38 protein-coding genes (1 of these 38 running past the window's edge) are annotated in these 44386 nt (G+C 54.4%); 27 read left to right on the top strand and 11 right to left on the bottom strand.

From position 1 onward, the window contains the following. Nucleotides 1-250: 250 nt before the first annotated feature. The 4 genes from metA (at nt 251) to aceK (ending at nt 6201) form a co-directional block, all read left to right on the top strand. On the top strand, nt 251-1180 hold the full coding sequence (gene metA, locus V6E55_RS14645; RefSeq protein ID WP_028017990.1) for a homoserine O-acetyltransferase MetA: 930 nt from the start codon (nt 251-253) through the stop codon (nt 1178-1180). Between the two features lie 270 nt (nt 1181-1450). Further along, a complete protein-coding gene (aceB, locus tag V6E55_RS14640) occupies nt 1451-3052 on the top strand; it encodes a malate synthase A (RefSeq protein ID WP_114979583.1) in 1602 nt (533 codons plus the stop codon). A gap of 31 nt (nt 3053-3083) precedes the next feature. Then, nucleotides 3084-4388 (top strand): isocitrate lyase, encoded by a 1305-nt coding sequence (gene aceA, locus V6E55_RS14635; RefSeq protein ID WP_028017988.1) that lies wholly within the window; start codon nt 3084-3086, stop codon nt 4386-4388. A 49-nt stretch (nt 4389-4437) separates the two neighbouring features. Beyond that, entirely contained in the window at nt 4438-6201 is a 1764-nt protein-coding gene (aceK, locus tag V6E55_RS14630; RefSeq protein WP_316943187.1) for a bifunctional isocitrate dehydrogenase kinase/phosphatase, read from the top strand. Here aceK and iclR read toward each other — a convergent pair. Then, on the bottom strand, nt 6155-6982 hold the full coding sequence (gene iclR, locus V6E55_RS14625; RefSeq protein WP_075204663.1) for a glyoxylate bypass operon transcriptional repressor IclR: 828 nt from the start codon (nt 6980-6982) through the stop codon (nt 6155-6157). The genes aceK and iclR overlap by 47 nt on opposite strands. Before the next feature lie 193 nt (nt 6983-7175). Here iclR and metH point away from each other — a divergent pair, with 193 nt between their 5' ends. The 5 genes from metH to rluF all read left to right on the top strand — a co-directional run bounded on the left by metH (nt 7176) and on the right by rluF (nt 14240). Beyond that, the gene (gene metH / locus V6E55_RS14620) at nt 7176-10859 is read left to right on the top strand and encodes a methionine synthase (RefSeq protein ID WP_316943186.1); all 3684 of its coding nucleotides are present in this window, start codon (nt 7176-7178) and stop codon (nt 10857-10859) included. A gap of 116 nt (nt 10860-10975) precedes the next feature. Continuing rightward, nucleotides 10976-12607 carry a Na/Pi cotransporter family protein gene (locus V6E55_RS14615; protein WP_316943185.1) on the top strand — a complete coding sequence of 544 codons (1632 nt, stop codon included), beginning with the start codon at nt 10976-10978 and terminating at the stop codon, nt 12605-12607. Nucleotides 12608-12702: 95 nt separating this feature from the next. Then, the gene (locus V6E55_RS14610; protein ID WP_236920999.1) at nt 12703-12996 is read left to right on the top strand and encodes a type II toxin-antitoxin system CcdA family antitoxin; all 294 of its coding nucleotides are present in this window, start codon (nt 12703-12705) and stop codon (nt 12994-12996) included. Then, on the top strand, nt 12996-13313 hold the full coding sequence (locus tag V6E55_RS14605) for a CcdB family protein (protein WP_316943184.1): 318 nt from the start codon (nt 12996-12998) through the stop codon (nt 13311-13313). The genes V6E55_RS14610 and V6E55_RS14605 overlap by 1 nt, the downstream gene beginning before the upstream one ends. 54 nt (nt 13314-13367) lie before the next feature. Then, entirely contained in the window at nt 13368-14240 is an 873-nt protein-coding gene (gene rluF / locus V6E55_RS14600) for a 23S rRNA pseudouridine(2604) synthase RluF (RefSeq protein WP_114979577.1), read from the top strand. On the opposite strand, the gene V6E55_RS14595 is transcribed toward rluF, so the two are convergent. From V6E55_RS14595 to lysC, 3 genes are all read right to left on the bottom strand, one after another. Then, a complete protein-coding gene (locus V6E55_RS14595; RefSeq protein ID WP_028017981.1) occupies nt 14241-14513 on the bottom strand; it encodes a DUF3811 domain-containing protein in 273 nt (90 codons plus the stop codon). Between the two features lie 50 nt (nt 14514-14563). Further along, nucleotides 14564-15508, bottom strand: a complete 945-nt coding sequence (panS, locus tag V6E55_RS14590; RefSeq protein WP_114979576.1) for a ketopantoate/pantoate/pantothenate transporter PanS — start codon at nt 15506-15508, stop codon at nt 14564-14566. 90 nt (nt 15509-15598) lie between these two features. Further along, nucleotides 15599-16948: a lysine-sensitive aspartokinase 3 gene (gene lysC / locus V6E55_RS14585; RefSeq protein WP_028017979.1), complete on the bottom strand. Its 1350-nt coding sequence runs from the start codon at nt 16946-16948 to the stop codon at nt 15599-15601. A gap of 375 nt (nt 16949-17323) precedes the next feature. Here lysC and pgi point away from each other — a divergent pair, with 375 nt between their 5' ends. The 6 genes from pgi to psiE all read left to right on the top strand — a co-directional run bounded on the left by pgi (nt 17324) and on the right by psiE (nt 23645). Further along, on the top strand, nt 17324-18973 hold the full coding sequence (pgi, locus tag V6E55_RS14580; RefSeq protein WP_316943181.1) for a glucose-6-phosphate isomerase: 1650 nt from the start codon (nt 17324-17326) through the stop codon (nt 18971-18973). Between the two features lie 365 nt (nt 18974-19338). After that, nucleotides 19339-19581 (top strand): exopolysaccharide production protein YjbE, encoded by a 243-nt coding sequence (yjbE, locus tag V6E55_RS14575; protein WP_114979575.1) that lies wholly within the window; start codon nt 19339-19341, stop codon nt 19579-19581. Between the two features lie 62 nt (nt 19582-19643). Further along, the gene (locus V6E55_RS14570) at nt 19644-20282 is read left to right on the top strand and encodes a YjbF family lipoprotein (RefSeq protein ID WP_316943178.1); all 639 of its coding nucleotides are present in this window, start codon (nt 19644-19646) and stop codon (nt 20280-20282) included. Further along, nucleotides 20279-21016, top strand: coding sequence for a capsule biosynthesis GfcC family protein (locus V6E55_RS14565; protein ID WP_316943176.1), 738 nt, complete (start codon nt 20279-20281; stop codon nt 21014-21016). The genes V6E55_RS14570 and V6E55_RS14565 overlap by 4 nt, the downstream gene beginning before the upstream one ends. Then, nucleotides 21016-23112, top strand: a complete 2097-nt coding sequence (locus V6E55_RS14560) for a YjbH domain-containing protein (RefSeq protein ID WP_316943175.1) — start codon at nt 21016-21018, stop codon at nt 23110-23112. The genes V6E55_RS14565 and V6E55_RS14560 overlap by 1 nt, the downstream gene beginning before the upstream one ends. A 122-nt stretch (nt 23113-23234) precedes the next feature. Beyond that, nucleotides 23235-23645 (top strand): phosphate-starvation-inducible protein PsiE, encoded by a 411-nt coding sequence (gene psiE / locus V6E55_RS14555; protein ID WP_000202963.1) that lies wholly within the window; start codon nt 23235-23237, stop codon nt 23643-23645. Between the two features lie 97 nt (nt 23646-23742). Here psiE and malG read toward each other — a convergent pair whose 3' ends face one another. From malG to malE, 3 genes are all read right to left on the bottom strand, one after another. Continuing rightward, the gene (malG, locus tag V6E55_RS14550; protein ID WP_014830272.1) at nt 23743-24633 is read right to left on the bottom strand and encodes a maltose ABC transporter permease MalG; all 891 of its coding nucleotides are present in this window, start codon (nt 24631-24633) and stop codon (nt 23743-23745) included. Between the two features lie 14 nt (nt 24634-24647). Further along, complete coding sequence (gene malF, locus V6E55_RS14545) at nt 24648-26192, bottom strand: maltose ABC transporter permease MalF (protein WP_316943174.1); 1545 nt, start codon at nt 26190-26192, stop codon at nt 24648-24650. Between the two features lie 121 nt (nt 26193-26313). After that, entirely contained in the window at nt 26314-27504 is a 1191-nt protein-coding gene (malE, locus tag V6E55_RS14540; RefSeq protein WP_032666867.1) for a maltose/maltodextrin ABC transporter substrate-binding protein MalE, read from the bottom strand. A gap of 372 nt (nt 27505-27876) precedes the next feature. On the opposite strand from malE, the gene malK reads away from it, so the two are divergent. The 5 genes from malK (at nt 27877) to ubiA (ending at nt 32998) form a co-directional block, all read left to right on the top strand. After that, entirely contained in the window at nt 27877-28986 is a 1110-nt protein-coding gene (gene malK, locus V6E55_RS14535; RefSeq protein WP_028017971.1) for a maltose/maltodextrin ABC transporter ATP-binding protein MalK, read from the top strand. A gap of 71 nt (nt 28987-29057) precedes the next feature. Beyond that, nucleotides 29058-30368, top strand: coding sequence for a maltoporin (locus tag V6E55_RS14530; RefSeq protein WP_114979570.1), 1311 nt, complete (start codon nt 29058-29060; stop codon nt 30366-30368). A gap of 113 nt (nt 30369-30481) precedes the next feature. Beyond that, the gene (gene malM, locus V6E55_RS14525; protein ID WP_028017969.1) at nt 30482-31438 is read left to right on the top strand and encodes a maltose operon protein MalM; all 957 of its coding nucleotides are present in this window, start codon (nt 30482-30484) and stop codon (nt 31436-31438) included. A gap of 180 nt (nt 31439-31618) precedes the next feature. Continuing rightward, nucleotides 31619-32116 carry a chorismate lyase gene (gene ubiC / locus V6E55_RS14520; protein WP_028017968.1) on the top strand — a complete coding sequence of 166 codons (498 nt, stop codon included), beginning with the start codon at nt 31619-31621 and terminating at the stop codon, nt 32114-32116. A gap of 12 nt (nt 32117-32128) precedes the next feature. Next, nucleotides 32129-32998, top strand: coding sequence for a 4-hydroxybenzoate octaprenyltransferase (gene ubiA, locus V6E55_RS14515; protein ID WP_114979568.1), 870 nt, complete (start codon nt 32129-32131; stop codon nt 32996-32998). An 87-nt stretch (nt 32999-33085) separates the two neighbouring features. Here the strand turns inward: ubiA and zntA are convergent, their stop codons facing one another. Together zntA and V6E55_RS14505 are read right to left on the bottom strand one after the other, a co-directional pair. Next, entirely contained in the window at nt 33086-35257 is a 2172-nt protein-coding gene (gene zntA / locus V6E55_RS14510) for a Zn(II)/Cd(II)/Pb(II) translocating P-type ATPase ZntA (protein WP_316943171.1), read from the bottom strand. A 76-nt stretch (nt 35258-35333) separates the two neighbouring features. Then, entirely contained in the window at nt 35334-35960 is a 627-nt protein-coding gene (locus V6E55_RS14505) for a lysoplasmalogenase (RefSeq protein ID WP_114979566.1), read from the bottom strand. A 129-nt stretch (nt 35961-36089) separates the two neighbouring features. On the opposite strand from V6E55_RS14505, the gene V6E55_RS14500 reads away from it, so the two are divergent. Continuing rightward, nucleotides 36090-36446, top strand: coding sequence for a DUF2500 domain-containing protein (locus V6E55_RS14500; protein ID WP_149367209.1), 357 nt, complete (start codon nt 36090-36092; stop codon nt 36444-36446). Nucleotides 36447-36503: 57 nt separating this feature from the next. Here V6E55_RS14500 and V6E55_RS14495 read toward each other — a convergent pair whose 3' ends face one another. Together V6E55_RS14495 and rsmD are read right to left on the bottom strand one after the other, a co-directional pair. After that, entirely contained in the window at nt 36504-36785 is a 282-nt protein-coding gene (locus tag V6E55_RS14495; protein WP_114979564.1) for a DUF1145 family protein, read from the bottom strand. Beyond that, entirely contained in the window at nt 36769-37371 is a 603-nt protein-coding gene (rsmD, locus tag V6E55_RS14490) for a 16S rRNA (guanine(966)-N(2))-methyltransferase (RefSeq protein ID WP_316943170.1), read from the bottom strand. The genes V6E55_RS14495 and rsmD overlap by 17 nt, the downstream gene beginning before the upstream one ends. A 127-nt stretch (nt 37372-37498) precedes the next feature. Here rsmD and ftsY point away from each other — a divergent pair, with 127 nt between their 5' ends. The 6 genes from ftsY to livJ all read left to right on the top strand — a co-directional run. Then, complete coding sequence (ftsY, locus tag V6E55_RS14485; protein ID WP_316943169.1) at nt 37499-38959, top strand: signal recognition particle-docking protein FtsY; 1461 nt, start codon at nt 37499-37501, stop codon at nt 38957-38959. Between the two features lie 2 nt (nt 38960-38961). Next, nucleotides 38962-39627: a cell division ATP-binding protein FtsE gene (ftsE, locus tag V6E55_RS14480; protein ID WP_025758973.1), complete on the top strand. Its 666-nt coding sequence runs from the start codon at nt 38962-38964 to the stop codon at nt 39625-39627. After that, entirely contained in the window at nt 39620-40675 is a 1056-nt protein-coding gene (gene ftsX / locus V6E55_RS14475) for a permease-like cell division protein FtsX (RefSeq protein WP_028017960.1), read from the top strand. Before ftsE ends, ftsX begins: the two co-directional genes overlap by 8 nt. A gap of 251 nt (nt 40676-40926) precedes the next feature. Further along, on the top strand, nt 40927-41784 hold the full coding sequence (gene rpoH, locus V6E55_RS14470; protein WP_028017959.1) for an RNA polymerase sigma factor RpoH: 858 nt from the start codon (nt 40927-40929) through the stop codon (nt 41782-41784). A 136-nt stretch (nt 41785-41920) separates the two neighbouring features. Continuing rightward, complete coding sequence (locus tag V6E55_RS14465) at nt 41921-43186, top strand: 4-aminobutyrate--2-oxoglutarate transaminase (protein WP_114979560.1); 1266 nt, start codon at nt 41921-41923, stop codon at nt 43184-43186. 197 nt (nt 43187-43383) lie between these two features. Next, nucleotides 43384-44386 carry the 5' portion of a branched chain amino acid ABC transporter substrate-binding protein LivJ gene (livJ, locus tag V6E55_RS14460; RefSeq protein ID WP_147279804.1) on the top strand. Its footprint extends 98 nt past the window's final position, so 1003 of the gene's 1101 nt are visible here — the first part of the coding sequence; it begins with the start codon at nt 43384-43386; its stop codon lies off the right edge, out of view.

Below are 44386 nucleotides of genomic sequence, written 5' to 3'. Positions count from 1 at the left end.
TCAGAAGTGAAACGCCGTAGCGCCGATGGTAGTGTGGGGTCTCCCCATGTGAGAGTAGGGAACTGCCAGGCATCAATCAAGAAGAACCCCGTACCGAAAGGTGCGGGGTTTTTTGCTTTGGATCTTGCACGTTCTCTCCTTGAAACTTTCTCACCTTTCACTTGCAGACTCGACATTCAGATCATTTCTGGTTATTGTTGGCTGTCTGGATGTCTAAACGTTTATACGTATGCTGTGAGGATATAAGGTTATGCCGATTCGGGTGCAGGACGAGCTACCAGCCGTCAATTTCTTACGTGAAGAAAATGTCTTTGTCATGACGGCTTCACGCGCTACAGGTCAGGAAATTCGCCCGCTGAAGGTGCTTATTCTCAATCTGATGCCAAAAAAGATCGAAACAGAAAACCAGTTTCTTCGTCTGCTTTCGAACTCCCCGCTGCAGGTTGATATCCAGCTGCTACGTATTGATGCCCGTGAGTCGCGGAATACACCTTCTGAGCATCTGAACAATTTCTACTGTAACTTCGATGACATCCGCGATGAAAACTTCGATGGACTGATTGTAACGGGAGCACCGCTGGGCCTGGTTGAATTCAATGATGTTGCCTACTGGCCACAGATAAAACAGGTGCTGGAGTGGGCAAAAGATCACGTCACCTCCACGCTCTTTGTCTGTTGGGCGGTACAGGCGGCACTGAATATCCTTTATGGCATTCCAAAGCAAACCCGCACTGAAAAGCTCTCTGGCGTATATGAACACCATATTTTGCATCCACACGCATTACTGACACGCGGATTTGATGACACTTTCCTTGCCCCTCACTCTCGCTATGCCGATTTCCCGGCACAGCTGATCCGCGATTACACCGATCTGGAGATCCTGGCTGAAACGGAAGACGGAGATGCCTACCTGTTTGCCAGCAAAGATAAGCGTATTGCTTTTGTCACCGGGCATCCCGAGTATGACCCAAACACCCTCGCGGCGGAGTTTTTCCGTGACGTCGAAGCGGGTCTGAATCCGGATGTTCCGTACAACTATTTCCCGAAAAACGATCCGCAAAACAAACCGAGAGCAACCTGGCGCAGCCACGGGAATTTGCTGTTTACGAACTGGCTCAACTATTACGTCTACCAAATTACACCATACGATCTGCGTCACATGAATCCGACGCTGGAGTAATCTTCTGCATTCAACGATCCTAAAGCGTTTCAGCTATTCAGATCAGGCACCTTCGGGTGCCTTTTTTATTTCCGAAATACCACTCACCGTGCAATAAAACTTTAATTTCAATTAAATCAATAAATTGCTATCAATAACAAATTAAAATGGAAATTGTTTTTGATTTTGGAAAAAATATAGATAGTCTTAATTCTGCTGAGCGAAAACTACCCAACGATCTTTCGTTCGCACTGGGGATGTGAATTTGGATCTTTGATGAGGAGCAGAGTGATGACTCAACAGGCAACGACGGTCGATGAACTGGCCTTTACCCAGCCGTATGGCGAGCAAGAACAGCAAGTTTTGACGGCGGAAGCGGTAGAATTTCTGACTGAGCTGGTGACGCGCTTTACACCACAGCGTAATAAGCTGCTGGCAGCGCGCATTCATCAGCAGCAGGAAATTGACGATGGCAAGTTGCCTGGTTTTATTTCGGAAACCGCTTCCATTCGCCGTGGCGAGTGGAAAATCCGTGGCATTCCCGAAGATTTACAGGATCGCCGCGTTGAGATCACAGGGCCGGTAGAGCGCAAAATGGTGATCAACGCCATGAACGCGAACGTTAAAGTCTTTATGGCTGATTTTGAAGATTCTCTGGCACCGGACTGGCGTAAGGTCATTGAGGGGCAGATCAATCTGCGCGACGCTGTTAACGGCACCATCAGCTACACCAACGAAGCCGGTAAAATTTATCAACTCAAACCAAACCCGGCGGTTCTGATCTGTCGTGTACGCGGGCTTCATCTGCCCGAAAAACATGTCACCTGGCGTGGTGAAGCCATTCCGGGCAGCCTGTTTGATTTTGCTCTCTATTTCTTCCACAACCACAAAAAGCTGCTGGCAAAAGGTAGCGGCCCTTACTTCTATTTGCCTAAAACCCAATCCTGGCAGGAAGCGGCTTGGTGGAGCGAGGTATTTAGTTATGCAGAAGATCGTTTCAACCTGCCGCGTGGCACCATCAAAGCCACGCTGCTGATTGAAACGCTGCCCGCCGTGTTCCAGATGAATGAAATTCTGCATGCCCTGCGCGATCACATTGTCGGCCTGAACTGCGGGCGCTGGGACTACATTTTCAGCTACATCAAGACCCTGAAGAATTATCCCGATCGCGTACTGCCGGATCGTCAGGTTGTCACCATGGATAAACCGTTCCTGAGCGCTTACTCGCGTCTGCTGATCAAAACCTGCCATAAGCGTGGTGCCTTTGCGATGGGCGGCATGGCAGCGTTTATTCCAAGCAAAGATGCGGAGCGTAATAGCCAGGTACTCAACAAGGTGAAAGCCGATAAAGAACTTGAAGCACGCAATGGTCATGACGGGACGTGGATCGCGCATCCGGGCCTGGCGGATACGGCAATGGAAGTCTTTAACCGCGTACTCGGGGACAATAAAAACCAGCTGTTTGTCACGCGCGAAGAGGATGCGCCAACAGCCGAAGAACAACTGCTGGCACCGTGTGCGGGTGAACGTACCGAAGAGGGTATGCGTGCCAATATCCGTGTCGCCGTACAGTACATTGAAGCGTGGATCTCCGGTAACGGCTGTGTGCCGATCTACGGCCTGATGGAAGATGCCGCGACGGCAGAGATCTCCCGTACTTCAATCTGGCAGTGGATCCACCATCAAAAAACGCTCAGCAACGGTAAACCGGTAACCAAATCCCTGTTCCGTCAGATGCTGGCTGAAGAGATGCGGGTGATCCAGGACGAGCTGGGTGAGCACCGCTTCAGCAGTGGACGTTTTGACGACGCTGCACGCCTGATGGAGCAAATCACCACATCAGATGACTTAATCGACTTCCTGACCCTGCCGGGCTACCGCTTCCTGGCGTAACTCACCACATAACAATATGGAGCATCTGCACATGAAAACCCGTACCCAACAAATCGAAGAGTTAAAGAAAGAGTGGACACAACCTCGCTGGGAAGGCATCCGCCGTCCGTACAGCGCGGAGGAAGTGGTGAAATTACGCGGCTCGGTCAATCCGGAATGCACGCTGGCGCAAAATGGCGCAGCGAAAATGTGGAAACTGCTGCACGGTGGTTCCAAAAAAGGTTATATCAACAGCCTTGGCGCGCTGACGGGCGGTCAGGCACTCCAGCAGGCTAAGGCGGGGATTGAAGCCATTTACCTGTCCGGCTGGCAGGTCGCGGCGGACGCCAACCTGGCCTCCAGCATGTACCCGGATCAGTCGCTCTATCCGGCGAACTCGGTGCCGTCGGTCGTGGATCGGATCAACAACACCTTCCGCCGAGCGGATCAGATCCAGTGGGCGGCAGGCATTGAGCCCAACGATCCGCGCTTTATTGATTACTTCCTGCCGATCGTTGCGGATGCGGAAGCGGGCTTCGGTGGCGTGCTGAACGCCTTCGAGCTGATGAAATCGATGATTGAGGCCGGTGCAGCGGCCGTTCACTTCGAAGACCAGCTGGCGTCAGTGAAGAAGTGCGGACATATGGGCGGCAAAGTACTGGTCCCGACTCAGGAGGCGATTCAGAAATTGGTTGCGGCGCGTCTGGCTGCGGACGTGCTCGGTGTGCCGACATTGGTCATTGCCCGTACTGATGCGGATGCAGCTGACCTGATCACCTCAGATTGCGACCCGTACGACAGCGAGTTCATTACCGGCGAACGTACCAGCGAAGGCTTCTATCGTACCCATGCGGGTATTGAGCAGGCGATCAGCCGTGGCCTGGCATATGCCCCGTATGCGGACCTGGTCTGGTGCGAAACCTCCACGCCGGATCTGGCTCTGGCAAAACGCTTTGCCGATGCTATTCACGCGAAGTACCCGGGCAAACTGCTGGCCTATAACTGCTCGCCGTCCTTCAACTGGCAGAAAAAGCTGGACGACAAAACGATCGCCAGTTTCCAGCAGCAGCTATCTGACATGGGCTACAAATACCAGTTCATTACCCTGGCGGGTATCCATAGCATGTGGTTCAACATGTTCGACCTGGCGCATGCCTATGCGCAGGGTGAGGGTATGAAGCACTACGTAGAGAAGGTGCAGCAGCCGGAATTTGCCGCGGGTAAAGACGGTTACACCTTCGTGTCTCACCAGCAGGAGGTGGGAACCGGCTATTTTGATAATGTGACCACGATTATTCAGGGCGGCACCTCCTCCGTCACCGCTTTGACGGGATCAACCGAAGAAGCACAGTTCTAAACTTTTCCCCCTCTCCCCCCTCGGGGAGAGGGTTGGGTGAGGGGGATATATGTCGCGTGGTCTGGAATTACTGATTGCCCAAACTATTCTGCAGGGCTTCGATGCCCAGTATGGCCGTTTTCTGGAAGTGACCTCCGGCGCGCAGCAGCGCTTCGAACATGCAGACTGGCATGCGGTTCAGCAGGCCATGAAGCAGCGTATCCATCTCTATGACCACCATGTGGGTCTGGTGGTGGAACAGTTGCGCTGTATCACTGACGGTAAAAGCCCAGACGCGGAATTTTTACTGCGCGTGAAAGAGCACTACACCCGTTTGTTACCCGATTACCCGCGCTTCGAGATTGCGGAGAGCTTCTTTAACTCCGTCTATTGTCGGTTATTTGACCACCGCTCATTATCTCCTGAGCGGTTATTTATTTTCAGCTCCCAGCCCGAGCGGCGTTTTCGTACTATTCCGCGTCCGCTGGCGAAAGATTTCTTTCCCGATCGCGGGTGGGAAAAGCTCCTGCACCGCGTGTTAACGGATTTGCCGCTGCGTTTACCCTGGGAGAATAAAACCCGGGATATCGGTTATATCCACGCGCATCTCACTGAAACCTTCGGCGAGGACGTTCTTGGGCACAGCCATTTGCAGGTCGCCAATGAACTGTTCTATCGCAATAAAGCCGCCTGGTTGGTGGGAAAACTGATTACGCCGACAGCCATCGTGCCGTTCCTGTTACCGATCCACCGTACCGACGACGGCGAACTGTTTGTCGATACCTGCCTGACTACCAGCGCGGAGGCCAGCATCGTGTTTGGCTTCGCCCGTTCCTACTTTATGGTCTATGCCCCGTTACCTGCCGCGCTCGTGGAATGGTTGCGCGAGATCCTGCCGGGTAAAACCACCGCCGAACTGTATATGGCGATTGGCTGTCAGAAGCATGCCAAAACGGAAAGCTATCGGGAGTATTTGCGCTATGTCACCACGGCGGATGAGCAGTTTATTGAAGCACCTGGCATTCGCGGTATGGTGATGCTGGTCTTTACGCTTCCGGGTTTTGACCGTGTCTTTAAGGTGATTAAAGACCGATTCGCACCGCAAAAAGAGATGACGGCTGCACATGTACGCGCCTGCTACCAACTGGTAAAAGAGCACGATCGCGTTGGACGCATGGCCGATACTCAGGAATTCGAAAACTTTGTGCTGGATAAGCAGCAGATCGATCCGGCGCTAATGGCGCTTTTAATGCAAGAAGCATCCGGTAAAGTCACCGATCTTGGTGATAAAATCGTGATTAGCCATCTCTACATTGAACGCCGTATGGTGCCGCTGAACATCTGGCTGGAGCAGTCCGAAGGTCAGGCGCTTCGCGATGCCATTGAGGAGTATGGCAATGCGATTCGCCAGCTCGCCGCTGCTAATATTTTCCCGGGTGATATGCTGTTTAAGAACTTTGGTGTTACCCGTCACGGACGCGTCGTGTTCTACGATTACGATGAAATTTGCTACATGACCGAGGTGAATTTCCGCGACATCCCGCAGCCCCGCTATCCGGAAGATGAACTCTCCGGTGAACCGTGGTACAGCGTCTCGCCGGGCGATGTGTTTCCGGAGGAGTTCCGTCACTGGCTGTGCGCTGACCCGCGAATTGGACCATTATTCGAAGAGATGCACGACGATCTGTTCCACGCCAGCTACTGGCGTGGATTGCAAACGCGAATTAAGAATGGGCATGTGGAAGATGTATACGCCTATCGTCGTAAGCAGCGGTTTTGCGTGCGGTTTAACGAATCCCACCATACGCCAGCGTCACCTCTTTCGCCGCCTTAATCACCAGCGCACCCAGTTCGGTCACGCGATCATCGGTCATGCGTGAAATCGGCCCGGAGATGGAGATGGCGGCAAACGGCTCGCGGTGTTCGTCAAAGATACAGGCTGCAATGCAGCGCAGGCCCAGAGCATGTTCCTCGTCATCAAACGAATAGCCGCGTTTGCGGGTCAGAGCCAGATCCTCTTTAAGATGCACCGGCGAAACCAGCGTCGCGTGGGTGTAGGCGTGCAACCCTTTACGGTGCAATAGCCCCGTCACCTGCTCTTCGCTCAGTTGTGACAGAAACGCTTTCCCCGCCCCGGAGGCGTGCATAGGGAGCTTGCCGCCAATGGGGGCCGACATACGCATCAGCTGCGTACACTGTACCTGGTCGATGATGATCGCCTGATGGTCGCTCTGGTCGAGTACCGCCAGGTTTACCGTCTCGCCGGAATCTTCCATCAGCTTGCGCAGGATCGGGTGCACAATCGCCAGCAGATTACGGCTTTGCAGGAAGCTGCTGCCGACGATAAACGCATGCGCGCCTACAGCCCAGTGTCCCAGCTCACCCACCTGACGGACAAAGCCCAGTTGCTGCATGGTGGTCAGTAGTCGATGTGTTGTGGAGTTCGGCAGGCCAGCCTGCTGGGCCAGCTCCGTCAGGGCCACGCTGTTATGCGACTCGGCTATCCACTCCAGCAGCTTCAAACCGCGCGTGAGCGATTGAACCTGTCCGCCCTGTTGTGCGGCGGTGGTAGCAGCAGGTTTTCTGCCGCGTTTAGCGGGAACGGTCGCGACCATGACGATCTCCTTTTTCTGTATCGTGGAAATCATTTTCGTTTTATTTGGTGAATTTGCAACCGTTATCCTGACTGATCGGAGGAGTGATAGTGAACATGTCTCATGTTACCCCTGTGTGACTTTTCCACCCTGCGAGATTATGCCAGTATGGAATGCAGCCTTTTGGCCTTGTTGAGCGTTGTCGGGAGCAAGTGTGAGCAGCAAAGTAGAGCAACTGCGTGCGCAGTTAAATGAACGAATTCTGGTGCTGGACGGCGGCATGGGCACCATGATCCAGGGCTATCGTCTGAGCGAAGACGATTTCCGCGGCGAGCGCTTTGCCGACTGGCCATGCGATCTGAAGGGTAACAACGACCTGCTGGTGCTGAGCAAGCCGCAAGTCATTACCGATATCCACAACGCGTACTTCGAAGCGGGTGCAGATATCGTTGAAACCAACACCTTCAACTCGACAACCATCGCCATGGCGGATTACCAGATGGAATCCCTGTCGGCGGAGATCAACTTTGAAGCCGCGAAGCTGGCGCGCGCCTGTGCCGACGAGTGGACGGCCCGCACGCCGGACAAGCCGCGCTACGTGGCCGGGGTGCTTGGCCCTACCAACCGCACCGCGTCGATTTCACCGGACGTGAACGACCCGGCGTTTCGTAACATCACCTTTGACCAGCTGGTCGCGGCCTACCGCGAATCGACCAAAGCGCTGGTGGAAGGCGGTTCCGATCTGATCCTGATTGAAACCGTGTTCGATACCCTCAACGCCAAAGCCGCGATTTACGCGGTGAAAGAGGAGTTCGAGGCGCTGGGCGTTGACCTGCCGATCATGATTTCCGGCACCATTACCGACGCCTCCGGCCGTACCTTATCCGGCCAGACAACCGAAGCCTTTTATAACTCACTGCGCCACGCCGAAGCGCTCTCCTTCGGCCTGAACTGCGCACTGGGGCCAGATGAATTGCGTCAGTATGTGCAGGAACTCTCACGTATTGCGGAATGTTACGTCACCGCCCACCCGAACGCCGGTCTGCCGAACGCGTTTGGTGAATACGATCTCGATGCCAACATCATGGCGGCGCAAATCCGCGAGTGGGCCGAGTCTGGTTTCCTGAACATCGTCGGTGGTTGCTGCGGCACGACGCCTGAGCATATCGCGGCCATGAGCAATGCAGTGGCCGGGCTGCCGCCGCGAAAATTACCTGAGCTGCCTGTTGCCTGTCGACTCTCCGGCCTTGAGCCGTTGACCATCGGTGACGACAGCCTGTTTGTGAACGTGGGTGAGCGTACTAACGTCACCGGTTCAGCAAAGTTCAAACGTCTGATTAAAGAAGAGAAGTACAGCGAAGCGCTGGACGTCGCCCGCCAGCAGGTTGAGAGCGGTGCTCAAATTATTGATATCAACATGGATGAGGGGATGCTCGACGCCGAAGCGGCGATGGTGCGTTTCCTCAACCTGATTGCCGGTGAACCGGACATCGCCCGCGTGCCGATCATGATTGACTCCTCTAAGTGGGAAGTCATCGAGAAAGGGCTGAAATGCATTCAGGGTAAAGGCATCGTTAACTCCATCTCGATGAAAGAAGGCGTTGATATCTTTATCCATCACGCGAAGCTGGTACGCCGTTACGGCGCGGCCGTGGTGGTCATGGCCTTTGATGAAGTGGGCCAGGCAGACACCCGCGAGCGCAAGATTGAGATTTGCCGCCGCGCGTACAAAATTTTGACCGAAGAGGTAGGCTTCCCGCCGGAAGACATCATCTTTGACCCGAACATTTTCGCAGTGGCGACCGGGATTGAGGAGCACAACAACTACGCCCAGGACTTTATCGGCGCGTGTGAAGACATCAAACGCGAGCTGCCACATGCGTTGATCTCCGGTGGTGTATCGAACGTATCGTTCTCGTTCCGTGGTAACGACCCGGTGCGTGAAGCTATCCACGCTGTATTCCTCTACTACGCCATCCGTAACGGGATGGATATGGGGATCGTTAACGCCGGACAGCTCGCGATTTACGACGACCTACCGGCAGAACTGCGCGACGCGGTAGAAGATGTGATCCTGAACCGTCGTGACGATGCTACCGAGCGGATGCTGGATCTGGCGGAGAAATATCGTGGCAGTAAATCGGATGAAGCAGCCAACGTTCAGCAGGCCGAGTGGCGTTCCTGGGATGTGAAAAAGCGTCTGGAATATTCGCTGGTGAAAGGTATTACCGAGTTTATCGAACAGGATACCGAAGAAGCGCGTCTTCAGTCCGCACGTCCGATTGAAGTGATCGAAGGGCCACTGATGGACGGCATGAACGTGGTTGGCGATCTGTTCGGTGAGGGCAAAATGTTCCTGCCGCAGGTAGTGAAATCCGCTCGCGTGATGAAGCAGGCGGTGGCCTACCTTGAACCGTTTATCGAAGCCAGCAAAGAGAAAGGCTCCAGCAACGGGAAAATGGTTATCGCCACCGTGAAAGGCGATGTTCACGACATCGGCAAGAATATCGTTGGTGTGGTGCTGCAGTGTAATAACTACGAGATTATCGATCTTGGCGTGATGGTACCTGCGGACAAAATCCTTAAAACCGCACGTGAAGTGAATGCCGACCTGATTGGCCTCTCCGGGCTGATCACCCCGTCGCTTGACGAGATGGTCAACGTGGCGAAAGAGATGGAGCGTCAGGGCTTTACCATTCCGCTGCTGATTGGCGGGGCGACCACCTCAAAAGCGCACACGGCGGTGAAAATCGAGCAGAACTATAGTGGCCCAACGGTCTACGTGCAAAATGCCTCGCGAACGGTAGGCGTGGTGTCCGCGCTGCTCTCTGACACCCAGCGCGACGAGTTTGTTACGCGCACCCGCAAAGAGTACGAAACCGTCCGTATTCAGCATGGTCGCAAGAAACCGCGCACACCGCCTGTCACGTTGCAGGCGGCCCGCGATAACGATCTGGCGTTTGACTGGTCGAGCTATACGCCACCTGTCGCGCATCGTCTGGGCGTGCAGGATGTAACTGCCAGCATCGAGACGCTGCGCAACTACATCGACTGGACGCCGTTCTTTATGACCTGGTCGCTGGCGGGCAAATATCCGCGCATCCTCGAAGACGAAGTAGTCGGTGAAGAAGCACAGCGCCTGTTTAAAGATGCCAACGAAATGCTCGACAAACTGAGTGCGGAGAAAACCCTCAACCCGCGTGGCGTGGTGGGGCTGTTCCCGGCGAACCGCGTGGGCGATGATGTTGAAATTTATCGCGATGAAACCCGCACTCATGTACTGGCAGTGAGCCATCATCTGCGTCAGCAAACCGAGAAAGTGGGTTTCGCGAACTACTGTCTGGCCGATTTCGTTGCACCGAAGCTCTCCGGTAAAGCCGATTACATCGGCGCTTTTGCTGTGACCGGCGGTCTGGAAGAAGATGCCCTTGCGGATGCGTTCGAAGCGCAGCACGATGATTACAACAAAATCATGGTCAAAGCGATTGCCGACCGTCTGGCGGAAGCCTTCGCCGAGTACCTGCACGAGCGCGTACGTAAGGTACTTTGGGGCTACGCGGCCAATGAGAACCTCAGCAACGAGGAACTGATCCGCGAAAACTATCAGGGGATTCGTCCGGCACCTGGCTACCCGGCCTGTCCGGAACACACCGAAAAGGGCACTATCTGGAAGCTGCTGGATGTTGAAGCGCATACAGGGATGAAACTCACCGAGTCGTTCGCCATGTGGCCAGGGGCATCCGTTTCCGGCTGGTATTTCAGCCATCCTGACAGCAAGTACTTCGCTGTGGCGCAGCTGCAACGCGATCAGATCGAAGATTACGCCCTGCGCAAAGGTATGAGTGTCTCTGAAGTGGAACGCTGGCTGGCACCGAATTTAGGCTACGACGCGGACTGACGTCACTTTTCCTTACAACAAACAGGGCGCTCATTGGGCGCCCTGTCTCTTTATGACGTTTAAACCCTTATACTGAACCAAAGGAAAACGAATAACGATAAGGAGGAACATCTTCCGTGCTGACTCTGTTACATCTGCTCTCCGCAGTCGCACTGCTGGTATGGGGCACCCATATTGTCCGTACCGGCGTGATGCGCGTATTTGGTGCCCGTTTACGTACCGTTCTCAGCAGCAGCGTTGAGAAGAAACCGCTCGCCTTCTGTGCGGGTATTGGCGTGACGGCACTGGTTCAGAGCAGCAACGCCACGACTCTGCTTGTCACCTCGTTTGTGGCGCAAGATCTGGTGGCGCTGGCCCCGGCGCTGGTGATTGTACTGGGTGCTGATGTAGGTACCGCGTTGATGGCGCGTATCCTGACCTTTGATCTTTCCTGGCTGTCGCCGTTGCTGCTTTTTATTGGCGTCATCTTCTTCCTCGGCCGCAAACAAACGCGAGCCGGACAGCTCGGACGCGTAGGGATTGGCCTGGGGCTTATCCTGCTGGCGCTGGAACTGATTGTGCAGGCGGTTACTCCCATTACCGAGGCTAATGGTGTTCAGGTCATCTTCGCTTCGCTGACCGGCGACATCATGCTGGACGCGCTTATCGGTGCAGTGTTTGCCATCGTCAGTTACTCGAGTCTGGCTGCGGTACTGCTGACAGCAACACTCACCGCTGCAGGGGTGATCTCCTTCCCGGTCGCGTTATGTCTGGTGATCGGGGCTAACCTCGGTTCTGGCCTGCTGGCGATGCTCAACAACAGTGCCGCTAATGCTGCCGCCCGCCGCGTAGCCCTCGGCAGCTTGCTGTTTAAGTTGGTGGGCAGCCTGATTATCCTGCCCTTTATCCACCCGCTGGCGAACCTGATGGACAACCTTCCTCTGCCGAAGGCGGAGCTGGTGATCTATTTCCACGTGTTCTATAACCTGGTGCGCTGCCTGGCGATGGTGCCTTTTGCTGAGCCGATGGCCCGTTTCTGTGAACGACTTATTCAGGATGAACCGGAGCTGGATGCGCGTCTGAAACCGAAGCATCTGGATACGTCCGCGCTGGATACCCCGGCGCTGGCACTGGCGAATGCCGCTCGTGAGACGCTGCGTATAGGCGATGCGATGGAAACCATGCTCGAAGGGCTACAAAAGGTGATGCACGGTGAGCCACGTGAAGAGAAAGAGCTGCGCAGACTGGCGGACGATATCAACGTGCTTTATACCGCCATCAAGCTCTATCTGGCGCGCATTCCGCAGGATGAACTGGCGGAGGAGGAGTCCCGCCGCTGGGCGGAAATTATCGAGATGTCGCTTAACCTGGAACAGGCCTCAGATATTGTTGAGCGTATGGGGAGTGAAATTGCCGATAAATCGCTGGCTGCGCGTCGGGCGTTCTCTATTGAAGGCTTGAAAGAACTCGAAGCACTGCATGAACAGCTTCTCAGTAACCTGAAGCTGGCGATGCTGGTCTTCTTCTCAAGCGACGTGCCGAGCGCACGCCGTTTGCGCCGTAACAAGCATCGTTTCCGCATCCTCAACCGCCGCTATTCACACGCCCACGTTGAGCGTCTACACCAGCAGAATGTGCAGAGTATCGAAACCAGCTCTCTACACCTGGGACTGCTGGGGGATATGAAACGCCTTAACTCGTTGTTCTGTGCGGTAGCGTACAGCGTGATGGAACAGCCGGATGAAGACGACGAGCGGGACGAGTATTAATCTCTGAAAGCGCCTCGCAAAACTGTTTTGCGAGGCGTGACACCTTATAAAGCGCCATTTACTCTTCAGACCTTACATTTTTAAGGGAATAGAAAATGCTCGTTTATTACGCTACACTTCGCCAATTCATGCGCATTCCGATGGGGGCTCTCATGCGCACTACTCAAGGCATTAAAAAATCAGTTAATGTGTCGTTAGCACCAGAAATTCTTGAAGAGGCGCGACGGCTTAAACTTAATCTATCCGCTGTACTCACGGCTGCACTGCAGGAGCAGTTTCGTGCGCATCAGCGCGCCGAGTGGTTAGCAGAAAACAAAGCTTCTATTGAGGCCATTAACCAGTGGGTTGATGAAAACGGCTCTTTTAGTGACTTTCAGAGGTCGTTCTGATGGAGCAATATTTTGCTTATGAGAATGAAGGTAAGGGGAAAACTACCTATCCCTGGTTAATCAATATGCAGCATCCCGTGGCCAACGTGATGAAGCATGTCCTGGTCGCCCCCGCAGTTGAACTTAGCCACCTGGGAGACATTCAACCGCCTGCGAAAGTATGCCCTGTCGTTGAGATAGCGGGTAAGCCTTGCGTGGTCATGATGCACATGATGGCAGGCATATCGCCAAAAGAGTTAGGCGAACGTGTCGCCGATCTTACGCAAAACCGTACTTCATTACGGGATGCACTCGATTTTTTGATCAACGGTTACTAACACTTTTTTGTCAGCCGCAAGGTAAGGTATATTTCGCCCTTCACAGGAGAAACTATGCTGCCAACTCAATCAACCCGATTAAACAAATACATTAGCGAGAGCGGGATCTGCTCACGTCGCGAGGCTGACCGTTACATTGAACAGGGTAATGTGTTCCTCAACGGCAAACGCGCCACCATTGGCGACCAGGTCGTCCCTGGTGATGTGGTTAAAGTGAATGGTCAGGTCATCGAACCCCGCGATGCCGAAGACCTGGTGTTTATCGCGTTGAATAAACCGGTTGGTATCGTCAGTACCACGGAAGATGGCGAGCGGGACAACATCGTTGATTTCGTGAACCACAGCAGCCGTATCTTCCCGATTGGTCGACTGGATAAAGACTCCCAGGGGCTGATTTTCCTCACCAACCACGGCGACCTGGTGAACAAAATTCTACGCGCCGGAAACGACCATGAGAAAGAGTACATCGTCACGGTGAATAAGCCTGTGACGGATGAGTTTATCCGTGGGATGGGGGCGGGCGTGCCAATTCTGGGCACCGTTACGAAGAAGTGTAAGGTGAAGAAAGAAGCACCGTTCGCGTTTCGCATTACGCTGGTCCAGGGTTTAAACCGCCAGATCCGCCGTATGTGTGAGCATTTCGGTTATGAAGTGACGAAGCTGGAACGCACGCGCATCATGAACGTCAGCTTATCCGGGATCCCGCTGGGTGAATGGCGTGATTTAACGGATGATGAGTTGATCGAGCTGTTCAAACTTATTGAGAATTCTTCATCCGAAGCAAAGCCGAAGGCCAAAGCTAAACCTAAAACCCAGGCGATTAAGCGCCCGGTGGTGAAGGCGCCGCAAGCGGAAGAGAAGGGACGAGGCAAACCGGCCAACGGGAAACGCTTTACCCAGCCTGGCCGTAAAAAGAAAGGGCGCTAATCAGCGCCTTCCACGAGTCGATGTGTTGGCAGACCACGAGAAGGTCGCCTCCGCATCGGGTTTATAAGCCTGCTGCTTTTTCAGTTTGCGGGCTTTTTTCGCCTCAGCCTCACGCTGTGTCATCAATTTATCGATGTACTCTTTTTTAACCTGATTCGTTTCGGCGTTCGTCAGCGTACGGCCATGTGCGATACGGGCGCGGTCAAGAAGCGTTTTCAGTTCGCGCTGCTCGGCTTCCGTCATGTCTTTCTGGGTCAGTCGTGGTGTAGCCATTGCTGAAGCCTCCTGATGGGGAGGCTTCAGTGTAAAGCAAGCAGCGTAAATTAACTCTGCTTCACCGCATCTTTTTTGGGTTGTTCATCAATCGGCTTACCGGACCAGTAACCCGCCAGCAGCGAACCGGACAGGTTATGCCAGACGGAGAACAGTGCGCCAGGTAGGGCCGCCAGTGGTGAAAAGTAAATCTTACCGAGTGCTGCCGCCAGACCGGAGTTCTGCATTCCCACCTCGATTGCCAGCGTGCGACAGGTGGACTCGTCAAAGCCAAACAGCTTCCCGCCCCAGTAACCACCGAGTAATCCAATGGTGTTATGCAGCACCACCGCGATGATCACCACAAAGCCTACAGAAGCAATGTGTGACGCCGAACCGGCCACCACGGCGCTGATGATCGCCAGAATGCAGACCATCGAAAACGCTGGCAGGTACGGCTCAACGGCTTTCACCACGCGCGGGAAAAGATGGTGAATGACCAGTCCCAGCGCAATCGGGATCACCACGATTTGCAGAATGCTAAGCAGCATGCCCATGACGTCCACCTGAATATGTGCGTCCACATACAGGCGCGTTAACAGCGGGGTGGCAATTACGCCAACCAGCGTGGAAACGGAAGAGATAGTGACGGAGAGTGCCACATCGCCTTTCGCAAGATAGATCATTACGTTGGATGCTGTACCGCTGGCCACGCTGCCCACCAGCACCATCCCGGCGGAGAGATCGGGCGGCATCTTAAAGGCCATTGCCAGAAGCCACGCGGCGAGCGGCATCACCAGGTAGTGCAGGAATATGCCTGCAGCGACAGGAGCCGGGCGCGACAGCACACGTTTAAAGTCGTCGATTTTCAGGTGTACACCCATGCCGAGCATGATCAGCATCAGCAGAGTGGTGACCCACGGACCAATGCCGGTGAACGTAGTGGGCGTGTAATACGCGACTATGGAGAGCAGCAGCGCCCATAACGGGAACAGCCGTGTGATGGCGGATAACATAGGTATTTCCTTGCGATTGTGTTGTGTTTAGTTATGAAAAAGCCGGGTCTGTGCCCGGCTTATAGGTATTGTTTATCGTGCTAACGAATTTTATTCAAACAAATTCTGATGAAGTTTCTGCACCACCTGTTCCGCCTGATCGGCAGGGACCAGGAAGCAGAGGTTATAGCTGGATGCACCGTAACAAATCATACGGATGTTGAACGGGTCGAGTACGCCGAAGACCTCTTTCCCTACACCGCAGGCACGCGACAGCTTGTTGCCGATGATGGCAACCAGCGCCAGATTTTCTTCTACTTCCACGCGGCACAGTTCAGAAAGCTCAATCAGCAGTGACTGGGTCAGCAGGGTGTCACCGGTGGAGGTGGAACCGGTAGTATCCAGTGTCAGCGCGATGCTCACTTCGGAGGTGGTGATCAAGTCTACAGAGATGTTATGGCGCGCCAGAATGCCAAACACTTCCGCCAGGAAGCCACGGGAGTGCAGCATATTGTGGCTGTGCAGCGTGACCAGCGTCTGGCGACGGCGCAGAGCCAACGCGCGGAACAGTGGTGGATTTTCTGTTTTCTTGCAGACCAGCGTGCCGCCTGCTTTCGGGTCTTTACTGGAACCGACGAAGACCGGAATATCGCTGCGTACGGCAGGCAGCAACGTTGCCGGGTGCAGCACTTTCGCACCGAAGGTGGCCATTTCTGCCGCTTCTTCAAAAGCGATCACATCAATACGTTTAGCCGCAGAAACAACGCGCGGGTCGGTGGTGTAAATGCCTGGAACGTCAGTCCAGATATCCACGCGCGTTGCATGCAGGGCTTCGCCCAACAGTGCGGCGGTGTAATCGCTGCCGCCACGGCCAAGCGTGGTGGTGCGGCCTTTCGCTTCACTGCCGATAAAGCCCTGGGTGATCACGATACCGTCTGCCAGACGGGGAGCCAGCTGCTGATTGGTCAGCTCCGCCAGCGCTTCAACGTCCGGCTCGGCGCGGCCAAAGCGATCACTGGTACGCATCACTTTACGCACGTCAAACCACTGCGCCTGAATGTTACGCTCGCGCATGATTTCCACAAACAGCAGAGTCGACATCAGTTCGCCATGGCTGACCAGTTCATCGGTCAGGGCGGTGGAGGTGGCCAGAGAAGCCGCTTCAGCCAGCGTGGTAATATTTTCCAGCAGGCGTTCCACTTCTTCGCGGATGACATTCGGGTTCTGCAGACGTTCAAGGATGTCGAACTGAATTTTGCGCAGTGCATCCAGCTTAACGAAACGCTCGGTCGCTTCCAGTCCTTCAGACAGAGAAACCAGCAGGTTCGTCACGCCAGCAGAGGCAGAAAGCACCACCAGGCGGGTATTCGGATCGGCTAGCACCACATCGGCGCTGCGGTTCATGGCATCGTAATCGGCCACACTGGTGCCGCCAAATTTGGCGACCACAAAACTCGTCATAACAACCTCGTGTCAGGGAATGAATAAAGCGACCTTGGCACAAGAATGAAACGAAAACAGGTGCAGGCGCAAAATACGGCCCTATAAATAAAATGCGGGGGAGGTCCTGTCAATGCCGGGATTATGCGGATTTTTCATGGGGGGGTACCCCTGAGAAACAGGACTTATAACAGGGCCATATTTTATGCTTCATTTTACCCGGTTTTGACCGACATTTCGCCCCCTCAGGAGCGCTCGCCAGCAGCTATACTTTTCGGGTCTTTTCACCTGCGTTTGATGCAGGCCAGGGCAATGGCATAAAAACCATCACAATTTTTATTTGCAGGCGCTACAATCGACCGCAGTCACAATTCTCAAATCAGAAGAGTATTGCTAATGAAAAACATCAACCCAACGCAGACCGCTTCCTGGCAGGCACTACAAAAACATTTTGATGAAATGAAAGACGTCACTATCGCGGAGCTGTTCGCGAAAGATGCCGATCGTTTCAACAAATTCTCCGCGACCTTTGATGACCTGATGCTGGTGGATTTCTCCAAAAACCGCATTACCGAAGAGACGCTGGCGAAACTGCAGGATCTGGCAAAAGAGACTCAGCTTGCCGATGCCATCAAATCCATGTTCTCCGGTGAGAAGATCAACCGTACCGAAGACCGTGCTGTGCTGCACGTGGCGCTGCGTAATCGTAGCAATACGCCAATCATCGTTGATGGCAAAGATGTGATGCCGGAAGTGAACGCGGTGCTGGAAAAGATGAAAGCCTTCTCCGAAGCGATCATCTCTGGTAGCTGGAAAGGTTACACCGGCAAAGCCATCACCGACGTGGTTAACATCGGTATCGGTGGTTCTGACCTCGGCCCATTCATGGTGACCGAAGCGCTGCGTCCATATAAAAACCACCTCAACATGCACTTTGTCTCTAACGTCGATGGTACCCACATCGCTGAAGTGCTGAAGAACGTGAACCCGGAAACGACTCTGTTCCTGGTCGCATCTAAAACCTTCACCACTCAGGAAACCATGACCAACGCCCACAGTGCGCGCGACTGGTTCCTGAAGACTGCTGGTGACAACAAGCACGTGGCGAAACACTTCGCGGCGCTGTCCACCAACGGCAAGGCAGTTGGCGAGTTCGGGATTGATACCGCGAACATGTTTGAGTTCTGGGACTGGGTTGGCGGCCGTTACTCTCTGTGGTCTGCAATCGGTCTGTCCATCATCCTGTCTGTCGGCTTCGACAACTTCGTTGAGCTGCTCTCAGGCGCGCATGCGATGGATAAACACTTCTCCAGCACCGCACCAGAGAAAAACCTGCCTGTGCTGCTGGCGCTGATTGGTATCTGGTACAACAATTTCTTCGGCGCTGAAACCGAAGCGATCCTGCCATACGATCAGTACATGCACCGTTTCGCGGCCTACTTCCAGCAGGGCAACATGGAATCCAACGGTAAATACGTTGACCGTAACGGCAACGCCGTGGATTACCAGACCGGCCCAATCATCTGGGGTGAGCCGGGCACGAACGGTCAGCACGCGTTCTACCAGCTGATTCACCAGGGCACCAAAATGGTACCGTGCGATTTCATCGCCCCGGCTATCACCCATAACCCACTGTCCGACCACCATCCGAAGTTGCTGTCTAACTTCTTCGCCCAGACCGAAGCGCTGGCATTTGGTAAATCCCGCGAGGTGGTAGAGCAGGAATACCGTGACCAAGGTAAAGATCCGGCAACCCTGGACCACGTTGTGCCGTTCAAAGTGTTCGAAGGCAACCGCCCAACCAACTCCATCCTGCTGCGCGAAATCACGCCGTTCAGTCTGGGTGCGCTGATTGCCCTGTATGAGCACAAGATCTTCACCCAGGGCGCGATCCTGAACATCTTCACCTTTGACCAGTGGGGCGTTGAGTTGGGTAAACAACTGGCAAACCGTATCCTGCCAGAATTGGGTGACGATAAAGCAATTGCCAGCCATGACAGTTCGACAAATGGTTTGATCAACCGTTATAAAGCATGGCGTGCGTAATTAAAATGTCATGAAAAATGCCGGCGATATGCCGGCATTTTTTTATCGGATAATTCCTGATGTCTATTATCTCGCTCAAATTCTTCTACTGAGTTTTATCTGAAAAAATCCATTAACACGTTAATCGCTGCGGTTTATTTTAGGAGTATACGGATAATTAATTTTAGTGTGTTTATTTTATCTTGTTGATTTTGTTCAATTATATATTAATCTTATTTTTCTTACATTCCGGTTTTATCCATTAGTCTGAAAACCCTCTCCCTATTTACCCTTGCGGCAAACCCTCTGCAGTAGTTGTGTATACTCGAATCCGCCCGAAATTCTTATCGGGCAAATCTCCATTCATTCATTGAAGGGAAATTGTTATGAAGAAAGTACTGTATGGCATTTTTGCCATATCTGCGCTTGCGGCGACATCTGTCTATGCAGCTCCGGTTCAGGTCGGGGAAGCAGCAGGGTCGGCTGCGACGTCTGCGTCTGCGGGGATTTCTACCGCAGCCAGCGCCAGCACCGTAAGTTCAGCCGTGGGTGTCGCGCTGGCGGCAACCGGTGGCGGTGATGGCTCCAATACCGGAACCACGACCACCACAACGACCAGCACCCGGTAATTACGGGTGTTTTAATCATAACCACACTTCGGTGTGGTTATTTCGCCCTTCGGAGAAGAGTCGTGAAGCGACCTGCAATCATCATGATTTGCCTGCTCTTGCAGGCGTGCTCAGCCACCACCAAAGGGCTGGGGAACTCACTGTGGGACAGTATGTTCGGCACACCGGGTGTACATCTGACCGATGATGAACTTCAGAACATGCCGTATGCCAGCCAGTACATGCAGTTAAACGATGGCCCGCAACTGTTTGTGGTGCTCGCTTTCGATGAAAACGGGCAGCAGAAATGGGTGACGCAGGATCAGGCCACCATCGTGACGCAGCATGGACGTCTCGTGAAAACCCTGTTGGGCGGAGACAACCTGCTTGAGGTGAACAATATCGCTGCCGACCCGCTTATCAAACCAAACCAGATCACCGACGGCGCAAGCTGGACGCGCATGATGGGCTGGACCGAGCATAAACAGGTGCGTTACGCCACCGCACGCTCTACCTTCCGCTGGGACGGCCTCGACAGCGTAAAAGTCGGCAGCGACGAAACCCAGGTTCGTGTGCTCGATGAAGAAGTGATCACCGACCAGGCCACGTGGCATAACCGCTTCTGGATCGACGATGACGGACAAATCCGTCAGTCCCTGCAGTATCTCGGTGCCGGATTCTTCCCGGTTAAAACTACGCTTATCAAGGCCGCGAAATCATGAAAACACTTATTCGCGTTGCGCTGATCGCCAGTTTTGCCACGCCGCTTGCCTGGTCTGCCGGAACGGTGAAGGTCTATACCCCGGACAGCACGCAACCCAAAACACTGACCAACGCCGGACATCTGATCGATCTCGTCGGCCAGCCCAGACTGGCGAACAGCTGGTGGCCTGGCGCGGTGATCGCTGAACGCCAGAAGACCGCTGAAGCGGAACAACAGAACAAGGCGCTCCTCGCCAGGCTGACGGGGTTAGCGGAGCAGGAAGAGGGTGACGATGCGGCGGCGATTAACAGCGTTCGCCAGCAGGTTCAGGCACTGAAAATCATCGGTCGGTTACCAGTGAACCTCGATCCAGATGACGTGCGCGTGGCGGAGAACGGTAACCCGGCTCTGGAAGGGGAATACACGCTCTGGCTACCTGCACAACCCTCTACTATCACCGTCTTTGGTCTTATCAGCCACCCCGGTAAAAAACCCTTTACGCCAGGCCGCGATGTGGCGAGCTATCTCGATGAGCAGAGCCTGTTAAGCGGTGCGGATAACAGCTATGCCTGGGTGGTTTACCCTGACGGGCACACACAAAAAGCGCCAGTGGCCTACTGGAACAAACGCCATATCGAACCCGCTCCTGGCAGCATCATTTTTGTCGGTTTTGCCGACCATTTCTGGACGAAAGCGTATGACGGGCTTAACGCCGATATCCTTCGCTCCCTGATCCAGCGGATACCGGAATAATGAAAAGAACCTATCTCTACAGCATGCTGGCACTTTGTGTGAGTGCCGCCTGCCATGCAGAAACGTATCCGGCACCCATTGGTCCGTCTCAGTCAGACTTCGGTGGTGTCGGTTTACTGCAAACACCCACCGCGCGTATGGCGCGTGAGGGTGAGTTGAGCCTTAACTATCGTGATAACGATCAATACCGCTACTACTCCGCGTCGGTGCAACTGTTTCCGTGGCTCGAAACCACGCTGCGCTATACCGATGTGCGTACGAAACAGTACAGCAGCGTCGAGGCGTTCTCCGGTGATCAGACCTACAAAGATAAAGCCTTCGACCTCAAAGTACGTCTGTGGGAAGAGAGTTACTGGATGCCGCAGGTCTCCGTCGGCGCAAAAGATATCGGCGGTACCGGTCTGTTTGATGCGGAATACATCGTTGCCAGTAAAGCCTGGGGACCGTTTGATTTCTCACTCGGTCTGGGCTGGGGTTATCTCGGTACCAGCGGCAACGTCAAAAACCCGTTTTGCTCCTACAGCGATAAATATTGCTACCGCGATAATAGCTACCAGAAAGCGGGTTCGATCAACGGCGACCAGATGTTCCACGGACCGGCGTCGCTGTTTGGTGGTGTTGAATACCAGACACCCTGGCAGCCGTTGCGCCTGAAGCTGGAGTATGAAGGGAATGACTACTCGCAGGATTTTGCTGGCAAGATTGAACAGAAGAGCAAGTTTAACGTCGGCGCCATTTATCGCGTCACCGATTGGGCCGACGTTAACCTCAGCTACGAGCGTGGCAATACCTTCATGTTTGGCTTCACGCTGCGCACTAACTTCAACGACATGCGCCCGCACTACAATGATAACGCACGGCCTGCATACCAGCCGGAGCCGCAGGACGCCATCCTGCAGCACTCGGTGGTGGCAAACCAGCTGACGTTGCTGAAATATAATGCTGGCCTGGCGGATCCGAAAATTCAGGTAAAAGGCGATACGCTGTACGTTACCGGCGAGCAGGTGAAATACCGCGACTTGCGTGAAGGGATCGAACGCGCCAACCGGATCGTCATGAACGATCTCCCGGATGGGATCCGCACGATCCGCGTGACGGAGAACCGTCTCAACCTGCCGCAGGTGACGACAGAAACGGACGTCGCAAGCCTCAAGCGCCATCTGGAAGGTGAACCGCTCGGGCATGAAACCGAGCTGGTGCAAAAACGCGTAGAGCCGATCGTGCCAGAAACCACCGAGCAGGGCTGGTATATCGACAAATCCCGCTTCGATTTCCATATCGATCCGGTGCTGAATCAGTCCGTCGGCGGGCCAGAGAACTTCTACATGTATCAGCTGGGTGTGATGGCGACAGCGGATCTGTGGCTCACCGACCACCTGCTGACCACCGGTAGCCTGTTTGGCAACATTGCTAACAACTACGACAAGTTCAACTACACCAATCCGCCAAATGACTCGACGCTGCCGCGCGTGCGCACCCGTGTGCGTGAGTATGTGCAGAATGATGTCTATGTGAACAACCTGCAGGCCAACTACTTCCAGTACTTCGGCAACGGTTTCTACGGCCAGGTTTACGGTGGGTATCTGGAAACCATGTTCGGCGGGGCGGGGGCGGAAGTGCTGTACCGTCCGGTAGACAGCAACTGGGCATTCGGTATTGATGCTAACTACGTCAAACAACGTGACTGGCGCAGCGCGCAGGACATGATGAAATTCACCGACTATAGCGTCAAAACGGGCCACCTGACGGCCTACTGGACACCGTCGTTTGCCCCTGACGTGTTGGTGAAAGCCAGCGTCGGCCAGTACCTGGCGGGCGATAAGGGCGGCACGCTGGATATCTCTAAACACTTCGACAGTGGCGTAGTGGTGGGCGGTTACGCCACCATCACCAACGTCTCCCCGGACGAGTACGGGGAAGGGGACTTTACCAAAGGCGTATACGTGTCGATTCCGCTGGATCTGTTCTCGTCAGGCCCAACCCGCAGCCGTGCGGCCATTGGCTGGACACCGCTGACGCGCGACGGGGGTCAGCAGTTGGGTCGTAAGTTCCAGCTGTATGATATGACCAGCGATAAGAACATTAACTTCCGTTGATACCTGGCCTACCCGGTGGCACTTCGCCACCGGGCGGATACGCCAAATATAAACAAAAAATATAGATCCCCGTCACATTTTTGCGTTATACAGGAATCTCGCCCTGGAGAATGAGGTGCTGTATGACATCCCTGACTCGCCCGCGCGTTGAGTTTATCTCAACTATCCTCCAGACCGTGCTGAACCTCGGTCTGTTGAGCCTTGGACTGATACTGGTCGTCTTTTTGGGTAAAGAGACGGTGCATCTGGCAGATGTGCTGTTCGCCCCTGAACAAACCAGCAAATATGCGCTGGTGGAAGGACTGGTAGTCTACTTTCTCTACTTTGAATTTATCGCCCTGATTGTGAAGTACTTTCAGTCCGGCTTTCACTTCCCGCTGCGTTATTTCGTCTACATTGGGATCACCGCGATAGTGCGGTTGATCATCGTCGATCATAAATCCCCGCTGGATGTGCTGATCTACTCGGCGGCGATCCTGCTGCTGGTGATCACCCTCTGGCTGTGTAATTCGAAGCGGCTGAAACGCGAATAAAAAAATGGCGGCCCGGAGGCCGCCTAACAACAGTCACAAGTTGGGTCAATACAATACGTCTAAAGTTGAGGGTTGCAGTGGCATAACAAAATGAAACTTAACCTTTCACACCGCCAGCCGTCAGGCCATTCACCAGCCAGCGTTGTGCCAGCAGGAATACCACGGTAATCGGGATGGCGGAGAGCACCGCCGCCGCCGCAAAGTCGCCCCACAGGTAGTTTTGCGGGTTGAGGTATTGCTGCATACCGACGGCCAGGGTGTAGCTATTTACATCGCGCAGTAACAGAGAGGCGACGGGTACTTCGGTGATGGCGGCGATAAACGACAGGATAAACACCACTGCCAGGATAGGTACCGACAGCGGCAGCAGAACCAGCCGGAACGCCTGCCACGGGGTTGCACCATCCAGTGCCGCAGCTTCTTCCAGCGAGCCGTCGATGGTTTCGAAATACCCTTTAATGGTCCACACATGCAGTGCGATACCGCCAAGATAGGCGAAGATTACGCCACCGTGGGTGTTCAGGCCGATGAACGGCACATACTGGCCCAGACGGTCAAACAAGGCATACAACGCGACCAGCGACAGTACCGCCGGGAACATCTGGAAAATCAGCATCCCTTTCAGCAGTGAGGCCTTGCCCGGGAACTTCATACGGGCGAAAGCGTACGCACATGTGGTGGAGAGCGTCACGATACCTATCGCAGTGATCCCGGCGATTTTCACCGAGTTCCACAGCCATAACAGCACCGGGAACGGCGGCGGTGTGACGCGACCATCTGCGTGTTCCACGCTGAAGCCCAGTGCGAGCTTCCAGTGCTCCCAGGAGATTTCGTCCGGGATCAGGCTCCCGGTGGCGAAGTTACCCGAACGCAGGGAGATGGCGATGACCATCAGCAGCGGGAACATGATCGCCGCGATAAAAATCAGCAGGCCTAAATGCGTCGCCAGGAGGCGCAGTTTCTGAGATTTGGGTTGTACCATAGCCATGATCGATGCCCTCCTTAGTCAAATTTCATTCGTGTGGCTTTCAGGTTCACAATCGCCAGTGCGCCAACCAGCAGGAAGATCAGGGTGGCAATCGCCGCCGCCAGACCGAAGTCCTGACCGCCGCCGCCTTCAAAGGCGATACGGTAGGTGTAGCTTACGAGCAGGTCGGTATAGCCTGCTGGCGTGGTGGTGCCAAGACGGTCAGGGCCGCCGTTGGTCAACAGTTGAATCAGCACGAAGTTGTTAAAGTTGAAGGCGAAGCTGGCAATCATCAGCGGCGTAAGCGGCTTAATGAGCAGCGGCAGCGTAATCTTAAAGAAGTTCTGGAACGGACCCGCGCCGTCCATCGCCGAGGCTTCGTACAGATCGTCCGGGATAGCCTTCAGCAGCCCCATGCATAGGATCATCATGTACGGATAACCCAGCCAGGTGTTGACGATGATAATCATCGAACGGGCAGTCGTCGGGTCGCTGAACCAGGCCGGTTTGATACCAAACAGTGCGCTCAACATCATGTTGATTTCACCGAAGCTCTGGTTAAACAGCCCTTTGAAAATCAGAATCGAGATAAACGATGGCACGGCGTACGGCAGAATCAGCAGCACGCGGTAAATCGCTTTGCCTTTCAGGGCTTCCCATTGCACGAGACAGGCCAGAACCATGCCCACTGCCACGGTCAGGATCACGGTCAGAACCGAGAAGACCACCGTCCAGACGAAGATGGCGAAGAACGGTTTCTGAATGCCTTCGTCGGTGAACACGCGAGTAAAGTTGTCCCAGCCGATGGTGACGGTATAGCCAGGGCTGAGCTTATCATCACCCCATTTGCCATCGGCAGTAATGGACTGATAGAAACCAATGTCGTTGTTCGGACGATATTTCACGCCGCTCTGGTTGTTGGTCAGCGTGCCGTCATCCGCCAGCGTGTAGAGAGGCTGCGTGCCGGAGAACTGGCGCAGTGAGCTCATGGTCACTTTGCTTTCGTCTGGCAGTACGGCGGTGAGCTGGGTCAGTGCCTGACGGTTCTGGGTTATAACGCGCAGGTTGGCACGTTCACCTTCCGGCAGCGCTACGGCCTCTTTTAAGGCCAGCTTCTGCTCGCCGCCAAATTTGAACGCGTCGGAGACATAGTATTTGTTGCTTGCTTCGTCAGTAAGCGCTAACTTCCACTCGTTCCCCGCAGGATACAAGCCGAAGTTAAAGGTCTTGCCTGCCTGATACGAGCGATCCAGAAGCACCTGCGTTGCGCGTTCTTGCGCCAGCTGGTTGGTACTGCTGTAGTTGGTAAACGCAATGGCGATAGTACAAATCAGTGGGAAGAGAACAAACAGCCCCATCCCGGCGACGCCAGGGTAGACATAGCGCCATGCATAGGCTTTACGGTTGGCGAAAATATACAGGCCAACAGAACTTAAAATCAGCGTCATGATGGCAAACAGATATTCCCCTTGTACGTACATTAAAACAACAAGGTAACCCACCAGCAGACACAGCAGACCCATCACTGACCATTTCAGCGCGTCGCTTTGCCACCAGTGTTTCTTTTTAATGACATCCATGGGGTTATTCCTCTACAACGGTGGATACTTATCGTCAGGTGGCGCTGCGCTTACCTGACCTACGGATCGTGCCGTAGTCGTAGGGCGGGTAAGCGCATGCGCCACCCGCCATTTTTCAGACTTACTTAGTAATACGACCCTGAGCATCTTTCAGCGCGGCATCAACAGTCTGACGACCGCTTGCCGCATTGATGACCGCAGTACGGGTGGCGTACCAGAACGCTGCCATTTGCGGGATGTTCGGCATGATTTCGCCTTTCTGGGCGTTATCCATGGTGGCCGCAATACGTGGGTCTTTTGCCAGATGATCCTGGAAGGATTTCAGCGCAACGGCACCCAGCGGTTTGTCCTTGTTCACTTCATCCAGACCCTGATCGGTCAGCAGGTAGTTTTCCAGGAACTCTTTCGCCAGCTCTTTGTTCGGGCTTGCTGCGTTGATACCCGCGCTCAGTACACCAACGAACGGTTTAGACGGCTTGCCTTTGAAGGTTGGCAGCAGCGTCACGCCGTAGTTGATTTTGCTCTTGTCGATGTTGGTCCAGGCCCACGGACCGTTGATGGTCATCGCGGTTTCGCCTTTGTTGAACGCAGCTTCTGCGATGGAGTAATCGGTATCCGCGTTCATATGTTTGTTTTTGATGAGGTCAACCAGGAAGGTCAGACCCGCTTTCGCGCCAGCGTTGTCCACGCCCACGTCTTTCACGTCATATTTGCCGTTTTCAAACTTGAACGCATAACCACCATCGGCGGCAATCAGCGGCCAGGTGAAGTACGGTTCCTGCAGGTTGAACATCAGCGCGCTCTTACCTTTCGCTTTCAGCTCTTTATCCAGTTTCGGGATCTCTTCCCAGGTTTTCGGTGGGTTAGGTACCAGGTCTTTGTTGTAAATCAGAGACAGGGCTTCAACCGCGATTGGGTAAGCAATCAGCTTGCCGTTATAGCGAACGGCGTCCCAGGTGAACGGGAACAGTTTGTCCTGGAAGGCTTTGTCCGGCGTGACTTCTGCCAGCAGACCAGACTGCGCGTAACCACCGAAACGGTCATGCGCCCAGAAGATGATGTCCGGGCCGTCACCGGTTGCTGCAACCTGCGGGAATTTCTCTTCCAGCTTATCCGGGTGTTCTACGGTCACTTTGATACCGGTGTCTTTCTCGAATTTTTTACCCACTTCGGCCAGGCCGTTATAGCCCTTATCGCCGTTAATCCAGATTACCAGCTTACCTTCTTCAATTTTGGCGAGAGCCGGTGCGGAAATCATCATTGCTGCAAGGGCGGACAATGCGAAAACACGTGCGCCAGTCTTGATCTTCATATCTGCCATCCTTTTTTGGTGATGTGCTCGTGGATACAATGAGGTGGTTCAACGTGACTCAGTCTCCTTATTTGACATCCTCTTTCCATCCTCCCAACCCCTACGCCCCACCCCCGGTTTGTGTGATCTTCGTTACATAAATTTAAGTTATGAGTGCTGGCGCACATAAAAACACACTGAATTTTGCAGGTGGCTTCACGAATTTCGCCTCAGCCCTCCAGCCGCGGTCGCAGAGCCTGCTCTCTCATCCTCCCGCCTCCTCCCCCATAAAAAAGCTGGGGGGTGGAGGATTCGGGAAAGTAATGGATACCCCATAGTGAACTTATCTTGAATGTTTCTGTCGGTGACAGGTTGTAACGAAGGGAGAAGGGCATGGCGAGCGTACAGCTGCGTAATGTAACGAAAGCCTGGGGTGACGTTGTGGTGTCGAAAGACATCAATCTGGACATCCACGAAGGTGAATTCGTGGTATTTGTCGGCCCATCAGGCTGCGGTAAATCTACTCTGCTGCGTATGATTGCCGGTCTTGAAACTATCACCAGTGGCGATTTGTTTATTGGTGACACCCGTATGAACGACATCCCGCCTGCCGAACGCGGCGTAGGCATGGTGTTCCAGTCTTATGCGCTTTACCCCCATCTGTCTGTTGCCGAAAACATGTCCTTTGGCCTGAAACTGGCGGGTGCGAAGAAAGACGTGATTAACCAGCGCGTCACGCAGGTGGCGGAAGTGTTACAGCTGGCGCACCTGCTTGAGCGTAAACCGAAAGCGCTTTCCGGTGGTCAGCGTCAGCGTGTGGCGATTGGCCGTACGCTGGTGGCGGAACCGCGTGTGTTCCTGCTCGATGAACCCCTTTCTAACCTGGATGCCGCTCTGCGTGTCCAGATGCGTATTGAAATCTCCCGTCTGCACAAACGTCTTGGCCGCACGATGATTTACGTCACCCACGATCAGGTCGAAGCGATGACGCTGGCCGACAAAATTGTGGTGCTGGACGCCGGTCGCGTGGCGCAGGTGGGCAAACCGCTGGAGCTTTATCACTACCCGGCAGACCGCTTTGTTGCGGGCTTCATTGGCTCGCCAAAGATGAACTTCCTGCCCGTCAAAGTGACCGCGACAGCTATTGAACAGGTACAGGTGGAGCTGCCAAACCGCCAGCAAGTCTGGCTGCCTGTTGACAGCGCCAACGTACAGGTAGGGGCAAACATGTCTCTCGGTATTCGTCCTGAGCACCTGCTGCCGAGCCACATCGCTGATGTGACGCTGGAAGGTGAAGTTCAGGTCGTCGAACAGCTTGGTCACGAAACACAGATTCATATCCAGATCCCCGCCATCCGTCAAAACCTGGTCTACCGCCAGAATGACGTGGTGTTGGTAGAAGAGGGTGCCACATTCGCTATCGGCTTGCCGCCAGAGCGTTGCCATCTGTTCCGTGAGGATGGCACTGCATGTCGTCGGTTGCACAAAGAGCCAGGCGTTTAAGCAATCCCAAAAGAAGACACGAAACCGACAGGTGAAGTGTTCAAAGAAAAGCAATGATCTCAGGAGATAGAATGATGATTACTCTGCGCAAACAAGTCCCTCTGGCAATCGCCATTGCGGCAGGCATCCTGTCTGCCCAGGCGGGTGCTGTGGACTTTAAAGGTTATGCTCGTTCCGGCATTGGCTGGACCGGGAGTGGCGGTGAGCAACAGTGTTTCCAGGCAACCGGTGCACAAAGTAAATACCGTCTCGGTAACGAATGTGAAACCTATGCGGAATTGAAACTGGGCCAGGAAGTGTGGAAAGAAGGCGATAAGAGCTTCTATTTCGACACCAACGTTGCGTATTCCGTCTCTCAGCAGAACGACTGGGAATCTACCAGCCCGGCCTTCCGTGAAGCTAACGTGCAGGGTAAAAACCTGATTGAATGGCTGCCAGGCTCCACTATCTGGGCCGGTAAGCGCTTCTATCAGCGTCATGACGTTCACATGATCGACTTCTACTACTGGGATATTTCGGGTCCTGGTGCGGGTATCGAAAACATCGACATGGGCTTCGGTAAACTGTCTCTGGCAGCCACCCGTTCTTCTGAGTCTGGCGGTTCAGCGACCTTCGCCGATCGTGATGCGAACGGTGACCGTATTTATGACAACGTTGTACCAAACGACGTCTTCGACGTTCGTTTAGCGGGCATGGAAATCAACCCAGGCGGTACGCTGGAACTGGGTGTTGATTACGGTCATACCAACATTCCTGACGACTACTACCTGCAGCCAGGCGCCTCTAAAGATGGCTGGATGTTCACTGCTGAACACACCCAGAGCATGATGAAGGGCTTCAACAAGTTCGTTCTGCAGTACGCGACGGACTCTATGACCTCTAACGGTAAAGGCATTCCACAGGGCGGCAGCGTTGATAACGACGGCTCCATGTGGCGTGTGCTGGACCACGGTGCAATTACCCTGGCAGACCGTTGGGACCTGATGTACGTCGGTATGTACCAGAACATCGATCGTGACAACAACAACGGTACCGAGTGGTGGACTGTAGGTGTTCGTCCGATGTTCAAATGGACGCCAATCATGAGCACCCTGCTGGAAGTAGGCTACGACAACGTCAAATCTCAGAAAACTGATGAGAAAAACAGCCAGTACAAAATCACCCTGGCACAGCAATGGCAGGCTGGCGACAGCATCTGGTCTCGTCCGGCTATCCGTGTCTTTGCAACCTATGCGAAGTGGGATGAGAAATGGGGCTACGCGAATAATGGCGATACAGGCTACACCTCTGGCGTAGCGTATAGCGATACTTCTGCGAAAACCTTCAGCCGTGGCGACGACGATGAGTGGACCTTCGGTGCCCAGATGGAAATCTGGTGGTAATTCGTTAGACCTGACGTAATGACCTAAAAGAGGGGCGCAGGCCCCTCTATCCTTAGGGTGCTGCGCGCTATTGCCTGGCCACCGCAGTGCTCACGCTATCAGAGGTAATAACAATGAAAATGAAGAAAAGTCTCGTCGCGCTGTGCCTCTCTGCGGGGCTGATGGCCTGTGTTCCGGCGGTCTCCTTTGCAGACGTGAATTTCGTACCACAAAATACCAGCGCTGCGCCGGCTATCCCGGCGGCGGCGCTCCAGCAACTGACCTGGACGCCAGTTGATCAATCCAAAACGCAGTCGACACAGCTTTCTACGGGCGGTCAGCAACTGAACGTGCCGGGGATCACCGGGCCGGTTGCCGCCTACAGCGTGCCGGCCAACATTGGTGAGCTAACCCTGACGCTGACCAGCGAAGTGAACAAGCAAACCAGCGTCTTCGCGCCTAACGTACTGATTCTGGATCAGAACCTGACGCCATCTGCTTTCTTCCCAAGCGAATATTTTAGTTACCAGGAACCAGGCGTGATGAGCGCCGACCGTCTGGAAGGCAAAATGCGCCTGACGCCTGCCCTGGGTCAGCAGAAGATTTATGTTCTGGTTTTCACGACCGAAAAAGATCTGCAGCAGACCACTAAGCTTATCGATCCGGCAAAAGCCTATGCGAAAGGCACCGGCAACTCGGTTCCGGATATTCCGGATCCATTAGCGCGTCACGTCACCGACGGTTTGCTTAAGCTGAAAGTCTCAACAAACAATGCATCCAGCGTGCTGGTTGGCCCACTGTTTGGCTCTTCCGGTACTGGCCCTGTCACAGTAGGCAATACAGCCGCGCCTGTGTATGCCGCTCCAGCCGCCACAGCCGCTGCCGCACCGGTAGCCGCCGCTGCACCGGCCCCATCGAAGAAAGCTGAACCGGTACTGAACGACACCGAAGAATACTTCAACAACGCCATTAAGCAGGCGGTGAAGCGCGGCGATGTCGATAAAGCGCTGAAACTGCTTGATGAAGCCGAACGTTTAGGTTCAACCACTGCCCGTTCCACCTTTATCAGCAGTGTAAAAGGCAAGGGGTAACCGTTTCCCCACAGTGCTGATTTGTTAGTAGTTTGGTGCGCCTGAGTGGGCGCACTTTTTTTGGTATTCTCCGGGCTGTTGCGCTCTTGTTGCGATAGTGATCGTTAAATAACGTTTGGCCGCCCTCAATCTGCTTTTCTGCGATACAATGCCATCACGTTATGTATCGGAGAGTCTGGCATGTCACACCCTGCGCTAACGCAACTGCGTGCGCTGCGCTATTTCGACCAAATACCTGCGCTTGATCCGCAGCAACTGGACTGGTTGCTGCTGGAAGATTCCATGACGAAACGTTTTGAACAACAGGGTAAAACGGTCACGGTGACCCTGATTCAGGAAGGGTTTGTCTCTGGCGATGAGATTGCTGCCGAGCTGCCGCTATTGCCGCAAGAGCCACGTTACTGGCTGCGTGAAATTTTACTCTGTGCAGACGGTGAGCCATGGCTTGCCGGGCGGACGGTGGTGCCCGAATCCACCCTTTCCGGGCCCGAGCTGGCGCTGCAACGGTTGGGTAAAACGCCTCTGGGGCGTTACCTTTTCACCTCGTCTGAGCTTACCCGGGATTTTATTGAGATTGGTCGTGATGCCGAACTGTGGGGGCGTCGTTCCCGCCTTCGCCTGAGCGGTAAACCGTTAATACTGACGGAGCTTTTTTTACCGGCATCGCCGTTGTACTAAGAGGAAGAAAAAATGGAGTGGAGCCTGACGCAGAATAAGCTGTTGGCCTATCACCGCTTAATGCGTACCGATAAACCGATTGGCGCGTTACTGTTGCTGTGGCCGACCTTATGGGCGCTGTGGGTCGCGACGCCGGGCGTGCCACCGCTGTGGATCCTGGGGGTGTTTGTTGCCGGTGTCTGGCTGATGCGCGCGGCGGGCTGCGTGGTCAATGACTATGCCGATCGTAAATTCGACGGGCATGTAAAACGTACTGCCGGTCGTCCGTTACCCAGCGGGCAAGTCACCGGGAAAGAAGCCCGCGTGTTGTTTATTATTCTGGTGCTGCTCTCTTTTCTGCTGGTGTTAACCCTCAACACCATGACCATTCTGCTTTCCGTTGCGGCGCTGGCCCTGGCCTGGGTGTATCCGTTTATGAAACGCTATACCCATCTGCCTCAGGTGGTGCTGGGGGCGGCATTTGGCTGGTCGATTCCGATGGCGTTTGCGGCAGTTAGTGAGTCCTTACCACTAAGCTGCTGGCTGATGTTCCTGGCGAATATTCTCTGGGCCGTGGCATATGACACCCAATACGCGATGGTAGACCGCGACGATGACCTGAAAATTGGCATTAAATCCACCGCCATCCTCTTTGGTCGTCAGGACAAGCTGATTATCGGTATCCTGCAGGTTGCGGTACTGGCACTGATGGTCGCGATTGGTCGCATGAACGGACTGAACTGGGAGTTTTACTGGTCCGTGCTGGTGGCGGGTTTGCTGTTTGCGTACCAGCAAAAGTTGATTGCGAAGCGCGAGCGTGAAGCCTGCTTCAAGGCGTTTATGAATAATAACTACGTCGGTCTGGTGCTGTTTTTAGGCCTGGCGATGAGCTATTTCTTATAAAAAAGTCGGGTGGCGGCTTCGCCTTACCCGACCTACGAGTTAGCAGGACGTGTAGGCCCGGTAAGCGTTAGCGCCACCGGGCTTTTTTTACCGGCGACGCAGCAGCCGAAGCGCGTTCGCCGTCACCAGCACCGTTGCCCCGGTATCAGCCAGCACCGCCAGCCACAATCCGGTCATGCCGAGCAGGGTCGTCACCAGGAAAATTCCTTTCAGACCCAGCGCGATGCCGATGTTCTGACGGATATTGGCCCGCGTCGCACGTGCCAGCCCGATCATCTGCGCCAGCCCGGTCAGGCGGTTGTGAGTCAGCGCCGCGTCAGCCGTTTCAAGCGCCACGTCGGTACCGCTGCCCATCGCAATACCAATGGTCGAGGCTTTCATCGCCGGGGCATCGTTAATGCCGTCACCGACCATCGCCAGTGGAGCGTGAGCGTTCAGCTCCGTCACCGCGCTGACTTTATCCGCAGGCAACAACCCGGCTTTAAATTCCAGCCCCAGTTCACCGGCAATCGCTGCCGCCGCACGAGGGTTATCGCCTGTAAGAATAACGCCCTGTACCCCCAGTTGATGCAGCGCCGCCACGGCTTCTCTTGCGTCATCACGCAGGGTATCGCGCAATGCCAGCATTCCTTTCGCCACACCGTCCTGCATGACGACAACGACCGTTTGCCCAGCTTGTTCTAACGCCTCAACCTCTGGAGTAGAAGACTTGCCAGCCGCGACAATCAGCACCTTTTTGCCGTCAACGGTGGCCTCAATGCCTGAGCCCATCAGTGCCCGCTGGGCAGTTGCCGCAGGGATGGTGAGTTCACGCGCCTTCGCTTCACGCACAATCGCCTGCGCCAGCGGGTGGGTTGAACCTTGCTCTACGGCAGCGGCCAATGTCAGCAGTTCGTTTTCACTGATTTCCTGCGGATAAACACCTGTCACCTGCGGTTTACCTACGGTCAGCGTACCGGTTTTATCGAAGGCAATATGCTGAACCTGGCTTAGCTGTTCCAGGGCGGCTCCGCCTTTGATCAGCGCTCCGCGACGTGCCGCCGCCGCCAGTCCGGACGTGATGGCCGCCGGGGTGGAAATCACCAGCGCACACGGGCAACCTATCAACAGCAGCGTCAGACCTTTATAAATCCAGCCTTCCCACGGAGCGCCGAAGAACAGCGGTGGAACGACAGTGACCAGCAGGGCAACCAGCATGATGGCGGGGGTGTAAATCCTGCTGAAGCGATCGATAAACCGCTCAACTGGCGCGCGACGCTCTTCGGCTTCCTCAATCAGCTTCAGAATACGGTCGATGGCGCTGTCACCGGGTTCGGAAAGCACTGTCAGTTGTACCAGACGATCAACACTGGTGGCACCCGCAGGCACTTTTTCACCGGTTGTGCGTTCAACCGGAATGGATTCTCCGGTGAGGGCGCTTTCGTCGAAGCTTGCTGTTGCGGTGAGCAACTCACCGTCTGCAGGCAGACGCCCGCCTGCGGCGACTTCAATCACATCGCCCGGGCGCAGTGTGTTGATGGCGACGGTTTCCCGGTTGCCGTTGATCACGCGTGTGGCGGTTTCAGGTTTCAGCGCCATTAGCGCGCTGACTCCTTTACGCGCGCGGCTGGCGGCCCAGCCCTCAAGACGTTCACCGATCAAGAACAGCAGCAGCACCATCGCCGCTTCTGCTGTCGCACCAATAAACAGTGCACCAATAGCGGCCACGCTCATCAGCGTTTCGATGGCAAACCAGCTTCCGCTTTTCATCAGCCGCAATGCCTGGCGGGCAATCGGGTACAGCCCAACCAGCGTGGCGGCGATGAATGCCAGATTGCCAAACGGATGGTTAATCTGTTCCAGTCCCCAGCTCAGGGCCATCATGATGATGAGGGTAATAAGCGGCAGATTTTCTCGCAGGGAAGAGGTTTTTTCTGCAGGCGCATTTTCGCTACGCAGACTGTAACCCGCCTGACTTACGGCAGCTTCAACCTGTTGGCTAACGTCGTTATCCGCGCTGACCAGCAGCTTTTCAGTGGCAAACAGAACCTGGACATGACTCACTCCCGGCACCTGTTTTACCGCGTTTTCAACTTTACGGGCGCAGGCGGCGCAGTCCATACCGTTGACGACCCAACTGTAGCGGTTGCCGTTTTCAGGGAGTATTTCGGTTTGTGTTTCGCACACACCTTCGCAGCAGCAGTCGTCCTTCGGCGGAACCGGACTGAGCTTAAGTGCTGAGAATTGTGGGACTTTTTTTGGTGTTTCTGGAGTCGACATGGCAGTCTCCGGCAATGATAATTTTCTCATTAACCGCAGCATACACTCTGGAGTCGACTCCAGAGTCAAGGCTTATTTAAATATACAGCGAGCGCACAATCAGGAAGTGTCCGGCAAAGTAGCAGGCGGCGGCAATCGCGTTATCCGCCCGGAAACGACGGCGATAGTGGCTACCCAGCCACACGATATTCCCGAGTAACAGCAATGCTGCACCGAAGAACGCCGACATCGCCGGCGCCGTTGGACGGAAGAACCACAGTTCGCCTGCCAGCCATACCATCACCAGTGTCATGGCGATAAAGGTGCAGACCGGCAAACGCATCTCTTCCAGACGCGACCAGATCACCGCGATAAGCAGTGCGCCAATCACCAGCAGCACCAGCGGCAGCGGCCAGAAGAATGACAGCGTCATCTGGCTGGCAAAATAGATGGTATACAGCAGATGCGACAGGAAAAATGCCCCCACGGCATACAGCAGACGCTGACGTGGCAGCAGGGTTAAGGCATCGCCAATCAGGGAAGCACACAGCCCGGCGAGGACCAGATAGCTTATGGCGTTAAACATCGGCGCTTGCCAGGCAAGTAGCAGAAGCAGCAACAGCGTGACCGGTTTAAACAACCAGCGTTGCCAGGTGGGACCGCGGTACGACGCATCGACATAAAGCCATGCGGAAAAACAGACAGCGATAAATGACCAAAGCATATTAACTCCCTGTATCTGTTAAGGCTGAATAATCAGTTTCTGATCCAGTGTAGTGATGCGGGCGGGCGTTTGGCAATGGCGGGGAAGGCAGGGTATCCTGAATTCCGCATAATCTGATGGGATTTTAGAATGAGCAAGATGCCGCTATTTTTCATTATCGTGGTGGCGATTATCGTCATTGCCGCCTCGTTCCGTTTCGTGCAACAGCGCCGCGAGAAGGCGGATAACGATGCTGCACCGCTGATGCAAAAGCGCGTGGTAGTGACGAACAAACGCGAAAAACCGCTTAACGACCGCCGTTCACGCCAGCAGCAGGTGACGCCAGCAGGTACTACAATGCGCTATGAAGCGAGCTTTAAGCCGGAAACCGGCGGGCTGGAGATGACCTTCCGCCTGGAGGCGCAGCAGTACCATCAATTGACGGTGGGGGAGAAAGGGACGCTGAGTTATAAAGGGTCCCGATTTGAAGGTTTTACGCCTGAATAATGCTCGATCGGTTCCCTCTCCCTTGGGGAGAGGGTTAGGGTGAGGGCATCAGGCCGCTTACTTCTTCACCTGCGCCTTAAATTTCTTCATCCACACCAGCAGTTCAAACACGCCGAAAATAAACACGCGCAGCTGTTGCCAGCCGGTCATCTGCGGGCCATCTTTTGGCAGACCGTTTTTCAGCATTACCATTTGCAGGGCGTGCATAAACGATGTGAAAACCAGTGCGACGTTCACAAAAATATTCATCGGGCGCGGGAACGGGTGCACCAGGTTGAGAAGTAAAAACGCCCAGACGCCAAGCATCAACAAACGTCCCAGATTAATCAATACCGGCATCGGATCCTCCTTGTGACTGACGATGATACAGACGATAAGCGACCTGACCTGCGACTTTTTCACGGTGCAGATCCCAGTGAGCGGGAACTGGCGGTAAACCGTTTTCCACTTCACTTTCAACGTAAATTAATGCGTCATCTGCCAGCCAGCCATTTTGCTCCAGCAGGGATAACGTCTCTTCCAGCAGTCCCTTACGGAACGGCGGGTCGACAAACACCACGTTATGCGGCGTACCTTTCTGCGCAAGAAAACTCAGTGTGTTGGTGTTCACGACTTTAGCGTTGGTAGCTTTTAGCGTCGCCAGATTTTGCTGCAGCGTCTGCGCCACACCGCGCTCCATCTCCAGCAGCGTGGCGCTGGCGGCATAGCGTGACAGCGCTTCCAGCCCGAGTGCGCCGCTTCCGGCGAAACAGTCCAGACAGTGGGCGTCTACCATGGACGGAGCCAGCCAGTTAAACAGCGTCTCGCGTACGCGGTCGGTAGTAGGGCGTAAACCGGGGCTGTCCGGCACCGGTAATTTCCGGCCTCGCCACTGACCGCCGATAATACGAATTTGACCGGCCGGGGCGCGGTTGGGTTTCTTCATCTCAGGAAAGCTCTGTTAACAATTGGCCTGCGATTGCGGGCGGTGATGTCAATTAAGTAAAGTGTTAGACTATTTCATCATTTTTTTAGCTTCCATGTATATAGCGCCGCGAGGAGTGTAGTCGCAGATGGCAAAACAAAAAAAACGTGGCTTCTTTTCCTGGCTGGGCTTCGGTGAAAAAGAGCAAGAAACAGAACAGAAAACCGAAGAGCAACAAGCCGTTGAAGAGCAGTCGCAGCCTGAAACGCCTGTAGAAACCGCCGCGGTTGTCGAAGCGGAAGAGACGGTGCACAGCAAAGAAGAGATTGAATCTTTCGCTGAAGAGGTGGTTGAGGTCACTGAACAGGTTCAGGAGAGTGAGAAGCCAGAACCGGTTGTCGCCGAAGATATTCCCGAAGCGCCGCAGGCCATCATCGAACACGAAGAGCTGCCGCTGCCGGAAGAGGTAAAAGCCGAAGAGGTGTCTGCCGAAGAGTGGCAGGCCGAAGCGGAAACCGTTGAAATTGTTGAGGCGGTGGAAGAAGAAGCCGAAAACGAACCTGAGCTGACCGACGAAGAGCTGGAAGCGCAGGCGCTGGCAGCAGAAGCGGCTGAAGAAGCGGTTATCGTGGTGCCAGTGGAAGAGCAGGCCGAAGAGGAGATCATTCAGGAACAGGAAAAACCGACCAAAGAAGGTTTCTTCGCTCGCCTGAAACGCAGCCTGCTTAAAACCAAAGAAAACTTAGGTTCCGGATTTATCAGTCTTTTCCGCGGCAAGAAGATCGACGACGATCTGTTTGAAGAGCTGGAAGAGCAACTGTTGATCGCCGACGTCGGTGTGGAAACCACCCGTAAGATCATCACCAACCTGACCGAAGGGGCGAGCCGCAAACAACTGCGCGACGCCGAAGCGCTGTATGGCCTTCTGAAAGATGAGATGGGTGAAATTCTCGCAAAAGTTGACGAACCGCTTAATATTGAAGGCAAAACGCCATTTGTTATTCTGATGGTTGGCGTGAACGGCGTGGGTAAAACCACCACCATCGGCAAGCTGGCACGTCAGTTCGAGCAGCAGGGTAAATCGGTGATGCTGGCGGCGGGCGATACCTTCCGTGCGGCAGCGGTTGAGCAGCTCCAGGTCTGGGGGCAGCGCAATAACATCCCGGTGATTGCCCAGCATACCGGCGCGGATTCCGCTTCCGTTATTTTTGACGCCATCCAGGCGGCGAAGGCGCGCAATGTGGATGTACTGATTGCCGATACCGCAGGGCGTTTGCAGAACAAATCGCACCTGATGGAAGAGTTGAAGAAAATCGTCCGTGTGATGAAAAAACTGGACGAAGAAGCACCGCATGAAATTATGCTGACCATTGATGCCAGCACCGGACAGAATGCCATTAGTCAGGCAAAACTGTTCCATGAAGCGGTAGGACTGACGGGGATCACGCTGACCAAACTGGACGGCACCGCCAAAGGTGGGGTGATCTTCTCCGTGGCCGATCAGTTCGGCATTCCTATCCGTTACATCGGTGTGGGCGAGCGTATTGAAGATTTACGTCCGTTTAAGGCGGACGACTTTATTGAGGCACTATTTGCCCGAGAGGACTAACAATGATTCGCTTTGAACACGTCAGCAAGGCCTATCTCGGTGGGAGACAAGCGTTGCAGGGGGTGACATTCCACCTGCAACCGGGCGAGATGGCATTCCTGACCGGCCATTCCGGCGCGGGGAAAAGTACCCTGCTCAAGCTTATCTGTGGGATCGAACGGCCAAGTGCCGGGAAAATCTTTTTCGGCGGCCATGAGATAAGCCGCCTGAAAAATCGCGAAGTGCCGTTTCTGCGTCGTCAGATCGGCATGATTTTCCAGGACCACCACCTGCTGATGGATCGCACCGTTTTCGATAACGTGGCTATTCCGCTGATTATTGCCGGTGCCAGCTATGATGATATCCGCCGTCGCGTCTCTGCAGCGCTGGATAAGGTCGGGCTGCTGGACAAAGCGAAGAACTTCCCGATCCAGCTCTCCGGCGGTGAACAGCAGCGCGTGGGCATTGCCCGTGCGGTGGTGAACAAGCCTGCGGTGCTGCTGGCGGATGAACCGACCGGTAACCTGGACGACGCCCTGTCAGAAGGGATTTTGCGTCTGTTTGAGGAATTTAACCGCGTAGGGGTGACGGTTTTGATGGCGACGCACGATATCGGGCTTATTTCCCGTCGTTCGTACCGCATGCTGACCCTGAGCGACGGTCATTTGCACGGAGGCCATGGTGAATAAGCGTGATGCAATAAACCAGATTCGACAGTTCGGAAACCGGTTTGACCGTTTCCGTAAGTCGCAGGGCGGTGGTGATGGCAATCGTAATGCGCCAAAGCGCCAGAAAGCCGCGCCAAAACCTGCCTCCCGCAAAACCAACGTGTTTAACGAGCAGGTGCGTTATGCCTTCCACGGCGCGTTGCAGGATCTGAAAAGCAAACCGCTGGCGACGTTCCTGACGGTGATGGTGATTGCCATCTCCCTGACGCTGCCAAGTGTCTGCTATATGGTCTATAAAAACGTCAACCAGGCGGCCTCGCAGTACTATCCGTCCCCGCAGATCACGGTTTATCTGGATAAAGCCCTCGACGATAACGCCGCAGCGCAGGTGGTCGGGCAAATTCAGGCCGAGCAGGGCGTGGAGAAGGTCAACTATCTCTCACGTGAAGATGCGCTGGGCGAGTTCCGTAACTGGTCTGGCTTTGGCGGCGCGCTGGATATGCTCGAAGAGAACCCACTGCCTGCTGTAGCGGTGGTGATCCCGAAGCTGGATTTCCAGGGTACCGATTCGCTTAACACTCTGCGCGATCGCATCACACGCATTAAAGGTATTGATGAAGTGCGTATGGATGACAGCTGGTTTGCACGCCTCTCTGCCCTGACCGGGCTGGTGGGACGTGTGGCAGCGATGATTGGCGTGCTGATGGTGGCAGCAGTCTTCCTCGTCATCGGTAACAGTGTTCGCCTGAGCATCTTTGCCCGTCGCGATACCATCAATGTGCAGAAACTGATTGGTGCGACGGATGGTTTCATCCTTCGTCCGTTCCTCTATGGCGGCGCATTGCTCGGTTTTTCCGGCGCATTTCTTTCACTGATACTGTCAGAAATTTTGGTGATGCGACTGTCATCGGCAGTCACAGAAGTGGCACAGGTTTTTGGAACGAAGTTTGATATCAGTGGCTTAGGGTTCGATGAGTGCCTGTTGCTACTGCTGGTTTGCTCCATGATCGGCTGGGTTGCTGCATGGCTGGCGACGGTGCAACATTTACGTCACTTTACTCCCGATTAATAAAAGCGTGATATAATCTTTCCCTGCACCGAGATGTTCGCTCTGCAGGGAAAGCGTCCCTGTTGTCTCTTCCCCTGTTATCATCTTCATGTCACATTTTGTGCGTAATTTATTCACCGTTGCACCTGGAACTTGTGGATAAAATCACTGTCTGATACAAGAGTGAATGCTAATCTCGTTGCTCAAACGCTTTGGCATGGTTGTTGCCTGATGGGGATAACCTGGACCAGAAGAAACATTGAGAGGAATGAATGACCAAAGAAATGCAAACTTTAGCTTTAGCCCCTGTTGGTAACCTGGAGTCTTACATCCGGGCTGCGAACACCTGGCCGATGTTAACGGCCGAGGAAGAAAAGGAGCTTGCTGAAAAGCTGCATTACCAGGGCGATCTGGAAGCAGCTAAGACGCTGATCCTGTCTCACCTGCGCTTTGTTGTTCACGTTGCTCGTAATTATGCGGGCTACGGCCTGCCGCAGGCGGACTTGATTCAGGAAGGTAACATCGGTCTGATGAAGGCTGTGCGTCGCTTCAACCCGGAAGTGGGTGTGCGACTGGTCTCCTTCGCCGTGCACTGGATCAAAGCAGAGATTCACGAATACGTTCTGCGTAACTGGCGTATTGTGAAAGTCGCCACGACAAAAGCGCAACGCAAACTGTTCTTTAACCTGCGTAAAACCAAGCAGCGTCTGGGCTGGTTCAATCAGGATGAAGTTGAAATGGTGGCGCGCGAGCTGGGCGTATCCAGCAAAGATGTGCGTGAGATGGAATCCCGTATGGCCGCGCAGGACATGACCTTTGATATGTCCTCTGACGACGACGCATCTGACAGCCAGCCGATGGCACCGGTACTGTATCTGCAGGATAAAACCTCTAACTTTGCTGACGGCATTGAAGAGGATAACTGGGAAGATCAGGCCGCGAACAAGCTGACTCATGCAATGGAAGGTCTTGACGAACGTAGCCAGGATATTATCCGCGCCCGCTGGCTGGACGAAGATAACAAGTCCACGCTGCAGGAACTGGCCGACCGCTACGGCGTTTCCGCTGAACGTGTTCGTCAGCTTGAGAAGAACGCCATGAAAAAACTTCGCGCCGCTATCGAAGCGTAAGATAAGCGAAGTACACCGAGAACCCTCGAATGCAAATTCGGGGGTTTTGTTTTTTTAGCGCCCGCTCTGGCGAATTCCCTCCCCCTGGCAAACACTTACTGATGCGCTAAGCAGGCGACTTTCTCAGGGGGACAGGGTGAAAAATAACGAACTGAATGACCGGCGTTTACAGGCGACGCCGCGCGGCATCGGCGTGATGTGTAATTTTTATGCCGATAAAGCTGAAAACGCCACGGTGTGGGATGTTGAAGGCAACGAGTACATCGACTTCGCCGCGGGGATCGCGGTACTGAATACCGGCCATCGCCACCCCAAAGTCATTTCCGCGATCGAAAAGCAACTCCATGCCTTTACCCACACGGCCTACCAGATTGTGCCGTACGAAGGCTACGTGGCGCTTGCCGAACGTCTCAACGAACGCGTGCCCGTTGAGGGCCCAGCTAAAACGGCGTTCTTCTCCACGGGGGCTGAGGCGGTCGAAAACGCCGTAAAAATTGCCCGCGCGTATACCAGGCGTCCTGGCCTTATCACCTTCGGTGGTGCATTCCACGGCCGCACCTTTATGACGATGGCTTTAACGGGGAAAGTGGCACCCTACAAACTGGGTTTCGGCCCGTTCCCCGGCTCGGTTTACCACGCGCAATATCCTAATGAACTGCACGGCATCAGCACGGCGGAAGCGTTGAAAAGCCTGGAACGCATCTTTAAAGCGGATATCGCACCCGACCAGGTCGCGGCTATTATTCTCGAGCCGGTTCAGGGGGAAGGTGGTTTCAACATTGCGCCTGCTGATTTTATGCAGGCGCTGCGCGCGCTGTGCGATACCCACGGCATTTTGCTGATTGCCGACGAGGTGCAAAGCGGCTTCGCCCGTACCGGCAAGCTGTTCTCGATGGAACACCACTGCGTGAAGCCCGATCTGATCACCATGGCGAAAAGCCTGGCGGGCGGGATGCCGCTCTCGGCGGTGTCGGGCCGTGCGGAGGTGATGGACGCACCCGCGCCGGGCGGGCTGGGCGGAACCTACGCTGGTAACCCGCTGGCGATTGCGGCAGCGCATGCCGTGCTGGACGTGATTGATGAAGAGGACCTCTGCACGCGCTCGGCCCATCTTGGCCATCACCTGGTAGAAGTGCTGAACAAAGCGAAGGAACATTGCCCGTATATCGCTGACATTCGTGCGCAAGGCTCGATGGTGGCGGTGGAGTTTAACGACCCGCAATCAGGGCTCCCGTCGCCGGAATTCACCCGTCAGGTACAAGAACGTGCGTTGCAGGAAGGGCTACTTCTTCTGAGTTGCGGCGTCTACGGCAACGTCATTCGTTTCCTGTATCCGCTGACTATCCCTGAAGTGCAGTTCCGTAAAGCGCTGGACATTATCTCCGCGTCGCTGACACGTTAAAGCCATATGCCCGGCGGAAATCTCTGCCGGGCTTATCATATATTCATTTCAAATTAGCTATTCCAAAATCATAAAAATGGGGTATGTTTTAGCAGAGTATGCTGAAAAAGCGCGAGTGGCATACCTATAACTGAAATAAAGCGCTACACAACAACATCACAATAATCGTAATAACCATAATAATGGGGAATCTCAGGATGAACATGAAGGGTAAAGCGTTACTGGCAGGATGTATCGCGTTGGCATTTAGCACGATGGCACAGGCAGATATTAAAGTGGCTGTCGTAGGAGCGATGTCCGGTCCGGTAGCACAGTATGGTGACCAGGAATTTACTGGCGCAGAACAGGCGGTTGCAGACATTAATGCCAAGGGCGGTATTAAGGGCGAAAAACTGCAGATCGTAAAATATGATGATGCCTGTGACCCGAAACAAGCGGTCGCGGTTGCGAACAAAGTGGTGAACGACGGGATCAAATACGTTATCGGTCACCTGTGCTCTTCCTCTACTCAGCCAGCGTCTGACATCTACGAAGACGAAGGCATTCTGATGATTACCCCGGCAGCGACGGCACCAGAGCTGACCTCTCGCGGCTACAAGCTGACCCTGCGCACCACCGGTCTGGACTCTGACCAGGGCCCAACTGCGGCGAAATACATTGTTGAAAAAGTGAAGCCGAAGCGCATTGCCATCGTTCATGACAAGCAGCAGTACGGTGAAGGTCTGGCGCGTTCCGTGCAGGACAACCTCAAGAAAGCGAATGCCGACGTGGTGTTCTTCGACGGTATCACCGCTGGTGAGAAAGATTTCTCCACCCTGGTGGCGCGTCTGAAGAAAGAGAATATTGATTTTGTGTACTACGGTGGTTACCACCCGGAAATGGGGCAGATCCTGCGCCAGGCACGTGCTGCGGGTCTGAAAACCCAGTTCATGGGTCCGGAAGGGGTGGCGAACGTTTCCCTGTCTAACATCGCGGGTGAATCCGCTGAAGGCCTGCTGGTGACCAAACCAAAGAACTACGACCAGGTTCCGGCGAACAAACCAATCGTAGATGCGATCAAGGCGAAGAAACAGGATCCAAGCGGTGCGTTCGTGTGGACCACCTACGCTGCCCTGCAGTCTCTGCAGGCAGGCCTGAACCAGTCAGCCGATCCGGCAGAGATTGCCACCTGGCTGAAAGCGAATACTGTTGAGACCGTGA

The sequence above is a fragment of the Enterobacter sp. 342 genome (assembly GCF_036663495.1).
Classification (GTDB): Bacteria; Pseudomonadota; Gammaproteobacteria; order Enterobacterales; family Enterobacteriaceae; genus Enterobacter.
This window is presented reverse-complemented; position numbering and strand designations above follow the sequence as displayed.

What these genes read in the sequence shown, in the direction of transcription:
- aceB (WP_114979583.1), top strand. Translation starts at nt 1,451, where the DNA reads ATGACTCAACAGGCAACGACGGTCGATGAACTGGCCTTTACCCAGCCG.
- ftsY (WP_316943169.1), top strand. Translation starts at nt 37,499, where the DNA reads ATGGCAAAACAAAAAAAACGTGGCTTCTTTTCCTGGCTGGGCTTCGGT.
- yjbE (WP_114979575.1), top strand. Translation starts at nt 19,339, where the DNA reads ATGAAGAAAGTACTGTATGGCATTTTTGCCATATCTGCGCTTGCGGCG.
- V6E55_RS14505 (WP_114979566.1), bottom strand. Translation starts at nt 35,960, where the DNA reads ATGCTTTGGTCATTTATCGCTGTCTGTTTTTCCGCATGGCTTTATGTC.
- V6E55_RS14500 (WP_149367209.1), top strand. Translation starts at nt 36,090, where the DNA reads ATGAGCAAGATGCCGCTATTTTTCATTATCGTGGTGGCGATTATCGTC.
- malG (WP_014830272.1), bottom strand. Translation starts at nt 24,633, where the DNA reads ATGGCTATGGTACAACCCAAATCTCAGAAACTGCGCCTCCTGGCGACG.
- metA (WP_028017990.1), top strand. Translation starts at nt 251, where the DNA reads ATGCCGATTCGGGTGCAGGACGAGCTACCAGCCGTCAATTTCTTACGT.
- malK (WP_028017971.1), top strand. Translation starts at nt 27,877, where the DNA reads ATGGCGAGCGTACAGCTGCGTAATGTAACGAAAGCCTGGGGTGACGTT.
- zntA (WP_316943171.1), bottom strand. Translation starts at nt 35,257, where the DNA reads ATGTCGACTCCAGAAACACCAAAAAAAGTCCCACAATTCTCAGCACTT.
- V6E55_RS14565 (WP_316943176.1), top strand. Translation starts at nt 20,279, where the DNA reads ATGAAAACACTTATTCGCGTTGCGCTGATCGCCAGTTTTGCCACGCCG.
- malE (WP_032666867.1), bottom strand. Translation starts at nt 27,504, where the DNA reads ATGAAGATCAAGACTGGCGCACGTGTTTTCGCATTGTCCGCCCTTGCA.
- iclR (WP_075204663.1), bottom strand. Translation starts at nt 6,982, where the DNA reads ATGGTCGCGACCGTTCCCGCTAAACGCGGCAGAAAACCTGCTGCTACC.
- rsmD (WP_316943170.1), bottom strand. Translation starts at nt 37,371, where the DNA reads ATGAAGAAACCCAACCGCGCCCCGGCCGGTCAAATTCGTATTATCGGC.
- rluF (WP_114979577.1), top strand. Translation starts at nt 13,368, where the DNA reads ATGCTGCCAACTCAATCAACCCGATTAAACAAATACATTAGCGAGAGC.
- V6E55_RS14595 (WP_028017981.1), bottom strand. Translation starts at nt 14,513, where the DNA reads ATGGCTACACCACGACTGACCCAGAAAGACATGACGGAAGCCGAGCAG.
- malF (WP_316943174.1), bottom strand. Translation starts at nt 26,192, where the DNA reads ATGGATGTCATTAAAAAGAAACACTGGTGGCAAAGCGACGCGCTGAAA.
- panS (WP_114979576.1), bottom strand. Translation starts at nt 15,508, where the DNA reads ATGTTATCCGCCATCACACGGCTGTTCCCGTTATGGGCGCTGCTGCTC.
- aceK (WP_316943187.1), top strand. Translation starts at nt 4,438, where the DNA reads ATGTCGCGTGGTCTGGAATTACTGATTGCCCAAACTATTCTGCAGGGC.
- rpoH (WP_028017959.1), top strand. Translation starts at nt 40,927, where the DNA reads ATGACCAAAGAAATGCAAACTTTAGCTTTAGCCCCTGTTGGTAACCTG.
- pgi (WP_316943181.1), top strand. Translation starts at nt 17,324, where the DNA reads ATGAAAAACATCAACCCAACGCAGACCGCTTCCTGGCAGGCACTACAA.
- malM (WP_028017969.1), top strand. Translation starts at nt 30,482, where the DNA reads ATGAAAATGAAGAAAAGTCTCGTCGCGCTGTGCCTCTCTGCGGGGCTG.
- V6E55_RS14610 (WP_236920999.1), top strand. Translation starts at nt 12,703, where the DNA reads ATGCTCGTTTATTACGCTACACTTCGCCAATTCATGCGCATTCCGATG.
- V6E55_RS14605 (WP_316943184.1), top strand. Translation starts at nt 12,996, where the DNA reads ATGGAGCAATATTTTGCTTATGAGAATGAAGGTAAGGGGAAAACTACC.
- V6E55_RS14530 (WP_114979570.1), top strand. Translation starts at nt 29,058, where the DNA reads ATGATGATTACTCTGCGCAAACAAGTCCCTCTGGCAATCGCCATTGCG.
- ubiC (WP_028017968.1), top strand. Translation starts at nt 31,619, where the DNA reads ATGTCACACCCTGCGCTAACGCAACTGCGTGCGCTGCGCTATTTCGAC.
- V6E55_RS14495 (WP_114979564.1), bottom strand. Translation starts at nt 36,785, where the DNA reads ATGCCGGTATTGATTAATCTGGGACGTTTGTTGATGCTTGGCGTCTGG.
- ftsE (WP_025758973.1), top strand. Translation starts at nt 38,962, where the DNA reads ATGATTCGCTTTGAACACGTCAGCAAGGCCTATCTCGGTGGGAGACAA.
- psiE (WP_000202963.1), top strand. Translation starts at nt 23,235, where the DNA reads ATGACATCCCTGACTCGCCCGCGCGTTGAGTTTATCTCAACTATCCTC.
- lysC (WP_028017979.1), bottom strand. Translation starts at nt 16,948, where the DNA reads ATGACGAGTTTTGTGGTCGCCAAATTTGGCGGCACCAGTGTGGCCGAT.
- V6E55_RS14560 (WP_316943175.1), top strand. Translation starts at nt 21,016, where the DNA reads ATGAAAAGAACCTATCTCTACAGCATGCTGGCACTTTGTGTGAGTGCC.
- aceA (WP_028017988.1), top strand. Translation starts at nt 3,084, where the DNA reads ATGAAAACCCGTACCCAACAAATCGAAGAGTTAAAGAAAGAGTGGACA.
- ubiA (WP_114979568.1), top strand. Translation starts at nt 32,129, where the DNA reads ATGGAGTGGAGCCTGACGCAGAATAAGCTGTTGGCCTATCACCGCTTA.